The organism is Streptomyces indicus, assembly GCF_900100315.1.
Taxonomy (GTDB): domain Bacteria; phylum Actinomycetota; class Actinomycetes; order Streptomycetales; family Streptomycetaceae; genus Streptomyces; species Streptomyces indicus.
This window is the reverse complement of sequence record NZ_FNFF01000019.1, coordinates 1-55845: the sequence shown is the minus strand read 5'-3', so window position 1 is coordinate 55845 and position 55845 is coordinate 1. Positions and strand designations below refer to the sequence as shown.

52 protein-coding genes and 1 pseudogene (1 of these 53 only partly in view) are annotated in these 55845 nt (G+C 72.2%); 28 read left to right on the top strand and 25 right to left on the bottom strand.

The genetic code is table 11. The annotated features are described in order from the left end of the window. The 3 genes and pseudogenes from afsR to BLT97_RS32060 form a co-directional block, all read left to right on the top strand. A protein-coding gene (gene afsR, locus BLT97_RS32065) for an SARP-family global regulator AfsR (RefSeq protein WP_093616590.1) crosses the window boundary here: on the top strand, window positions 1-2537 show its 3' portion. It extends 397 nt beyond the left edge of the window; 2537 of the gene's 2934 nt are visible here — the last part of the coding sequence; the start codon falls outside the window, past its left edge; its stop codon occupies window positions 2535-2537. A 289-nt stretch (window positions 2538-2826) separates the two neighbouring features. After that, the gene (locus BLT97_RS38110) at window positions 2827-2973 is read left to right on the top strand and encodes a hypothetical protein (protein ID WP_176953963.1); all 147 of its coding nucleotides are present in this window, start codon (window positions 2827-2829) and stop codon (window positions 2971-2973) included. Window positions 2974-3129: 156 nt separating this feature from the next. Then, window positions 3130-3495 (top strand): annotated as a pseudogene (locus BLT97_RS32060) (VOC family protein); the annotation flags it as partial. A gap of 69 nt (window positions 3496-3564) precedes the next feature. Here the strand turns inward: BLT97_RS32060 and BLT97_RS32055 are convergent. Continuing rightward, a complete protein-coding gene (locus BLT97_RS32055; protein WP_093616708.1) occupies window positions 3565-5166 on the bottom strand; it encodes a FadD3 family acyl-CoA ligase in 1602 nt (533 codons plus the stop codon). Window positions 5167-5353: 187 nt separating this feature from the next. Between BLT97_RS32055 and BLT97_RS32050 the strand changes: the two genes are divergently transcribed. The 3 genes from BLT97_RS32050 to BLT97_RS32040 are packed head-to-tail and all read left to right on the top strand — an operon-like array spanning window position 5354 to window position 7735. Then, a complete protein-coding gene (locus tag BLT97_RS32050) occupies window positions 5354-6508 on the top strand; it encodes a lipid-transfer protein (RefSeq protein WP_093616706.1) in 1155 nt (384 codons plus the stop codon). A gap of 2 nt (window positions 6509-6510) precedes the next feature. After that, window positions 6511-6954 carry a Zn-ribbon domain-containing OB-fold protein gene (locus BLT97_RS32045; protein WP_093616586.1) on the top strand — a complete coding sequence of 148 codons (444 nt, stop codon included), beginning with the start codon at window positions 6511-6513 and terminating at the stop codon, window positions 6952-6954. A gap of 7 nt (window positions 6955-6961) precedes the next feature. After that, window positions 6962-7735 carry an enoyl-CoA hydratase/isomerase family protein gene (locus BLT97_RS32040; protein ID WP_093616584.1) on the top strand — a complete coding sequence of 258 codons (774 nt, stop codon included), beginning with the start codon at window positions 6962-6964 and terminating at the stop codon, window positions 7733-7735. A gap of 21 nt (window positions 7736-7756) precedes the next feature. Here BLT97_RS32040 and BLT97_RS32035 read toward each other — a convergent pair whose 3' ends face one another. Further along, on the bottom strand, window positions 7757-8365 hold the full coding sequence (locus BLT97_RS32035) for a hypothetical protein (protein WP_093616582.1): 609 nt from the start codon (window positions 8363-8365) through the stop codon (window positions 7757-7759). A gap of 269 nt (window positions 8366-8634) precedes the next feature. Between BLT97_RS32035 and BLT97_RS32030 the strand changes: the two genes are divergently transcribed. Continuing rightward, window positions 8635-9291, top strand: coding sequence for a hypothetical protein (locus tag BLT97_RS32030; RefSeq protein ID WP_176953962.1), 657 nt, complete (start codon window positions 8635-8637; stop codon window positions 9289-9291). A 128-nt stretch (window positions 9292-9419) separates the two neighbouring features. On the opposite strand, the gene afsK is transcribed toward BLT97_RS32030, so the two are convergent. Both afsK and kbpA read right to left on the bottom strand, forming a co-directional pair. Then, window positions 9420-11804 carry a protein serine/threonine kinase AfsK gene (gene afsK, locus BLT97_RS32025; RefSeq protein WP_093616580.1) on the bottom strand — a complete coding sequence of 795 codons (2385 nt, stop codon included), beginning with the start codon at window positions 11802-11804 and terminating at the stop codon, window positions 9420-9422. Between the two features lie 197 nt (window positions 11805-12001). Next, window positions 12002-12787, bottom strand: a complete 786-nt coding sequence (gene kbpA / locus BLT97_RS32020) for an AfsK-binding protein KbpA (protein ID WP_093616578.1) — start codon at window positions 12785-12787, stop codon at window positions 12002-12004. 242 nt (window positions 12788-13029) lie between these two features. Here kbpA and BLT97_RS32015 point away from each other — a divergent pair, with 242 nt between their 5' ends. Further along, window positions 13030-13677 carry a TetR family transcriptional regulator gene (locus BLT97_RS32015; protein ID WP_093616576.1) on the top strand — a complete coding sequence of 216 codons (648 nt, stop codon included), beginning with the start codon at window positions 13030-13032 and terminating at the stop codon, window positions 13675-13677. A 107-nt stretch (window positions 13678-13784) separates the two neighbouring features. Here BLT97_RS32015 and BLT97_RS32010 read toward each other — a convergent pair whose 3' ends face one another. The 3 genes from BLT97_RS32010 to BLT97_RS32000 form a co-directional block, all read right to left on the bottom strand. After that, the gene (locus BLT97_RS32010) at window positions 13785-14264 is read right to left on the bottom strand and encodes a nitroreductase family deazaflavin-dependent oxidoreductase (protein ID WP_093616574.1); all 480 of its coding nucleotides are present in this window, start codon (window positions 14262-14264) and stop codon (window positions 13785-13787) included. A gap of 31 nt (window positions 14265-14295) precedes the next feature. Next, window positions 14296-15489: an acyl-CoA dehydrogenase family protein gene (locus tag BLT97_RS32005; protein ID WP_093616572.1), complete on the bottom strand. Its 1194-nt coding sequence runs from the start codon at window positions 15487-15489 to the stop codon at window positions 14296-14298. Between the two features lie 126 nt (window positions 15490-15615). Next, on the bottom strand, window positions 15616-15987 hold the full coding sequence (locus BLT97_RS32000) for a DUF1801 domain-containing protein (protein ID WP_093616570.1): 372 nt from the start codon (window positions 15985-15987) through the stop codon (window positions 15616-15618). Between the two features lie 93 nt (window positions 15988-16080). Between BLT97_RS32000 and BLT97_RS31995 the strand changes: the two genes are divergently transcribed. From BLT97_RS31995 to BLT97_RS31980, 3 genes are all read left to right on the top strand, one after another. Beyond that, complete coding sequence (locus BLT97_RS31995) at window positions 16081-17295, top strand: YihY/virulence factor BrkB family protein (protein WP_093616568.1); 1215 nt, start codon at window positions 16081-16083, stop codon at window positions 17293-17295. A 283-nt stretch (window positions 17296-17578) separates the two neighbouring features. Continuing rightward, complete coding sequence (locus BLT97_RS31990) at window positions 17579-17845, top strand: DUF4235 domain-containing protein (protein WP_093616566.1); 267 nt, start codon at window positions 17579-17581, stop codon at window positions 17843-17845. Between the two features lie 161 nt (window positions 17846-18006). Next, window positions 18007-19188, top strand: coding sequence for a thiolase C-terminal domain-containing protein (locus tag BLT97_RS31980; protein ID WP_093616562.1), 1182 nt, complete (start codon window positions 18007-18009; stop codon window positions 19186-19188). A 112-nt stretch (window positions 19189-19300) separates the two neighbouring features. Here the strand turns inward: BLT97_RS31980 and BLT97_RS31975 are convergent, their stop codons facing one another. Then, window positions 19301-19825 carry a hypothetical protein gene (locus BLT97_RS31975; RefSeq protein ID WP_093616560.1) on the bottom strand — a complete coding sequence of 175 codons (525 nt, stop codon included), beginning with the start codon at window positions 19823-19825 and terminating at the stop codon, window positions 19301-19303. A gap of 332 nt (window positions 19826-20157) precedes the next feature. Here BLT97_RS31975 and BLT97_RS31970 point away from each other — a divergent pair, with 332 nt between their 5' ends. Beyond that, a complete protein-coding gene (locus BLT97_RS31970; RefSeq protein WP_093616558.1) occupies window positions 20158-20583 on the top strand; it encodes a pyridoxamine 5'-phosphate oxidase family protein in 426 nt (141 codons plus the stop codon). 41 nt (window positions 20584-20624) lie between these two features. Beyond that, window positions 20625-21326 carry a pyridoxine/pyridoxamine 5'-phosphate oxidase gene (locus BLT97_RS31965; protein ID WP_093616556.1) on the top strand — a complete coding sequence of 234 codons (702 nt, stop codon included), beginning with the start codon at window positions 20625-20627 and terminating at the stop codon, window positions 21324-21326. A 24-nt stretch (window positions 21327-21350) separates the two neighbouring features. Here the strand turns inward: BLT97_RS31965 and BLT97_RS31960 are convergent, their stop codons facing one another. Then, window positions 21351-21782, bottom strand: coding sequence for a Zn-ribbon domain-containing OB-fold protein (locus tag BLT97_RS31960; RefSeq protein ID WP_093616554.1), 432 nt, complete (start codon window positions 21780-21782; stop codon window positions 21351-21353). After that, entirely contained in the window at window positions 21782-22231 is a 450-nt protein-coding gene (locus BLT97_RS31955) for a DoxX family membrane protein (RefSeq protein WP_093616552.1), read from the bottom strand. The genes BLT97_RS31960 and BLT97_RS31955 overlap by 1 nt, the downstream gene beginning before the upstream one ends. Before the next feature lie 218 nt (window positions 22232-22449). Between BLT97_RS31955 and BLT97_RS31950 the strand changes: the two genes are divergently transcribed. Further along, the gene (locus BLT97_RS31950) at window positions 22450-23619 is read left to right on the top strand and encodes a flavin-containing monooxygenase (protein ID WP_093616550.1); all 1170 of its coding nucleotides are present in this window, start codon (window positions 22450-22452) and stop codon (window positions 23617-23619) included. A gap of 83 nt (window positions 23620-23702) precedes the next feature. After that, window positions 23703-25190: a flavin monoamine oxidase family protein gene (locus BLT97_RS31945; protein ID WP_093616548.1), complete on the top strand. Its 1488-nt coding sequence runs from the start codon at window positions 23703-23705 to the stop codon at window positions 25188-25190. Window positions 25191-25273: 83 nt separating this feature from the next. Here BLT97_RS31945 and BLT97_RS31940 read toward each other — a convergent pair whose 3' ends face one another. Together BLT97_RS31940 and BLT97_RS31935 are read right to left on the bottom strand one after the other, a co-directional pair. Then, window positions 25274-26077 carry an alpha/beta fold hydrolase gene (locus BLT97_RS31940; protein WP_093616546.1) on the bottom strand — a complete coding sequence of 268 codons (804 nt, stop codon included), beginning with the start codon at window positions 26075-26077 and terminating at the stop codon, window positions 25274-25276. Between the two features lie 146 nt (window positions 26078-26223). After that, a complete protein-coding gene (locus BLT97_RS31935) occupies window positions 26224-26616 on the bottom strand; it encodes an ATP-binding protein (RefSeq protein WP_245769659.1) in 393 nt (130 codons plus the stop codon). Window positions 26617-26729: 113 nt separating this feature from the next. On the opposite strand from BLT97_RS31935, the gene BLT97_RS31930 reads away from it, so the two are divergent. From BLT97_RS31930 to BLT97_RS31910, 5 genes are all read left to right on the top strand, one after another. Further along, a complete protein-coding gene (locus tag BLT97_RS31930; protein WP_093616542.1) occupies window positions 26730-27554 on the top strand; it encodes a helix-turn-helix domain-containing protein in 825 nt (274 codons plus the stop codon). Beyond that, complete coding sequence (locus BLT97_RS31925) at window positions 27551-27793, top strand: DUF397 domain-containing protein (RefSeq protein ID WP_093616540.1); 243 nt, start codon at window positions 27551-27553, stop codon at window positions 27791-27793. The genes BLT97_RS31930 and BLT97_RS31925 overlap by 4 nt, the downstream gene beginning before the upstream one ends. 172 nt (window positions 27794-27965) lie before the next feature. Then, complete coding sequence (locus BLT97_RS31920) at window positions 27966-30197, top strand: acetate--CoA ligase family protein (protein WP_093616538.1); 2232 nt, start codon at window positions 27966-27968, stop codon at window positions 30195-30197. Window positions 30198-30330: 133 nt separating this feature from the next. Then, a complete protein-coding gene (locus BLT97_RS31915) occupies window positions 30331-31056 on the top strand; it encodes an enoyl-CoA hydratase/isomerase family protein (RefSeq protein ID WP_245769666.1) in 726 nt (241 codons plus the stop codon). A 99-nt stretch (window positions 31057-31155) separates the two neighbouring features. After that, window positions 31156-31749, top strand: coding sequence for a flavin reductase family protein (locus BLT97_RS31910; protein WP_093616534.1), 594 nt, complete (start codon window positions 31156-31158; stop codon window positions 31747-31749). 47 nt (window positions 31750-31796) lie between these two features. On the opposite strand, the gene BLT97_RS31905 is transcribed toward BLT97_RS31910, so the two are convergent. Both BLT97_RS31905 and BLT97_RS31900 read right to left on the bottom strand, forming a co-directional pair. Further along, window positions 31797-33026 carry an FG-GAP-like repeat-containing protein gene (locus tag BLT97_RS31905; protein WP_093616532.1) on the bottom strand — a complete coding sequence of 410 codons (1230 nt, stop codon included), beginning with the start codon at window positions 33024-33026 and terminating at the stop codon, window positions 31797-31799. A 94-nt stretch (window positions 33027-33120) separates the two neighbouring features. Next, on the bottom strand, window positions 33121-34344 hold the full coding sequence (locus BLT97_RS31900; RefSeq protein WP_245769665.1) for an FG-GAP-like repeat-containing protein: 1224 nt from the start codon (window positions 34342-34344) through the stop codon (window positions 33121-33123). A 202-nt stretch (window positions 34345-34546) separates the two neighbouring features. Between BLT97_RS31900 and BLT97_RS31895 the strand changes: the two genes are divergently transcribed. Next, window positions 34547-35842, top strand: a complete 1296-nt coding sequence (locus tag BLT97_RS31895) for an MFS transporter (protein ID WP_093616528.1) — start codon at window positions 34547-34549, stop codon at window positions 35840-35842. Here BLT97_RS31895 and BLT97_RS31890 read toward each other — a convergent pair. Further along, window positions 35759-36793: a GlxA family transcriptional regulator gene (locus BLT97_RS31890; protein WP_093616526.1), complete on the bottom strand. Its 1035-nt coding sequence runs from the start codon at window positions 36791-36793 to the stop codon at window positions 35759-35761. The two genes, BLT97_RS31895 and BLT97_RS31890, sit on opposite strands and share 84 nt — an antisense overlap. Window positions 36794-36863: 70 nt before the next feature. Here BLT97_RS31890 and BLT97_RS31885 point away from each other — a divergent pair, with 70 nt between their 5' ends. Continuing rightward, the gene (locus BLT97_RS31885) at window positions 36864-38237 is read left to right on the top strand and encodes an MFS transporter (protein ID WP_425442790.1); all 1374 of its coding nucleotides are present in this window, start codon (window positions 36864-36866) and stop codon (window positions 38235-38237) included. A 61-nt stretch (window positions 38238-38298) separates the two neighbouring features. On the opposite strand, the gene BLT97_RS31880 is transcribed toward BLT97_RS31885, so the two are convergent. The 3 genes from BLT97_RS31880 to BLT97_RS31870 all read right to left on the bottom strand — a co-directional run bounded on the left by BLT97_RS31880 (window position 38299) and on the right by BLT97_RS31870 (window position 41884). Continuing rightward, entirely contained in the window at window positions 38299-39366 is a 1068-nt protein-coding gene (locus BLT97_RS31880; RefSeq protein ID WP_093616524.1) for a Zn-dependent alcohol dehydrogenase, read from the bottom strand. Beyond that, complete coding sequence (locus BLT97_RS31875; RefSeq protein WP_093616522.1) at window positions 39363-40625, bottom strand: acyl-CoA dehydrogenase family protein; 1263 nt, start codon at window positions 40623-40625, stop codon at window positions 39363-39365. The genes BLT97_RS31880 and BLT97_RS31875 overlap by 4 nt, the downstream gene beginning before the upstream one ends. A gap of 347 nt (window positions 40626-40972) precedes the next feature. Beyond that, window positions 40973-41884 (bottom strand): SDR family oxidoreductase, encoded by a 912-nt coding sequence (locus BLT97_RS31870; protein WP_093616520.1) that lies wholly within the window; start codon window positions 41882-41884, stop codon window positions 40973-40975. Between the two features lie 154 nt (window positions 41885-42038). On the opposite strand from BLT97_RS31870, the gene BLT97_RS31865 reads away from it, so the two are divergent. Continuing rightward, window positions 42039-42965 (top strand): cyclase family protein, encoded by a 927-nt coding sequence (locus tag BLT97_RS31865; RefSeq protein ID WP_093616518.1) that lies wholly within the window; start codon window positions 42039-42041, stop codon window positions 42963-42965. A gap of 304 nt (window positions 42966-43269) precedes the next feature. Here BLT97_RS31865 and BLT97_RS31860 read toward each other — a convergent pair whose 3' ends face one another. The 4 genes from BLT97_RS31860 to BLT97_RS31845 all read right to left on the bottom strand — a co-directional run bounded on the left by BLT97_RS31860 (window position 43270) and on the right by BLT97_RS31845 (window position 47455). Then, entirely contained in the window at window positions 43270-43737 is a 468-nt protein-coding gene (locus BLT97_RS31860) for an ATP-binding protein (protein WP_093616516.1), read from the bottom strand. 421 nt (window positions 43738-44158) lie between these two features. Beyond that, entirely contained in the window at window positions 44159-45061 is a 903-nt protein-coding gene (locus tag BLT97_RS31855) for an acyl-CoA dehydrogenase family protein (RefSeq protein ID WP_093616514.1), read from the bottom strand. Between the two features lie 9 nt (window positions 45062-45070). Beyond that, window positions 45071-46225 carry an acyl-CoA dehydrogenase gene (locus BLT97_RS31850; protein WP_093616512.1) on the bottom strand — a complete coding sequence of 385 codons (1155 nt, stop codon included), beginning with the start codon at window positions 46223-46225 and terminating at the stop codon, window positions 45071-45073. A 3-nt stretch (window positions 46226-46228) separates the two neighbouring features. Then, entirely contained in the window at window positions 46229-47455 is a 1227-nt protein-coding gene (locus tag BLT97_RS31845) for an amidohydrolase family protein (RefSeq protein ID WP_093616510.1), read from the bottom strand. A 187-nt stretch (window positions 47456-47642) separates the two neighbouring features. Here BLT97_RS31845 and BLT97_RS31840 point away from each other — a divergent pair, with 187 nt between their 5' ends. After that, window positions 47643-49184, top strand: coding sequence for a class I adenylate-forming enzyme family protein (locus BLT97_RS31840; protein WP_093616508.1), 1542 nt, complete (start codon window positions 47643-47645; stop codon window positions 49182-49184). A gap of 137 nt (window positions 49185-49321) precedes the next feature. Here BLT97_RS31840 and BLT97_RS31835 read toward each other — a convergent pair whose 3' ends face one another. Continuing rightward, window positions 49322-49843, bottom strand: a complete 522-nt coding sequence (locus BLT97_RS31835; RefSeq protein WP_093616506.1) for an EF-hand domain-containing protein — start codon at window positions 49841-49843, stop codon at window positions 49322-49324. 187 nt (window positions 49844-50030) lie between these two features. On the opposite strand from BLT97_RS31835, the gene BLT97_RS38105 reads away from it, so the two are divergent. Next, window positions 50031-50495 (top strand): hypothetical protein, encoded by a 465-nt coding sequence (locus BLT97_RS38105; RefSeq protein WP_176953961.1) that lies wholly within the window; start codon window positions 50031-50033, stop codon window positions 50493-50495. 15 nt (window positions 50496-50510) lie between these two features. Here the strand turns inward: BLT97_RS38105 and BLT97_RS31825 are convergent, their stop codons facing one another. Next, window positions 50511-50885, bottom strand: coding sequence for an STAS domain-containing protein (locus BLT97_RS31825; RefSeq protein WP_093616502.1), 375 nt, complete (start codon window positions 50883-50885; stop codon window positions 50511-50513). Between the two features lie 397 nt (window positions 50886-51282). On the opposite strand from BLT97_RS31825, the gene BLT97_RS31820 reads away from it, so the two are divergent. Both BLT97_RS31820 and BLT97_RS31815 read left to right on the top strand, forming a co-directional pair. Further along, entirely contained in the window at window positions 51283-51867 is a 585-nt protein-coding gene (locus BLT97_RS31820) for a sigma-70 family RNA polymerase sigma factor (RefSeq protein WP_093616500.1), read from the top strand. Beyond that, complete coding sequence (locus BLT97_RS31815; protein WP_093616498.1) at window positions 51864-53132, top strand: zf-HC2 domain-containing protein; 1269 nt, start codon at window positions 51864-51866, stop codon at window positions 53130-53132. Before BLT97_RS31820 ends, BLT97_RS31815 begins: the two co-directional genes overlap by 4 nt. Before the next feature lie 393 nt (window positions 53133-53525). Here the strand turns inward: BLT97_RS31815 and BLT97_RS31810 are convergent, their stop codons facing one another. Next, window positions 53526-54398, bottom strand: coding sequence for a methyltransferase (locus tag BLT97_RS31810; protein WP_093616496.1), 873 nt, complete (start codon window positions 54396-54398; stop codon window positions 53526-53528). Window positions 54399-54498: 100 nt separating this feature from the next. Between BLT97_RS31810 and BLT97_RS31805 the strand changes: the two genes are divergently transcribed. Further along, window positions 54499-55845, top strand: a 1347-nt coding sequence (locus BLT97_RS31805; protein WP_143041422.1) for a trypsin-like peptidase domain-containing protein, incomplete at its 3' end; no start/stop codon positions are given.

Here is a 55845-nt window from a genome sequence, read left to right as displayed (position 1 = left end):
GCCAGGCGCGTGCGCTGATCAACAAGCTGCTCAGCCTGTGGGACGGGGAGCCGCTGGCCAACGTTCCGGGCCCGTACGCGGACGCCCAGCGCACCCGCCTGGTCGAGTGGGGTCTGCAACTGCTCGAGGCGCGGCTCGACATGGACCTGGAGCAGGGCTGCCACGCCGAGGCCGTCTCCGAGCTCACCGCCCTCACGGCCGCGCACCCCTTGCGCGAGCGGCTGCGCGAACTGCTCATGCTGGCGCTGTACCGCAGCGGCCGGCAGGCGGAAGCCCTCGCCGTGTACGACGACACGCGGCGCCTGCTCACCGAGGAGCTGGGGGTGGACCCCCGGCCGGACCTGACGGAGCTGCACCGGCGGATCCTCCAGGCCGACCCGGCCCTCGCCGAGCCCGAGGCCCCGCTCGCCGAGCCGGCCGCCGCACCCGTGCGGCCCGCCCAGCTCCCCGCCACGGTCGCCGACTTCACCGGCCGCGGTGCCTTCGTGTCCGAGCTCGGTGACGTGCTCGCCTCCGCCGAGGGCCAGGTCATGGCCGTCTCGGCGGTCGCGGGCATCGGCGGGGTCGGCAAGACCACCCTGGCCGTGCATGTCGCGCACGCCGCGCGGGTGCACTTCCCCGACGGGCAGCTCTACTTCGACCTCCAGGGCACCGGGCCCCGGGTCGCCGAGCCGCAGGCGGTGCTCGGCGCCTTCCTGCGCGCGCTCGGCACCGCCGACGCGGACATACCGAAGACGCTCGACGAGCGTGCGGCCCTGTTCCGCTCGGTGCTCGATGGCCGCCGCGTGCTCGTGCTGCTCGACAACGCCAGGGACGCCGCCCAGGTCCGACCGCTCCTGCCGGGCACGGCGGGCTGCGCGGCCCTGGTGACCTCGCGCCACCGCATGGTGGACCTGCCGGGCGCGCACCTGGTCGACCTCGATGTCATGTCTCCCGAGGAGGCGTTGCAGCTCTTCACGCGGATCGTCGGCGAGGAGCGGGTGGCCTCGGAGCGCGAGGCGGCCCTGGACGTGGTCGCGGCCTGCGGGTTCCTGCCGCTCGCGATCCGCGTCGCCGCCTCGCGCCTCGCCTCGCGTCGTACGTGGACGGTCTCGGTGCTCGCCGCCAAGCTCGCGGACGAGCGGCGCCGCCTGGACGAGCTCCAGGCCGGCGACCTCGCGGTGAAGGCCACGTTCGAGCTGGGCTACGGACAGTTGGAGCCCGCCCAGGCCCGCGCCTTCCGGCTGCTCGGCCTCGCGGACGGCCCGGACATCTCCCTCGCGGCCGCCGCGGCCGTGCTCGACCTTCCCGAGGAGGAGGCCGAGGACCTCCTCGAATCCCTCGTCGACGCCTCGCTGCTCGAATCGGCGGCGCCGGGCCGCTACCGCTACCACGACCTCGTACGCCTCTACGCGCGTTCCTGCGCGGAGCGCGACGAGCAGCCGCCGAGCGAGCGGGGGGCGGCGCTGTCCCGGCTGCTCGACTTTTATTTGTCTACGGCTGCGCAGGTGTATGCGATCGAGCGGCCCGGTGACCGGCTGGTCGACCACCTCGCGCCCACCGCGCGCGAGGGCCTGCGGTTCGACGACCGTTCCCAGGCGGTCGACTGGCTCTTCTCCGAAGCGGGCTGTCTGCTGGCCTGCGTGCAGCAGCTGGCCGGCGGCGGGACGCTGCGGCGGGCGGCCGACCTCCTGATGGCCGCGGCCGATCTCGCGGAGTCCCGGGTGGACGCCCGGCGCTACGAGTCCGCCGCACGCCAGGTGGTCGAAGCCGCCCACGCCGCGGGGGACGCGCTCGCCGAGGGCCGGGCCCGCACCTTCCTGGCCCATGTGCTCAGCCTGGCCGGCGAGTTCCACCGCTCCGACGACGAGGCGCGGCTCGCATACCAGCTGGGGCAGGCGGCCTCGGATCCGGTGCCGCTGGGCCGGGTGCCCAACCAGCGCGGGATCATCGCGCTCTACGAGCACCGCTACGAGGAGGCCCAGAGCCATCTGCGCGAGGCCATCGCGTCCTTCCGCGCGGACGGCAATCGGCCCGGCGAGGCGAGCGCGGTCTGCAACCTGTCGCGGGTGCAGCTCGAACTCGACCAGATCGACAGCGCGGTGGAGCGCGCGCTGGAAGGCGTACGGATCTACGCCGAGCTGGACTCGGTGCTGCGGATCGCCAACGCCAAGTACGCCCTCGGGATGGCCCTGACCCGCGCCGGACGCACAGCGGAGGCGCTCGCGGAACTCTCGGACGCCCTCGCGACGTTCACCGAGAGCCGCCAGTCCCTGTGGATCGGGATGGCGCACTACCGCATCGCGGAGGCGCATCTGGCCGCCGGCCGGCACGCCCAGGCCTCCGCCCACGCCGAACAGGCGCTGGCCCAGCAGGACATCGGCGGCGACTGGCGACGGGCCAACGTGCTCACGGTGCTCGGCCGGGCCCTGGCCGGGGTGGGCATGAGCGTTCGCGCGGCGGCGTGCTGGCGCGAAGCGCTGGAGCTCTACGAGGAGTTGGGCTCGCCCGAGGCGGACGAGGTCAGGCGGCTGCTCACCCCGGTCGCGGCGGCCTAGCGGGAGAGACCTGGCACAGAACGGGGCCCGCCGCCGCGGTAGCGGAAGGCGCGGCCCCGTCTCGTACGCCCTCGTGACAGACGTGTGGCAGGCCCCGGACAGGGCGTTCATCGTTCGTTTATCGCCGCGCGCGATCCTCAAGGGGTCGATCCGTCGCGTCGGGGGGCAGACGGATCAACCGCGGAGCCGCGCACTAAGGTGAGCGGCCCACACCGCCCGTCCGGCGATCCTCGGGGGAGTTGCCGGGCGGGCGGTGCCATCGATCCGTCAGCACACAGGGGAGCCACGCATGAGCGACGAGACCAAGAACGAGCCCGGCATAGTCAAGCCGCTGGACGAGCACGCGACGAGCGAGCCGGCCAAGCCGCTGGACGAGCACGCCACGAGCGAGCCCGCCAAGCCCCAGGACGAGCACGCGACGGGCGAGGAAGTCTGAGCCTCACTCCATGACGGGGGATCGGCCGCGGCAGCGCGGAGGGGGAGCCCGCTGCCGCGGCCGACGCATGTCCGGCGCGCGCTGACGGCTCCGGACCGCACCCCACACCCGGTAACTCCGTTGCCCCGCCCCCGCCCACCCCGCGAAGATGCCCCGATGACCTCACACGTGCGCCACATCACCTTCGACAGCCACAACGCTTACGCCCAGGCGCAGTTCTGGGCCGGAGTGACCGGGGGGAAGGTGTCCGACGAGGATGCGCCCGGGGACCCCGAGGCGCTGGTCGAGAACGCGGGGACGCCGATCCTGTTCGTGACCGTGCCCGAGGGCAAGACGCTCAAGAACCGGGTGCATCTCGACGTACAGCCGCAGGACCGCACCCGTGACGAGGAGGTCGAGCGGCTGCTCGCGCTCGGGGCCACGCTCGTGAGCGACATGCGGCGGCCCGACGGGCGCGGCTGGCAGACGCTGGCCGATCCAGAGGGGAACGAGTTCTGCGTGGAGAGCAGTGTGAAGGAGCGGGAGGAGAGGGAGGAGCGGGAGGCGGCCGCCAGGGCGGCCGAGGGCTGAGTCCCGCTCTCCCAGGGCCGGTTACGCCCGTCCCCGCAGCTCCGTCTTCAGGACCTTGCCGCTCGCATTGCGCGGCAGCTCGCTCACGAACTCCACCTGGCGCGGCACCTTGTAGTTGGCCATCTCGCGGCGCGACCAGGCGATCAGATCGTCCGAGGTGAGGGTGGAGCCGCTGCGGCGTACCGCGTAGGCCTTGCCGACCTCGCCGAGGCGCGCGTCCGGTATGCCGATCACCGCCACATCCGCGATGTCCGGGTGCAGGCCGAGGAGCTGCTCGATCTCGGCCGGGTACGCGTTGAAACCGCCGACGATGAACATGTCCTTGATCCGGTCGGTGATCCGGAGGTTGCCCTCCTCGTCGAGCACGCCCACATCGCCCGTGCGCAGCCAGCCGTCCGGCGTGATGGTCTTCTTCGTCTCCTGCGGGTCCTCGAAGTAGCCCTGCATCACGTTGTGCCCGCGGACCAGGACCTCGCCGGACGCGCCGGGCGGCAGGGTCTCCCCCGCCGGGTTGACCACGCGGACCTCCGTGTCCGGGATGGCGCGGCCCGAGGTCTGCGCGATCACCTCGGCCGCGTCCCCGCGCCGGCACATCGTGACGATGCCGCTCGCCTCCGAGAGTCCGTAGGCGGTGAGGACGGTGGCGATGCCGAGCTCCGTGCGCAGGCGCTCCACCAGTTGCAGCGGGACGACCGCCGCGCCCGTGACCACCAGGCGCAGCGCCGAGAGGTCGTGCTTGGCGCGGGCCGGGTGGTCGAGCAGGGACTGGTGCAGGGTGGGCGGGCCGGGGAGCACCGAGATGCGCTCGGCGGCGATGTTCGCGAGCGCGGTGTCCACGTTGAAGACCGGCTGCGGCACCATCGTCGCGCCGCGCATCAGGCAGGCGAGGATGCCCGCCTTGTAGCCGAAGGTGTGGAAGAACGGGTTGACGATGAGGTAGCGGTCGCCTTCGCGCAGGCCCGCGAGCTCGCTCCAGATGTCGTAGCAGCGCAGGGACTGGGCGTGGGTGATCACCGCGCCCTTGGGGCGGCCGGTGGTGCCCGAGGTGAAGATGATGTCCGAGGGCGAGGCCGGGTCGATCGCCGCGGAGCGGGCCGCCACCGCGGCCGCCGGCACCGCGTCCCCGCCGGCCAGGAAGTCCTTCCACGTACGGAAGTTGTCCGGGGCGTCGTCCGAGAGCACCACCACCTGCTCCAGGTGCTCCAGCGCGGGCAGGGGTCCTTCGCCCGTGCCCTCCGCGGTCGCGCGGCGCAGCGAGGCCACGTATGACGTGCCGAGGAAGGTGCCCGTGATGAAGAGGAGTTTCGCGCGGGAGCGCTGGAGGACGTACGCCGCCTCGGTGCCCTTGAAGCGGGTGTTGAGCGGCACGAGCACCGCGCCCGCGCTCACCGCGCCGAGCGCGGAGACGATCCAGTCGAGAGTGTTGGGCGCCCAGACGGCCACGCGGTCCCCGGGCTCCACGCCGCTCGCGATGCATGCGGCGGCCGCGCGCTCCACGCGCTCGCCGAGCTCCGCGTACGTGATCCGGGTGCGGCCCTCGACCACCGCCTCGCGCTCGGCGTACCGCTCGGCCGCCGACCGCATCAGGCCCGGAATGCTGCCCCAGCGAAGATCGCCGCGCATCTCCAGCTCGACTCCCCCGGGCATCCCCTGCTCGTCCCCGCGCATCGCAAGCCCTCCCACCGCAGTAGCTGACTATCCGTCAGATTAGCTGTAGCCTTCCCCGCTGTCAGCAGGGATGCAGGCTGGATGCCGGTCGAACGCAGGCGGAATGCAGTCTGGGACACGGCAGTTGATCTCGGAGGTGGCCATGGCCGCGGCGACACTGAAGGACGCTACAGCGATAGTCGGGATCGGCCAGACCCCCTTCGCGAAACAGCTACCCGAATCCGAGAAGACCTTGGCGTGCCGGGCCATTCTCGCCGCGCTCGACGACGCGGGGATCGACCCCTCCGAGGTGGACGGCTTCGCCTCGTACACGATGGAGGAGACCGACGAGGTCGAGATCGCCAAGGCGATCGGCGCGGGCGACGTGACCTTCTTCTCCAAGGTCGGCTACGGCGGCGGCGGTTCGTGCGCCACCCTCGCCCACCTCGCCTCCGCGGTCGCCACCGGCCAGGCGAGCGTCGGGGTCGCCTGGCGCTCGCGCAAGCGCGGCTCGGGCAAGCGCCCCTGGACGAACACGGCCGTGCAGCTGCCGACCCCCGGGCAGTGGACCCGTCCGTACGGGCTCCTGCGCCCCGCCGACGAGATCGGCATGCTGGCCCGGCGCCACATGCACGAGTACGGCACCACGCGCGACCACCTCTTCAACGTGGCGCTCGCCTGCCGCAACCGCGCCAACCAGAACCCGGCGGCGCAGATGTACGAGCGCCCGCTGACCCGCGAGATGTACATGAACGCCCGCTGGATCAGCGAGCCGCTCTGCCTCTTCGACAACTGCCTGGAGACGGACGGGGCTTTGGCCTGCGTGATCGTCTCCGCGGAGCGGGCCCGCGACTGCCGCCAAAAGCCCGTCTACCTGCATTCAGTCGCCCAGGGCCTGCCCGCCCAGCACCACGGCATGGTCAACTACTGGAACGACGACCCGCTCACCGGCCCCGCCTGGACCGCGGCCCGACAGCTGTGGAAGCAGGCCGACTTCGGCCCCGAGGACGTGGATGTCGCCCAGATCTACGACGCGTTCACCCCGCTCATCCCGCTCTCCCTGGAGGGCTACGGGTTCTGCGCGCGCGGCGAGGGCGGCGCGTTCACCGAGGGCGGCGCCCTGGAGATCGGCGGCCGGCTGCCGATCAACACCAGCGGCGGCGGCCTCTCGGAGGCGTACGTGCACGGCTTCAACCTGATCAACGAGGGCGTCAAGCAGCTGCGCGGCACCTCCACCGCCCAGGTCCCCGACGCGGCCACCTGCCTGGTGACCGCGGGCGAGGGCGTCCCCACGTCGGCCGTACTCCTGAGGAGCTGAAGATGACGACGACCGAACTCCTTGCCCCCGTCACCGACGACGACGGCGCACCCTTCTGGGAGTACACCGCCCGGGGCGAACTGCGTGTCCAGGCCTGCGCGAACACCGAGTGCGGCGAGCTGCGCTTCCCGCCCCGCCCCTGCTGCCCGCACTGCCGGTCCTTCGACAGCGAGTGGCGGCGGATGAGCGGCAAGGGCCGGATCTGGTCGTACGTGTTCCCGCATCCGCCGCTGCTTCCCGCGTACGCGGAGATGGCCCCGTACAACGCGATCGTCGTGGAGCTCGCCGAGGCTCCGCGCATCCGCCTCGTCGGCAACCTCGTCACCGAGGCGGGCGCGCCCTGGAACTCGGTCGACCCGGCCCGGCTGAAGATCGGCGCGAAGGTGCAGGTGGTCTTCGCGCAGCAGGGCGAGTTCACGGTGCCGCAATGGGTGCTGGAGCGCTGAGGCGGCCATGGCTCTGCGCATCGAATGCGACAAGGAGACGGGTGTCGCCGTCCTCACCCTGGACCGGCCCGCGAAGCACAACGCGATCGACCTGGAGACGGCCGCCGAACTGACCGCCGCTTGGCGGCAGTTCCGGTTCGACGCCTCCGTACGCGCGATCGTCCTCACCGGCGCCGGGGACAAGGCCTTCTGCACGGGCATCGACCGGAGCGCCGAAGTCCCCCAGCCGCCCTCCCCCTACACGATCGACGACCCCCTGGTCGCCATCGGGCCGAAGGCCTGCGACCTGTGGAAACCGGTGATCGCGGCGGTGAACGGGATGGCCTGCGGAGGCGCCTTCTACCTCCTGGGCGAGTCCGAGTTCCTCGTCGCCGACGAGGAGCGTGCGGTCTTCTTCGACCCGCACACCACGTACGGGATGGTCAGTGCGTACGAGGCCATGTACATGGCGCAGCGGATGCCGTTCGGCGAGGTGGCGCGGATGTCGCTGATGGGCACGGCGGAACGGGTCTCCGCCCGCCGCGCCTATGAGACCGGCCTCGTCTCCGAACTCGCCCCGCCCGGCGAGGCGTTGACGGCCGCGCTGGCCTCCGCCGAGATCATCGCCTCGTACCCGCCCGCGGCCGTGGAGGGCACGGTGCGGGCGGTGTGGGCGGCGTCGGCGGCCGCGCGGGCCCAGGCGGTGGCGCAGGCACCCGCGCTGATCGGGCTGGGGAACCTGCCGGCCGAGGAGCAGGCGGGGCTGTTCGGGGGGCGGCGGGCGGGATTCAGGCTGCGGTGATCTCGCGCGGCACGCCCCGGCTCACCGGAGCTCGAACTCGACGAGCTCGCAGGCGTCCAGCTTGTCCGGGTCGAACTTGCGGGGCGGCGTCACGGTGACCGTGCGCGTCGCCCCCGGCTTCAGCGTGACCTCCTCGTACACGGTCCCGTCCGTGTTGTTGCTGTACGTGAACCCGACGCCGACGGTGTAGGTGCCGCCCTTGGACGAGCGGACCTCGACCTTGGTGACCTCGGCCCGGGTGCGCTTGGCGGGCTTGGCGGACTTGCCGCCCTTGCGCCGCTTCTTGGCGTCCTCCGCCGCGCAGTGCGCGATCCGGGCGGTCGCCTGGTCCTCGGCGCTGAGCTCCTGCGGGCCGTCGGAGGTGCCGAGCCCCCAGTCGTAGCCACTGTCGCCGTACGGATCGTCCTCGCTGCCCGCGGAGCCGCCCGAGCCGGCGTCGTCACGGTCCGTGTCCCCGCCGCTGGACGAGCTGCGCGACTTGCCGCTGGAGCAGCCGCCCCCGCCGCCGCTGCTCTTGCTCTTGCCGCTGCCGCCCTTGCCGCCCGACGTGGAGCCGGCCTGGAAGCCGGTCAGCGCGAGCACCACCGCGACAAGGACGACTGCGAACCGGACACGACGAAGCCGCACCATGGGCCCTCCCCCGATAGGTCTGCCATACGTCTGCATGGAACGCGCGGAACCTTAGCAGGCGCGAAGGCGGCGTGAACGGCCCTGTGGACAAACGGAGTTCGGCGCACGGGCGGCCCGAGCCGCGCGGGGCGGGTCGCGCGCCCGGCACCGGAGGGAAACTCCCTGGTGGCGAGGGTCCGTGGCCCGGCGTAGCGTCGGGGACGAGAGCCCCGTATCCGGGCCTATGTGCCGTTTGCCGCTCTGTCAGGCGGTACGCCGGGAGGTCACCGATGAAGCGCGTCCGCAACGTCCTCGGTTCGCTCCTCGCTCTCGCCGGTGCGGCGGCCGTCGTCTGGAGCCCCTTCCGTGCCTGGTACGACGGCCGTCTCGGCAGGGACTACCGCATCGGCGAGCTGTTCTCGGGCGACGGGGTCACCGACGCCAAGGCCCAGCTGTTCGGCTCGCTGTTCCTGCCGTTCCTGTTCGTCGCGGTGGTGACCCTCATCGGGGTCGTGCTGCGCTCGCGGCTGCTGATCGCGTTCGCGGGCATCGTGGCGATGGGGTTCGCCGTGCTGTGGATGGTCCGGGTGGGCCAGGCGGAGGGATCGCTCACCGTCGACGGGGACGGGAACGGGCTGGGGGTGGGGGCGGCGAATGCGTTCGTGGGTGGGGCGGTGCTGGTGTTGGCCTCGCTGGTGATGGCGGGGCGGGGGCGGAAGGTGGAGGCGGTGCCTCCGGAGTCTTCCGGGGTGCCGACGCTGGATCGGCCGGGGTCGGGCTGGGGTGCGCCCCCGGGCAGGTCGTCGGACGCGGGCCCGTACGCCGCCCCCGACGCGCCCCCTTACGATGCCCCGGACGCGCCGCCTTACGGCGCCCCCGACGCGTCGGAGGAGCCGCCTCCCGCGTGGCATCGGCCGCCTCCGCCGTCTTCGGGCTCGGGTGCCTGACTTCTTTCTCCCCGCCCCGCCCTTTCACCGTTCCCCGGGGCTCCGCCCCGGACCCCGCATCCGAGCTCCGCTCGGATCGCCTCAAACGCCGGCGGGGCTGGATGTGCGGCCACGGGGCCAGACCCGCCCTACCGCGCCGTCCCCGTCCCCTTCACCGCGTCCAGTGCATACACGCACCGGTCCTTGCTGCACGCGTAGACCACGCCCGCCTGGGCGACCGGGGCGCCCGTGATCTCGCCGCCCGTGGCGAGCTTCCAGCGGAGCTGGCCGCCCACCGCGTCCAGGGTGTACAGGCAGTGGTCGGCCGAGCCGAAGTGCAGGCGGCCCTCGGCCGCGACCGGGGAGCCGATCACCTCACCGCCCGCCTGGAAGCGCCACTTCGGGGTGCCGGTGACGGCGTCCAACGTGTAGAGGCCGTTGCCCGCGCCCACGTGGACGTGCCCGGAGGCGACGAGCACCGGGTCGATGGACGAGCGGGACTCGGTCGCGATGCGCCAGCGGTCGCGGCCGTCCTTGGCGTCCAGGGCGTAGACCGTGCCGAGATAGTCCGCGAGGTAGACCCCGCCGCCGGTGACCGCGGCCCCGGGGGCGTACGCGGGCGGCGAGAGGAAGACCGCGGGGGCCTCGAAGTGCCAGCGGACCTGGCCCGACGCGATGTCGATGGCGAGGACGCGGGTGCCGGCCGCCACGTACACCGCACCGTCGGAGGCCGGGGTCAGGCGGACGGGGACGCCGCCGCAGGAGGCCGCGTCGCCGATGGGGTACGACCAGCGCTCGACGCCCGTGCGGGACTCCAGGGCCCGCAGCCGTGCGTCCTTCCAGACGAAGACGGTGCCTTCGTGGATGACCGGCCCGGCCTCCGGGGTCTCGAAGTCGGTCTGCGCGCCGGTGATCTCCCAGAGCTTCTCGCCGTTCGCGGCCTCGTAGCCGTGCACGGCGCCGCCGCGCAGGCCCGCGACGACCGTGCCGCGGTCCGCCTTGAGCGCGTACACCCAGGCGTCCGTGGGGAAGCGCCACAGGTCGGAGCCGTCGGCCGCGTCGAGCGCGAAGAGCGTGGGGCCGTCGGAGGCGTGGATCCGGCCGTCGGTGATCGCCATCGACCAGGCCACGTCGCGCGTCTTGAACTGCCGCCGCCCGGTGGCCACGTCCAGCGCGTGCACCTCGAAGGAGGTGACGTACACGCGGTCGCCGACGACGTGCGGGGTGCCCCAGACGTCGTTGGACATCCGGAAGCGCCAGGGCCGCCAGGCCGCGGGTTCGGCGGGAGCGGGGGCAGGGGACGGCACGGGTTCCGCGCCGTTCACCCCGGCAGAACCGGCCGCCGCGGACGAGCGCGACCAGGACGCCGCGAGGGCCGCCTCCGGAGCGCCCACCCTCTTGTCGGCCTCGCGCCGCGCGTCGGCCACCCGCGGCCCGGGCCCGATCGGCACAGGTGCACCCGGCAGCCGTACGGGCGCGGGGTCGGGCCCCTGCCGCCAGGCCTCGTCCCAGTCCTCCCCCGCACGGGCCGCACCGGGGCCGCCCACCGGGCGGGCGGGCCGGGGCGGCTGCGAGGGCTGGGGCGGCACGTGGCCGCGTCCGCCGCTGCGGCCCGAGCCCGTGGAGCGCACGGGCGGCCGCCCGCCGCGGCGCGCCTCGATCAGCGCGGTGGCCCGCTCGGGCAGCCAGGCCGAGGCCGTACCGGAGTCGTCGGAGCCGGACGCGAACAGATGCGGGGCGAGCTGCGCCTGGAGGTCGGCGGGGCTGGGCCGCATCGCCGCTTCCATGTGCATGCAGTCGAGGATCAGCGGACGCAGCTCGTCCGGGAGACCTTCGAGGTCCGGCCCTTCCCTGAGCAGCATGAAGACGGTCTCGACCGGGTTCGCACCGTGGAAGGGCGCGTGTCCGGTCGCGGCGAAGACGAGGGTGGAGCCGAGCGAGAACACGTCGCTCGCGCCCGTGACGGAGCGCGAGTCCTTGGCCTGCTCGGGCGACATGTACGCCGGGGTGCCCACGGCCACGTTCGTCATGGTCAGACGCGTGTTGGAGACGCCGGACGCGATACCGAAGTCGATGACGCGGGGGCCGTCCTCGACGACGAGCACATTGGACGGCTTGAGGTCGCGGTGCACCAGGCCCGCGCCGTGGATGGACTGGAGGGCCTCGGCGATACCGGCGGCCAGCCACCGTACGGCCTGGGCCGGCAGCGGCCCGCACTCGTTCACTATCTCTTCGAGCGAGGGCGCGGGCACATAGGCGGTGGCGAGCCAGGGCACGGCGGCGCGCGGGTCGGCGTCCACGACGGCGGCGGTGTAGAAGCCGGAGACGGCACGGGCCGCCTCCACTTCGCGGGTGAAGCGGACGCGGAAGAGCTGGTCCTCGGCGAGCTCGGTCCGGACCGTCTTGATCGCCACCCGGCGGCCCGAGGCCGAGCGCGCGAGATAGACCAGACCCATGCCGCCGGCACCGAGCCGGCCGAGCACCTCGAACGGCCCGATCCTGCGCGGATCGTGCTGCGTCAGCTGCTCCACCACTTGCCTGCCACCTCCCCGTACGAGACCGCGGGACACCCGCAGAGCACGCGCCGGTGCTCCTCGTCAGCGTCTCACCACCGCGCCGCCCAGGCGGCACGCACCCTGATTCTTCCTGGCGCGGGCGGCGGTTGCGAACCCGGGGCCCTATCGGGAGGTCTCACCCCATTCCGGGGCGATTCACGGCAAAACGATCCGCCTCATTCCGCGGGATCCTGAAGGACCGCGAAGACCGCGCCCTGATTGTCCACGAGCGTCGCAATGCGCCCGTACGGAATGTCGACGGGTGGGCTCTGCACCCGGCCGCCGAGCCGCTCGGCGGTACGGGCGGCCTCGTCGCAGTCGGCGACGGCGAAGTAGACGAGGAAGTGCGCGGGCAGTACGGCGGGGACGTCCGCGCCCATGATCTGGCGGCCGCCCACGGAGGTGTCGGGGCCCGCCTCGGTGCCGGCCGGCGACCACGTGCGGAAGCCGTCGATCACGCCGTCGAGGTCGAAGCCCTTGAAGCCGAAGACCTTCTCGTAGAAGGCGTCGGCGCGGGCCGCGTCCCGCACATTGACCTCCGTCCAGCAGAACGCGCCCGGCTCCCCCGCCTTCTCGAATCCCTCGTGCGTGCCGCCCTGCCACAAGCCGAAGACCGCACCCTCGGGGTCGGCCGCGAGCGCCATCGTGCCGAAAGGCCCGACCGGCATCGGCTCCATGACCAGCTGGCCGCCCGCGCTCTTGATGCGGCGGGCGGTCGCGGGGGCGTCGGGGGTCGCGAAGTACACGTTCCACACCGTGGGCATGCGGCCGTCCTGCTTGGGGGCGAGGGCGGCGACGGCGCGGGAGTCCTTGTACGCCTGCGCATAGTGCCCGTACTCGGGCCCGGCACCCTCGTCGAAGGTCCAGCCGAACAGCTCCCCGTAGAACCGCTTGCCCGCCTCGACGTCGGGCAGCAGGGCGTCCGCCCAGCACGGCACACCCTCGGCATACGCGGCGACCATGTCTCGCACCTCCCGGACCAGGGAGCTCCTGTGGCACCCGTCACAGCCAAGTTAGTGCCGTACCCGGCGTACCGCAGGAAAACGAATCGAACACTTGGTCAATTCCGGGTCCGCTGTCGCCACCCGGGGCGAGCCGCACCTCTCCCATATCCCCCGAGTCCCCCTAACTCCCCCGTATCTCCCCCGTCCCCATTTGCAGTCGGCCGAATCGCGCCCCGATCACCCCTCGGTAAGCTGACGGCATGACAGGACAAGTGCGTACCGTCGACGGCCGCGTGGCCGGACGGCGTGGGCAGGCGACGCGTCAGAAGCTGCTCGACTGCCTCAGCGAGATGCTCAGTTCCTCGCCCTACCGTGACGTCAAGGTCATCGATGTGGCACGGAAAGCGGGCACTTCACCGGCGACCTTCTACCAGTACTTCCCCGACGTCGAGGGCGCTGTCCTGGAGATCGCGGAGCAAATGGCCACGGAGGGCGCCGGGTTGACCGAGGTGCTCGCCGAGCGGTCGTGGATCGGCAAGGCCGGCTGGGCGACCGCACAGGAACTGGTCGACAGCTTCCTGGAGTTCTGGCGCAAGAATGACGCGATCCTGCGCGTGGTCGACCTCGGCTCGGCCGAAGGCGACAAGCGCTTCTACAAGATCCGCATGAAGATCCTGAACTCCGTGACCAACTCCCTCACGGACACCGTCAAGGACCTCCAGGACAAGGGCAAGGTCGACAAGGACGTCAATGCGGCCGCGATGGCGGGCTCCCTCGTCGCGATGCTCGCCTCGGTCGCCTCGCACCAGAAGGGCTTCTCCACCTGGGGCGTCAAGCAGGCCGAACTGAAGCCGAACCTGGCCCTGTTGGTCCACCTGGGCATCACCGGCAAGAAGCCGACGAAGTAGCACCGGGCGCCAGCCTCCTGTCATACGGGCGGCGGTCATCCTCCTCGTGAGGACGACCGCCGCCCGTTTCGTTGTGCCGGCCGTTTCGTCCTGCCGGCCCGGGGCGCCTACGGGGTGCGCCGCTCCAGGCGGAACAGGCGGATCTCCCGGTCGATGCGCGCCTGGTAAGTGGCGTACGGCGGCCAGAACTTGAGGCACCTCTCCCAGGTCTCGGCCCGCTCCTCGCCTTCGAGCAGCCGGGCCGTGACCGCGATGTCGGTGCCCTTCCAGCTGATCTCCGCGTCGGGGTTCTTGAGGAGGTTGACCGTCCATACGGGGTGGCCGGGGCGCCCGAAGTTGGAGCCGATGAGCACCCAGGTGCCGCGCTCCTCCTCGGGCATGCACGCGAGCGGCGTACGCCGCGGGATGCCGCTCTTGGCGCCCTTCACGGTGAGGATGACGCCGGGCAGCATCTGCGCGCTGAGCATCACCTTGCCGCGCGTCAGCTTGTGCACGGCGCGGTCCATCGCGGGCACGAAGTGCGGGCCCACCTTCATGAAGAGCCGGCTCGACGACACCTTCTGCATGAGCTTGATTCCGGGCGGCATCAGACCGCGACCTCCTCGGTTCCGTACGGCATCAGACCGCGACCTCCTCGGCGACGAACAGTCCTGCGTGGTCGGCGGCGTGGGCGCGCAGCCGGTGCACGGGGCCGAAGAGCAGCTCGTCGCTCGCGGCCCGCTTGAAGTAGAGGTGCGCCTCGTGCTCCCAGGTGAAGCCGATCCCGCCGTGCAGCTGGATCGCCTCGCCGGCCGCGGTGCGCAGGGCGTCGAGGGCCTGGGCGAGAGCGAGTCCGCCCACGCGCTCACCGTCGTCGCGGCCCGCCGCCCACGCCGCGTAGTACGCGGCCGAGCGCGCGGCCTGCACCGCCACGTACACATCCGCGAGCCGGTGCTTCACCGCCTGGAAGGAGCCGATCGCGCGCCCGAACTGCTCGCGCTGCTTGGCGTATTCGACGGTCCGCTCCAGGGCGCGGTCCGCGGCGCCGACCGCTTCGGCGGCGAGCACGGCGGCGGCCGCGTTGCCGGTGGCCGCGAGGGCCTCGGCCACCACGGCGGCGTCGTCGGGGCCGAGCAACTCGGCGGTGGCGTCCCGCAGTTCGATCCGCGCCTGCGGGCGGGTCTCGTCCAGGGTCGTCTGGCGTACGCGGGCGACTCCGGCGCTGTCCGCCGGTACGAGGAAGAGCAGCGTGCGCGAGCGGGCGAAGCCGCCGGTGTGCGCGGCGACCAGGAGCACGTCGGCGCTGTGCCCGTCGAGCACCTGCTCGGCCTGCCCGTACAGGCGCCAGCCCTCCTCGTCACAGCGGGCCTGCACCCCGCCCGCACGGCCGCCGCCCGCCCAGTCGCCCCGGCTGTCGCCGGACAGGCCGAGCGCGGTGGCGAGCGCGACGCCGGGCACCGCGAGCGCGGCGGTGAGCTCGCCCTCGGCGATCTTCGGGAGCAGGGCGCGCCGTTGCTCCTCGGTGCCGAGGCGGCGGATCAGCGGGACCGCGAGTGCGGCCGTGGCGAGCAGCGGCGAGGGCAGCAGGACCCGGCCGGTCTCCTCGCAGGCCAGGGCGAGTTCGGTGGCGGTGCAGCCGACACCCCCGTGCTCCTCGTCCAACGCGAGCCCTGGCAGGCCGAGTTGGGCGGCGAGGGTGCGCCACAGGTCGGCGTCGTGGCCGGCGGGGGTGCGCACCGCCGCCTTGACCTCGTCGGGTCCGGTGCGCTTGGCCATGAGCTCGCGCAGCGTGCGGCGGATCTCGTCCTGCTCGGCGGTGAACGCGGCGTCCATGGGCGGGCTCCTCCCCCGGGTCCCCTTCGGCGGCCCCGGATCTGACGGCGCGTCATGTTAGGTCTTGCGCGGCGAGATGCACAGGGGTGGCGGGTGCTTTGTCGGTTCCGGCCCGTGGAGCGTCCGTCAGCAGACGGGTCCCGGCTCCTTCGCCACGGCCCGCAGCAGGTCCCCCACCAGGCCGTAGTCCACCTTGGCGGCGCTGCCGAAGCGCAGGCAGCCCTTGCCCATGTTCTGTCCCGCGAGCCGCTCTTCGAAGGCTTCGCGCACGTCGTCGCGCATCAGGTAGAAGGAGACGTACTGCTTCTGATTCGCCAGCGCGATCTCCTGGCCGCCGCCCGGACGCACATAGCCCGGCATGCCGTACGCCATCACCTCGTCGAAGCCGGTGAGCTCGGCGCGGCACAGCTCCACGAGCCGGGTCACGGCCTCGCGTCGGGCCTCGTCCTCGATCCCGGCGAGGTAGGTGTCCACGTCCGGGGCGTCGCTCTGCACCATGCTCCGAGTATCGCGGCAGCGCGCTGCGCCCGCATCGGCCGGGCAGCGAGACGTACGGCGGTTGGGCCGGGCTCGAGCGGATACTCGCGCTGCATGGCCAGGATGTGGAAGCGGCACGAAGCGACACCGGACGCGGGACCGGGCGCGGGACCGGGCACCGAGCGGACCACCGCACCGGACGCCGGGCGGACCACCGCGCCCGACTCGGATCGGACCACCGCACCGGACGCCGCGAGCGGACCCGGACCCGACGCGCAGACCGAGCGGCAGGCGCCGGACTCCCCCGCGCAGCTGCCCAAGGGCGCCTGGTGGCGGGTGCTCAAGGGCACCTTCAAGGAGTTCCAGAAGGACGAGCTGACCGACCGGGCCGCGGCCCTGACGTACTACGGGATCCTGTCGCTGTTCCCGGCCCTGCTCGCGCTGATCTCCCTGCTCGGCGTGGTCGGCAAGTCCGCGTCGGATCAGGTGCTCGACAGCGTCCAGAAGCTGGCGCCCGGCGCGGTGCGCGACGTGCTCAGCAATGCGGTGGAGCAGCTTCAGGGCAAGGCCGGCATCGGCTCGGTGATGGCGCTCGTCGGCCTCGGGCTCGCGGTGTGGTCCGCGTCCGGATACGTGGCCGCGTTCATCCGGAGCGCCAACGCCGTCTACGACATCCCCGAGGGCCGCCCGCTGTGGAAGGTGCTGCCCATCCGGGTCGGCGTGACCGTGGTCCTGATGGTGCTCGCGGTGGCCAGCGCGGTGATCGTCGTGTTCACCGGCGGCCTCGCCCAGGAGATCGGCTCCGTCATCGGCCTCGGCGACACGGCCCTGACGGTGTGGTCCATCGCCAAGTGGCCGGTCCTGGTGCTCCTGGTCGTCGTGATGCTCGCCCTCCTGTACTGGGCCACGCCCAACGCGAAGGTCCGCGGCTTCCGCTGGATCACCCCGGGCAGCTGCCTCGCGCTCGCGATCTGGCTGCTCGCCTCGGCCGGCTTCGCGCTCTACGTCGCCAACTTCGGCTCGTACAACCGTACTTACGGGACCTTCGCGGGCGTGATCATCTTCCTCATCTGGCTGTGGATCTCGAATCTGGCGGTCCTGCTCGGCCTGGAGTGCGACGCCGAACTGGCCCGCCAGCGCGCCGTCGCGGGCGGCCACCCGGCCGACGAGGAGCCGTACGTGGAGCCGCGCGACACCCGGGCCTGGGACGAGGAGGACCTGCGCCGCATGGACCACCACGAGTCCGCGGAGCCGGAACCCTCGGCCGGTCCGGAACCCTCGCGTGATCCGGAGCCCTCGCGCGGCCGGTCGCCCTCCGAGCGGACCTGAGACCCTCCGAGCGGACCTGAGACCCTCCGGCGGACCTGAGACCTCCCGGCGGATAGGTCCCTCCCGGCGGATAGGTCCCTCCCGGCGGATAGGTCCCTCCCGGCGGACCCGTGCCCCTCCCGGCCCCGGAGGCGCCTCCGCACCGGACGCACCTCCGCACCGGGCCGAAGCACGCCCCCCGGCGCGCCTTCCGCGCGCCCGACGGAACTGACCCGGCCCGCCTGGGGTACCCGGGAACCGTCACCGCCCCCTCCGAGACCCGACCACGCCCCTGGAGGCGCCGATGAAAGCCTCGAAGATCGCGTACAAGCCCGTCGGCATGGCTCTGGGTGCCGTCAGCGGCATGCTCGCCGGAGCCGTCTTCAAAGAGATCTGGAAGCGGATCGGAAACGACGAGGACGCCCCTGACGCCACCGACGAGGACCGCACCTGGCGCGAGGTCATGACGGCGGCCGTCCTCCAGGGAGCGATCTTCGCCGGGGTGAAGGCCGCCGTCGACCGCGGCGGCGCCACCGCCACCCGCCGCCTGACGGGCGTCTGGCCGGGCTGACCCCGGACCGCCGCAGCACACGGCCCCGGACCGCCACAGCAGACAGCCCCCGGCCCCCGCAGGCCGGGGGCCGTCCCTTCGCCCACCGCGAGGATCAACCCCTCCCCACCGCGAGGATCAACCCCTGCCCCGCACACCGAATCTGATGTACCGTCAGATTCATGTCCACCGTCATAGCCGGCGCCCCCCGGCGCAAAGTAGCCGTGGCCGGAATCGCCCTGTCCGACTGCGGCAAGGTCGACGACGCCACCCCCTACGCCCTGCACGCGCAGGCCGCCCGCAGGGCGCTCGCCGACTCCGGGCTCGACCGGAGCGTGGTCGACGGGTTCGCCTCCGCCGGGCTCGGGATCCTCGCCCCGGTCGAGGTCGCCGAGTACCTGGGCCTCAAGCCCACCTGGGTCGACTCCACCTCGGTGGGCGGCTCGACGTGGGAGGTGATGGCCGCGCATGCCGCCGACGCCATCGCCGCGGGGCACGCCAACGCCGTCCTGCTCGTCTACGGGTCCACCGCGCGCGCCGACATCAAGGCCAGGCGGCGCACGTCGAACCTGTCGTTCGGCGCGCGCGGCCCGCTCCAGTTCGAGGTCCCGTACGGGCACACGCTCATCTCGAAGTACGCGATGGCCGCGCGCCGCCACATGCACGAGTACGGCACGACCCTGGAGCAGCTCGCCGAAGTGGCCGTGCAGGCGCGGGCGAACGCCGCGCACAACCCCGACGCCATGTTCCGCGACCCGATCACGGTGGACGAGGTCCTGTCCGGGCCGATGATCGCGGACCCGTTCACGAAGCTGCACTGCTGCATCCGCTCGGACGGCGGCGCGGCGGTGCTCCTGGTCGCCGAGGAGTACGTGGCCGACTGCGCGAAGGACCCGGTGTGGGTGCTCGGCGCGGGCGAGCACATCTCGCACACGACGATGAGCGAGTGGGAGGACTTCACCGTCTCGCCCGCGGCCGTCAGCGGAAAGCTGGCCTTCGAGCGGGCCGGGGTGACCCCCGCGGACATCGACATCGCGGAGATCTACGACGCCTTCACGTACATGACCCTCGTGACCCTCGAGGACCTCGGCTTCTGCGCGAAGGGCGAGGGCGGCTCCTTCGTCGAGAAGGGGCGGCTCACCCTCACCGGGGACCTGCCGGTGAACACCGACGGCGGCGGGCTCTCCGCCCAGCATCCGGGCATGCGCGGCCTGTTCCTCCTGGTCGAGGCCGTACGGCAGCTGCGCGGCGAGGCGGGCGAGGGCCAGGTGCGCAAGGCCGGCGGACGGCTGCCCGAGCTGGCGGTGGCCTCGGGGACGGGCGGCTGGTTCTGCTCGTCGGGAACGGTGGTCCTGGGGCGCTGAGCGCACCCCGCGACGGGAGACGCGGGCGGGACCGCCAGGACGCAGAACGCAGGCGCGGGCGGGGGCCGGCGGCACGCAGCCGCCGGCCCCCGCCCGTTGCGCGGTGCCGGGATCAGCCGAAGAACGGCAGCTTGATCTCGGGCAGCTTCGTGCCCGGCGCCGGCAGCTTGATCGTCGACGGGTCGAGCGGCTTGGAGACCAGCTTGATGGCCGCGTCCAGGCTGAGCGCGCTCGCGATGTTGGCCACCGCGGTGTTCACCAGCGAGATCGAGGCGAGGATCGAGTCGGTGTCCTTCTTCTCGATGGCGTCGACCAGGGCCTTCGCCTGGACGGCGAGGCCCGCCATCGCCGCGTCCAGCTGCGGGACGTCCGCCGGGGCCGGGGCCGAGGCGATCGCACGGTCGAAGGCCGCACGGTAGGCGGCGGTGTCGACCGGGCCCTTCTCGGCGGCCGCGACCAGGTTGTCGGCGGTGGTGAGCACCGCGCGCAGCATGTCCTCGTACTCGGCCTGGTGGTCGGCCGGGACGGCGGCACGGGCCGGGGCGACGGCGGCGAAGGAGGTGCCCGCGGTGCCGAGCACGACGGCTCCGGCGAGCACCGCGCCGACGAGGGCGCGGGCGGTGGTGTGCTTTCGCATGTGAGGGGGTCCCTTCCGGGGTCTTTGGTTGAGGGGAACGGGCCGGCCCTGACCACAGCCTGTGATCACCTATGACGCTCCGCAACCGCACTGGGCCGAACAGGAGCGCCCCAGGCATCTCCCGGGCCGCAGCGGGTAGACGGAAATCCGGGCCGCTGCGGGCCGACGGAGACCCCCGCCCCGAACGGCGGAACGGACGGAATAGGTCCGCCCGCCGCCGCCTTGTGCCGTACGCCGGACCGAACCACCCGACGACGTGCCCCAGGGATCCCGAGCCATCTCAGCCATCTCAGCGATCCCCGTGGCACCCACATCCGAAGGAGAAGTCCCTCATGGCACTCACTCGCGAAGAGCGCGAGCAGTTCCTCGCCGAGCCGCATGTCGCCGCCCTGTCGGTGGACGCGGGCGACGGGCGCGCGCCCCTGACGGTGCCGGTCTGGTACCAGTACGCGCCCGGCGGCGACATCTGGATCCACACGGGCAAGGGCTCGCGCAAGCACCAACTCATCGAGAAGGCAGGCCGGTTGACGCTGATGATCGACCGCGTCCAGCCGAGCGTGCGCTACGTCTCGGTCGAAGGCCCGGTGGTCTCCACCGGGCCGGCGGGCCGCGAGCACGTGCTGGAGCTGGCCACGCGCTACATGCCGCCCGAGAAGGTCGAGGGCTATGTCGCGTACGCCGAGGCGAACCACGGCGAGTCGGTGATCATCACGGTCCGCCCCGAGCGCTGGGTCTCCTCGGACCTCGGCAGCTTCTGACCGGTCGGTCGGGTGCGGGTCTCTCGTACGAGAATCACCGCATGACGTCGTACGAGGGACACGCACCGCACCCGACCGCCGCACCCACCGCCGCGGAGTTCCTGGAGCTCCTCAAGGCCCAGCGCGTCTGGGACATCGAGCTGCCCGGGTTCGACCCCGCCACGGCGCCGGACGAGCCGCTGCCCCTGTTCCGTAGGTGGTTCGCGGAGGCCGTGGCGGCGGGCCAGGCCGAGCCGCACACGATGCAGCTCGCCACGGCCGACGCGTCCGGCGCCCCCGATGTGCGCACCCTGATGCTGCACGGCGCCGACGAGGACGGCTGGCACTTCGCCTCGCACGCCACCAGCGCCAAGGGCCGCCAGCTGACCGGGCGCCCCGAGGCGGCCCTGCACTTCTACTGGCCCGCGCAGGCCCGCCAGATCCGGCTGCGCGGCACCGTCACCGCGGCGCCGTCCGCCGAGAGCCAGGCCGATCTGCACGCCCGCTCGACGGGTGCGCTCGCGGCCGCGCTGGTCGGGCGGCAGAGCGAACTCCTCGGCTCCCGGGAGGAGTTGGCGCGTGCGTCCGAGGCGGCCTGGGAGCGGGCACAGGCAGAGCCCGGGGCGCCCGTCGGGACCTGGACGCTGTACGTGCTCGACCCGGTGGAGGCTGAGTTCTTCCAGGGTGACGCCCGTCGGCAGCACGTACGGCTGAAGTACCGGCGGGCGGGGGCGGGTTGGGAGCGCACGCTGCTCTGGCCGTGAGCGGCCGGGGGCCGCGGGACCCGGTCAGGGGGCCGGACGGAACACCGCCACCCGGAACCCCTCCGCCTCCCGGAAGGTGACCTGGAGCTCCATGCCGACCGCGAGGTCCGCTTCCGCGCACTCGACCACCTCGGTCATCATCCGCGGCCCTTCGGCCAGGTCGACCACGGCGGCGGTGTACGGGGTGCGGGTGCCGAAGGGCGGCAGGTCGTTGCGGTGCACCACGGACCAGGTGTAGAGCGTGGCGCGCCCGCTCGCCTCGGTCCACGCCACGTTCTCGCTCCAGCAGTGCGGGCAGAACTCGCGCGGGTAGTGGTGCGTGCGGCCGCAGTCCCCGCACGTCCGCAGGAGCAGCCGGCCCTCGGCCGCGGCGGCCCAGTAGGGCTCGGTGAAGGCGTCGGGCTCGGGCAGGTCGAACCGTACGGACGAGGAGGAAGCACCGGCGGTGGCGGCCATCAGAAGAGTCCGATCGCGTGGTCGAGGGACCAGGTCTGCCAGGACATCCCGAAGAGGGCGACGAAGGAGATCAGCGCCATCATCGTGTTCTGTCCCTGCTCGGCCCAGTCGTGGATCATCAGGACGAGGTAGAGGAGGTTGAGCAGCAGGCCGCCGACCAGGGCGATCGGCGTCAGGAAGCCGAAGATCAGGCCGAGGCCGAGGGCGAGTTCGGCGTAGACGACGATGTACGCCATCACCTTGGGCCGGGGCTCGACGACCTTGGTGAACCCGGTCTTGACGAAGCCCCACTTGTGCTTGCCGGCCACGTCGGCGGCCCACGCGATGCCCGTGCCGCGCTCGAACCAGCCCTTCTTGTCCTTGTGCCGCCAGCTCTCCAGCCACCACAGGCCGAGCCCGATCCGCAGCACGGCCACCCATTCGGCACCGCTGAGCCAGACCGTATCCATGGGCATCCCCTCACCGCTGCCGTTTCTGACGGTACGTCAGTTCAGCGGATGGAGGCGGTCGGGCGCAAGAGGCAGAGGCGATCCGGGCGGCCGGGGGCGCGTCCCACCCGGCCGGGCGACCGCGAGAGCCCGGCGCGCCGGAGACCCGTGATCAATTCGCAACCGGTTTGCCGTTTGACCGCGCCCCATCAAGCACACACGCAATTACGCTGCCGCCCATGGCCGACTCGTCGCACACCCCGTCCCTTGGCATGGACCGCACCGAGGACCGTCCCGTCTACGTCGTGGGCGGCGGTCCCGGCGGTCTCGCGACGGCCGCCGCGCTGCGCGCCAAGGGCGTGCGGGCGGTGGTCCTGGAGAAGTCGGGCGCGGTCGGCGCGTCCTGGCGCGGCCACTACGACCGCCTCCACCTGCACACCACGCGCAAGCTCTCCGGCCTGCCCGGCCTGCCCATGCCGCGCCGCTTCGGCCGCTGGGTGTCGCGGGACAACGTGGTCAAGTACCTGGAGAAGTACGCCGAGTTCCACGAGCTCGAAGTGATCACCGGCGTGGAGATATCCCGCATCGACCCCGCCCCCGACGGCCGCGGCTGGCTGCTTCACGGCAGCGGCGGGCGCGAGCTGACCGGCTCGGCGGTCGTGGTCGCGACGGGCTACAACCACACGCCCCGCCTCCCGGACTGGCCCGGACTCTCCTCGTACGGGGGCGAGTTGCTGCACGCGAGCGACTACCGCAACCCCGGGCCGTACGCCGGCAAGGACGTCCTCGTCGTCGGCGTCGGCAACACGGGCGCGGAGATCGCCGTGGACCTGGTCGAGGGCGGCGCCTCCCGCGTCCGCCTCGCGGTGCGCACCGCCCCGCACATCGTCCGCCGCTCGACGGCGGGCTGGCCCGCCCAGCGCACCGGCATCCTGGTCCGCCGGCTGCCGGTCGGCCTGGTCGACCGCATGGCGGGCCCGATGGCGAAGCTCTCCACGCCCGACCTCGGCTCGTACGGGCTGCCGCGCCCCGACACCGGCCTGTACTCCCGGGTGCGCGAGGGCGCGATCCCCGTGCAGGACGTGGGTCTGATCGACGCCGTGCGCAAGGGGAAGGTGGAGCCCGTCGCGGCGGTCGCCTCCTTCGACGACGGCAAGGTGGTCCTCGCGGACGGCTCGTCGATCGCCCCTGAGGTGGTCATCGCGGCCACCGGTTACTCGCGCGCGCTCGAACCGCTCGTCGGCCACCTCGGGGTGCTCGACGAGCGGGGGCGGCCGGTGGTGCACGGCGGAAAGACCTCGCCGTCGGCGCCCGGCCTGTACTTCAACGGCTTCGTCAACCCGATCTCCGGGATGTTCCGCGAAATGGCCCTGGACGCCGAACGGATCGCGAAGGCGCTGGCGCGCTGAGGCCCTTTCGGCAACAGTTCGCGCACCTGCACCACAACTCGGCACCACTGCACGTGAGTTCACCCACCTTTCGGAGGACGCACATGGCACGTGAAAGATCCAGCCTCAGCAGGCGCGCGATACTCGGCGCGGGCGCGGCGGCGGGTGTGGGCACCCTCGCCGGCCTCACCGCCACCCCTGCGGCCGCCGCCGACCGCGAAGCCGACGTCATCGTCATCGGCGCCGGCCTCGCGGGCCTCACCGCGGCCCGCGACCTGAAGAAGGCCGGTAAGAGCGTGCTCGTCCTGGAGGCCAGGGACCGCGTCGGCGGGCGGGTGCTCAACCTCCAGGTGCCGGGCGGGGGCGTCACCGAAGGCGGCGGCGAGTTCATCGGGCCCACGCAGGACCGGATGAAGGCACTCGCCGACGAGCTCGGCGTCGGCACCTTCCCCACGTACAACACGGGCAAGAACCTGCTGCGCAAGGGCGGCAAGAACACCCCGTACGCCACCGACGGCCTGCTCGGCGCGGTGCCGCCCATCGATGTGGCCGGGCTCGCGAACGCCGCGGCGGTGCAGGCGCTGCTCAACGACCTGGCCAAGAAGGTCCCCGTCCACGCGCCCTGGACCGCCGAGAAGGCGCAGGAGTGGGACCAGCAGACCTTCGAGACCTGGCTGAAGCACAACGCGGTCGTGCCCTCCGCGAAGTTCCTCTTCGACGTGGCCTGCACCTCGGTCTTCAGCGCCGAGCCGCGTGAACTCTCCCTGCTCTTCGTGCTGTTCTACATCGCCGCGGCCGGCAACGAGTCCACCCCCGGCACCTTCGAGCGGCTCACCGAGACGGCGAACGGCGCGCAGGCGATCCGCTTCAAGGGCGGCTCGCAGCTGGTGCCGATCAAGCTCGCCGAGACGCTGGGCGACAGCGTCGTCCTGAACGCTCCCGTGCGCCGCGTCGCGCTCGACGGCGGCACCTACACGGTCACCGCGGACGGCGTGACGGCCCGCGCCCGCAAGGTGGTCGTGGCCCTCGCGCCCCCGCTCGCCGCGCGGATCGACTTCGACCCGATCCTGCCGGCCGTGCGCGACCAGCTGGCGCAGCGCCTCCCGATGGGCTCGGTGGGCAAGGCGATCGCCGTCTACGACAAGCCGTTCTGGCGCGAGGCCGGACTCAACGGCCAGGCGCTCAGCGACCAGGGCGTGGTCCGCTCGACCTTCGACAACTCGCCCGAGGACGGCTCGTACGGCGCCCTCATGGGCTTCATCGAGTCCGACCAGATGCGCGCCCTGAACGGCGCGAGCGAGGCGCAGGTGAAGGCCGCGGTCCTGGCCGACTACGCCACGTACTTCGGCGAGAAGGCGAAGACCCCGACGGCCTTCCTGCTCCAGCGCTGGGACAACGAGCGCTTCACCCGCGGCGGCCCGGTCGCCTACGCACCGCCCGGCGTCCTCACGGCGTACGGCCCCGAACTGCGCCGCCCCGTCGGCGGCATCCACTGGGCCGGCACGGAGACCTCCACGTACTGGATGGGCTACATGGACGGCGCGGTCCGCTCGGGCGAGCGGGTGGCGAAGGAGATCCTCGCGGCGCTGTGACCGTGCGCGGTGCGTGGTCCGCGGCTCGTCGCCACGGCCCACGCACCGCCCGCCTCCTCACGTGCGTCAAGCCCCCACCGCCCTCACTCCAGCCCGTCCTCCACGAACTCCCGGAGGACCCGGCACAGCACCTCCGGCCGGTCCAGATGCACGTCGTGCCCGGCGCCCAGCACGCTGACCGCCCGGGTTCCGGGCCGCCGCGCGAGCATGTCCTCGGCGTCCTCCGGTGCCACGAAGCCGGACTGCCCGAAGACGGCCAGAACGGGGCACCGCACCTTCAGCCACTCCCCGCGGAACGACCGCGCGCCGATCTCCGCCAGCGACCCGACCATCGCGTCCCGCTCGAACCGCGGATACAGACCGCCCGCGCCCTCCTCCAGACCCGCCGCCCAGGCCGCACCCGCGGGTCCGCCGCCGAAGAACGCGGCCGCGGCCTCGCGCGACGGGAAGGGCACCGGCCAGGAGTCCAGCCAGGCCGCGATCTCCTTCGGCGTCCCGGGGCTCGCGTCGCCCGGCACCGCCTCGACGAGGACCAGGGCGCGGACCAGCTCGGGGCGCTCGGCAGCCGTCAGCAGAGCGGTGTGCCCGCCGAGGGACTGCCCGACCAGCAGCACCGGCCCCAGGCCCAGCTCCTCGACGACGGCCACGGCATCGGCGGTGTACGCGGCCCGCGAGACGTCCCCGGGACGCCGCTCACTGGCCCCGTGCCCGCGCTGGTCGAAGGCGACGACGCGGAAGTCCGCGGCCAGCAGCCGGGCCACGGCATCCCATTCGCCCGCGTACCCCGCGAGCCCGTGCAGCAGGAGGACGGGAGCCCCCGGTCCGCCCGAGTCACGGCAGACGAGCCGGACCCCGTCCCGTACCACCGCACGTTCCACCCATGCCATCGCGCACCCTCCCTGGCCGGCCTGCACCGATGCCCGGGATCATGCCGCACGGGCGGAGCAAGGAGCCGGGCATCGGTGCAGGCCGGCTGCCTCTTCCGGCTGGAGACCACGAGGGCGCGGGCACCCGGTCAGGACTGCCGGCCGCATCACGGAACGGGCTGCGGCGTGACGGGACGGCCGAACTCGCACCACACCGTCTTGCCGGGATCGCGCGCGGCCACGCCCCACTTGTCGGCCAGCGCCTCCACGATGCGCAGCCCGCGCCCGCCTTCGTCAGCGGCGTCGGGGATCCTCGGTTCCCCGGCGCCGCTGTCGTGCACCTCGACCCGGAGCACATCGCCGTCCTCGTAGAGCCTGAGCAGCAGGCCCCGTCCGGGCGGGACGCCGTGCAGCAGCGCGTTGGTGGCGAGCTCGCTCACGCACAGGAGCAGGTCGTCGGGGTCGGGCCACTCCCAGTCGGCGAGCGCCTCGCGGGTGAACTGCCTGGCCGCGGGGACGGAGCGGCGGTCCCTGGGGAGGAATCTTTCGCGTAGGTTCACGGGACGAGGGTTACGGAGCGTGCTTATCGTGGAACAGTGCGTCCACTCGTACACCTCCGCTGTACGAGTCGCCACTCGGTCAAGTACGCCTGGGGGTGGGGACATTGCTCAACATGAGCGCGAGGAAGCGTCCGCAGAAGAACGCCTCGGTGATGAAGATGGTCGGCGCCCAGGTCGCGTGCTTGCGCCAGGCCGCGGGGCTGACACAGCGAGATCTGGCCGAACGGGTCCTGGTCGCGGAGACGACGGTCGCGTCGATCGAGCAGGGCCGCCGGGCCCTGATGCCGGACCTCGCACGCTCGGTCGACCAACTCCTGGGTACGGGCGGTGTGTTGGCGGCCGCGGTGGCGAACATGCCGGAGGTGGATCTGTTTCCGTTGTGGGCGGAGCAGTATATCCAGCATGAGCGCGAGGCCATCTCGCTCTCCTGGTACGACTGCGTGGTCATGCCGGGCCTGCTGCAGACCGAGGACTGCGTCCGTGCGGTACTGCGCAACCGCGTCCCCGCGTATGACGAGGACGAGATTGCGGCCAAGACGGCGGCACGCATGGACCGTCAGGAGATCCTGCACCGCAAGGTCCCGCCCACACTGAGCTTCGTTGTCTGGGAGCCGGTGCTTCGCCTCGGCTTCTGCGACGAGCCGACGCGAGAAGGGCAGCTGCGGCACATGCTCGAGTGCGCCCAACTCCCCGGGCTGAGTTTGCAGATCTTGCCCTTGGATGCGCCCGCCCACGCGGGGCTGAACGGCGCGTTCACGTTGCTGGAGACCCCCCACCACCAGCATCTCGCCTACACCGAGTCGCAGCGCGGCAGCCATTGGGTTTCCGACGCCGACGGGGTGTCCATCCTGGCCCGCAAATATGCGATGCTGCGATCACAAGCCGTCTCCCCCGAGGCTTCGAGAGGCCTGCTGAGCCGTTTGCTAGGAGAGCGATGAGCACCGCACTGGACTGGTTCAAATCGAGCTACAGCGGCGATGAAGGCGGCCAGTGCCTCGAAGTCGCCTACGACTGGCGAAAGTCGACGTACAGCAGCGACGAGGGCGGCGACTGCGTAGAGGTCGCCACCCACCCCACCGCCATCCACATCCGCGACTCCAAGCTCACCGACGGCGACATCCTCACCGTCGCCCCCGACGCCTGGGCCGCCTTCGTCGCGGACGCCGCTCGGCGGTGACCGTGCGGGCCGCCATCGCCCCGTAGCCGTACAAGAAGGGGGATCCCCGACACCCGCCGCGCGCCCCTCCGGCGCAGATTCCGGTGCAGAGCTGTTCCTGACGGGCCGTCAGTTCAGTAATCTGACTACGCGTCAGTTCTGTTGGCCGTAACTCAGGAGGCGGGCGTCAGCGATGCTTGGATCGACTCACGGCACCCTCACCACCGACTCCCGCCCGGCCCGCGTGGTGGCCTGCGGCGAGCGCCCCACGCCGGCGGTGCACAGTGTCGCGGGCCCGCGCGGGGCATCCGATCTGGATGTCAGCGGCCGCCCGCTGCACGCGGACGTGCCCGACCTGGACAAGTTCTTCCGGCCCGAGTCCGTGGCCGTCATCGGCGCCTCCGACGCCGAGGGCCGCCCCAACACCGGGATCACCAAGCAGCTCATCGCCTGGGCCGAGCGCGTCGGCGCGCGCCTGCACCCGGTGCACCCGACGCGCGAGTCCGTGTTCGGCATACCCTGCTCGGCCTCGGTGGCCGACCTGCCCGAACAGGTCGACCTCGCCGTCCTCCTGGTGGGCAATCCGCTGCCCGTGATCGAGGAACTCGCCGAGTCCAAGGTGAAGTTCGCGGTCGCGTTCGCCTCCGGGTTCGCCGAGACGGGCGAGGAGGGCGCCCTCGCGCAGGCCCGGCTCACGGCCGCGGTCGAGCGGTCCGGCATGCGGCTCCTGGGGCCGAACACGAACCTCAACGCGTTCGAGAAGTTCCGTGACGATCTCGAAGGCCCCGCCATCGCCCTGATCACCCAGTCGGGACACCAGGGCCGCCCGGTCTTCTCCATGCAGGAGATCGGCGTACGGCTCTCGCACTGGGCGCCGACCGGCAACGAGGCGGACCTGGAGACCTCCGACTTCCTCTCGTACTTCGCCGAGCAGCCCGAAGTCGGCGCCATCGCCTGCTACATCGAGGGCCTCAAGGACGGACGCTCCTTCCTGCTCGCCGCCGACCACGCGGCCCAGCGCGGCGTACCGGTCGTCGCCGTCAAGGTGGGCCGCACGGAGGCCGGCGCGAAGATGGCCGCCTCGCACACCGGCAAGCTGACCGGCGCGGACGACGTGGTGGACGCGGCGATGCGGCAGTTCGGTGTCATACGGGTGGACGGGCTCGACGAACTCCAGGACACCAGCGCCCTGTTGGCCCGGGCCCGCAAGCCCCAGGCCGACGGTGTGGTGGTGTACTCGATCTCCGGCGGTACGGGGGCGCACTTCTCCGACCTCGCCACCGAGGCGGGCCTGAAGCTCCCCACCCTGTCGCAGGCCAAGCAGGACGAGCTGCACGAGTGGATCCCCTCGTATCTGAACGTGGCGAACCCGGTGGACAACGGCGGCCACCCCGTGGGCGACTGGCGCGGCCGGAAGATCATCGACGCGATCCTCGCCGACCCCTCCGTGGGCGTCCTGATCTGCCCGATCACCGGCCCGTTCCCGCCCATGAGCGACAAGCTGGCACAGGACCTGGTGGACGCGGCCGAGCAGACGGACAAGCTGATCTGCGTGGTGTGGGGTTCGCCGGTCGGCACGGAGGACGCGTACCGCAAGACGCTCCTCGGCTCCTCGCGCGTGGCCACCTTCCGCACCTTCTCGAACTGCATCACGGCGGTCCGCGCCTACCTGGACCACCACGCGTTCACCGACGGCTACCGCTCCCCCTTCGACGAGGCGCCGCGCACCCCGTCCCCGTCCTTCCGCAAGGCGCAGGCGCTGATGCGTCCGGGCCAGCAGCTCAGCGAGCACTCCGCGAAGCAGCTGCTTCGCGCGTACGGGATCAGGGTGCCGCGCGAGCAGCTGGTGACCTCGGCCGCGGCGGCCGTGCGGGCGGCAGGCCTGGTCGGCTATCCGGTGGTCATGAAGGCCTCGGGCGCGCAGCTCGCGCACAAGACCGAACTCGGCCTGGTGAAGGTCGGGTTGACCTCCGCCTCGCAGGTGCGCGACGCGTATCGCGAGCTGACGGACATCGCGCGCTACGAGGGCATCAAGCTCGACGGGATCCTGGTCTGCCAGATGGTGGAGAAGGGCGTCGAGATGGTCGTGGGCGTCACCCACGACTCCCTCTTCGGGCCGACGGTGACGGTCGGGCTCGGCGGCGTGCTCGTGGAGGTGCTCCAGGACGCGGCGGTGGCCGTACCGCCGTTCACGGAGGACCACGCCCGCGCGATGCTCTCGCGGCTGCGGGGCGCGGCCCTGCTCGACGGGGTGCGGGGCGGGCCGCCGGTGGACGTGGACGCCTTGGTCGAAGTCGTCCTGCGCGTGCAGCGCATGGCTCTGGAACTCGGCGACGACCTGGCCGAGTTGGACATCAACCCGCTGATGGTGCTGCCGCGCGGGCAGGGCGCGGTGGCGCTGGACGCGCTGGCCGTCTGCCGCTGAGGCCCCCGCAGACCCGCACGTATCTCGCACGTACACGAGAAGGAGCCCCGTGCCCGACAACCAGCAGGAGCAGGACGTCCTCCACACCGTGGAGAACGGCGTCTCCTGGATCACGCTGAACCGCCCCGAGGCCATGAACGCCGTGACCTGGGACCAGCGCGAGCGCATCATGGCGCTGCTGTCCGCGGCGAGTGCCGATCCGTCCGTACGGGCGGTGGTGATCACGGCGACCGGCAAGGGCTTCTGCGCAGGCGCGGACCTGCGCGGCTCACCGGACTCCGGGAGCGCCGAGCGGGTCGTGGGCGATGTGGCCCGCATGATCCGGCAGGGCGCCCAGCGCTTCATCGCCTCGGTCATGGACTGCGAGAAGCCGGTGATCGCGGCGGTGAACGGCACGGCGGCGGGCATCGGCGCACACCTCGCCCTCGCCTGCGACCTGGTCGTCGCCGCCGACTCGGCCAAGTTCATCGAGGTCTTCGTGCGGCGCGGGCTCGTCCCGGACGGCGGCGGCGCGTACCTCCTGCCCCGCCTGATCGGTCCGCAGCGCGCCAAGGAGCTGATGTTCTTCGGCGACGCGGTGCCGGCGGAGGAGGCGCACCGCCTCGGACTCGTCAACCGGGTCGTACCGTCCGCCGACTTGGAGAAGACGGCCCGCGAGTGGGCCGAGCGCCTGGCCCAGGGCCCGACCCGCGCGATCGCCCTGACGAAGCAGCTGGTCAACGCCTCCCTGGACACCGACCGCAGCACGGCCTTCGCGGCGGAGGCGACGGCCCAGGAGCTCAACATGACGACACGGGACGCGAACGAAGGGGTGGCGAGCTTCGTGGAGCGCAGGTCGCCCTCGTACGAAGGGCGCTGAGCCCCGAAGTCCCCTGCGCGGACCCTGGATTACGGAGCCACACCTCTTCCAATCTGACGATGCGTCAGCTTCAATAATTCCGTGATGGGACACGCAGGGATGGCGGCCACCACCATCCGATACCTCAGGTCCACCGGCGCCCTTCCGGCCGCCGAACCCGTCGAAGCTCTGCCCCGCCCGGGCCTCCGGGCGGTGCGCGAGGACGAGCGGCTGCCGCTCGATCCGGCCGAATTCCGGCGCGTACTCGGCCACTTCGCCTCCGGTGTCACCGTGATCACGGCCACCACCCCGGACGGCAGCCCGGCCGGCTTCGCCTGCCAGTCCTTCGCCTCGCTCTCGCTCGACCCACCGCTGGTCGCGTTCATGGTCGCGCGGACGTCGACGACCTGGCCGAAGATCGCCGAAGCGGGCTCGTTCTGCGTGAACATCCTGGGCGCGCACCAGGGCGAGCTGTGCCGCGGCTTCGCGGTCAGCGGCGCGGACAAGTTCGCCGGCGTCGCCTACGACGCCGCACCCGTCTCCGGCGCCCCGCGCCTGGACGGCGCCCCCGCCTGGCTGGACTGCACGATCCACGCCGTGCACACCGGCGGCGACCACCTGATCGTCGTGGGCCGCGTGAACGCGCTCGACGCCGACCGGGACGGCAATCCGCTCCTGTTCCACCAGGGGAAGTTCGGCCAGTTCGTGCGGTAGGAGGGGAGCGCTCCGCTCCCCTCCCTGTCACACCCCTTCCACCCGCGTCAGAAGACGCGGACCTTGGGTGCGTTGTCCCAGGACATGTCCGCCCACGGGCCGCCGATGCCACCCGTGCCGTTGCCGTGATAGATGAACAGCTGGTAGTTGATCGGGCGCATCAGGTCCGACTTCCCGTCGCCGCCCACGTCGCCGACGGAGATCACCGGGGAGTCCAGCGGCCAGGCGTACGGCAGTTGCTTGCGGCTGCCGAACTTGCCGGTGTCCAGGCCGGGGTAGAGCCACAGCACGCGGTTCCCGTCCCGGGCGATCAGGTCGGCCTTGCCGTCACCGTTCATGTCGCCGGGGGCGACGAGCCGGTTCATGGCGTTCCAGCCGCCCGTGCCGCTGACCTTGCGGCTGCCGAAGATGCCCTTGCCGTTGCCGGGGTAGAGCCACAGCACGCCCTCGGTGTCACGGGCGAGGAGGTCGCGGCGGCCGTCGCCGGTCAGGTCGCCGGCCGCGCTGATCTCCCGCATGGTGTTCCAGCCGCCGCCCACGCGGACGCGGGTGCCGAAGGTGCCGTCACCGCGGCCGGGGTAGAACCAGAGCACACCGGTGGTGTCACGGGCGTAGAGGTCCTCCTTGGCATCCCCGTTGTAGTCCCCGTGCCGGACCAGCTGGGTCATCGCGTTCCAGCCGCCGCCCACGAGCTTGCCCGTGGTGGAGCCGTCGGCCTTGCGGATGCCGTTCAGGAACCACAGACGCCCGTCGGCCGCGCGCTCCAGGAGGTCGGAGAGGCCGTCGTTGTTCAGGTCGCCGAACTGGTTCGCGGCGGGCAGGCCGGCCGGCCTCTTGCCCCAGTAGTCGCTGCCCCACTCCATGTAGGGCTTGCCGGAGGTGACTTCGTACTCACTGGCACCCACACGGATCGAGCTGATCGTGTTGTTCCACTTGCTGCCGAGCGACGAGATGGCTCCGTTGTAGTCAGTGATGATCATGATGTCGGAGTCGGTCGTCGTGTAGTTCTCGCCCAGGTAGGCGGTGGCCCACTTGCCGCTGTTGTTCACGAAGGACGAGATGCGGTTGTTCCACGTCCCGAGCTTGGTCTGGCTGGACGTGATGATCTTCATCTCGCCCTTCCATCCCTCGTACTGGAAGACGCAGAAGCTGTTCGCGGGGCAGCGGTCGGACTCGTCCGCCGCGGCCTGGGGGCCGGCCGCGACGACCAGGCCCAGCGAGGCGGCGAAGGCCGCCATGCCGCTGGTGACGCGCCGGGCCAGGGAACTCTTGAACATGGATGGCTCTCCGGTGGAATCAAAGGGACGGAACGGTCTGCGACCGCTCGGACGTCGGAGTCGGATGCCGGCTTCGGCAGACGGGGCGGCGGCGTCAGAGGACGAAGACGGTGGCGGGGAGTTGGGCGAGGGTGACGGGGGACTTCAGCCCGCCGTCGGCGGCACCCGTTCCGGGGTACACGCGCAGGGTCTTGCTGCCCGGCGCGTGCGCGACGAGGTCCGGCCGGCCGTCACCGGTGACGTCACCCGCACCGGCGAGCTCCGTGAGGCCGTTCCAGCCGCCGGTGCCGATGAGCTTGCGGGAGCCGAAGACGCCCTTGCCGTTGCCCGGGTACATCCACAGCCGGCCCGCAGAGTCCCGGGCCACGAGGTCGGACCGGCCGTCGGCGTTCATGTCCCCGGCGCCGACGAGCTCGTTCATCACGCTCCAGCCGCCACCGACACGGACCCGGCTGCCGAAGATGCCCTTGCCGTCGCCCGGGTAGGTCCACAGGACCCCCGCGGTGTCGGCGGCCAGCAGGTCGCGCCGGCCGTCGCCGGTCAGATCGCCCGCGGCCGCGAGGTCGCGCATGGTGTTCCAGCCGCCGCCCACGCGGACACGGGTACCGAAGCCGCCGTCACCGCGCCCGGGGTAGAACCACAGCACGCCGTCCTTGTCGCGCGCGTAGAGGTCCTCCTTGGCGTCGCCGTTGTAGTCCCCGTGCCGGGTCAGCTTGGTCATGGCGTTCCAGCCGCCGCCCACGAGGCGGGCGTTGTCGCCCGCCGCGGGCGGGTTGGTGGCCCACAGCTGGCCGAACTTGTTGCCTGAGACCAGGTCGGCGTATCCGTCGCCGTTCAGGTCGCCGAAGGCGCCGCTCGACGGCAGTCCGGCCGGACGGGGCTTGACCGGGCCCTCCCACTCATACGTGGGGCGCCGGCTCTCCCCGCCGCAGAAGAAGTCCGCCTCCGGGCCGAGGTCCAGGGAGCTGACAGCCTTGTCGAGCCACGGCTGGGAGGACTCGTCGAAGGACTCCTGCCCTGAGTAGAAATGCGTGGACTCCAGGCCGTTCTCCAGTCGCGGCGCCAGGAAGAAGCACACCGGGTGGTCCGTGTAGTTGGCGAAGGACCGGGTCCTGTTGTCCCACGACCCGAGGGTCAGCTTGCCTCCGCCGACAATCAACATCTCGCCCTGGCCGCGCGGTTGGCTGAAGAGGCAGAGCTTGTCCCAGGGACAGCGGTCGTACCCGCTCGCCGCCTCGGCCGGGCCTGCCAGCACTCCTGCGAGCAGGCCGGCGGTGGTGGCGGCCGTCAGTGCACCACGTATCAGACGGGAAAACACAGAACGCAACGGATTGTCTCCAGAAGGACCGTCAAAGGCGGATTCGCCAAGGAAAAGTGATCAGATGATCGGGCGCATCCTAGCGGGCGTCCACGGGGTTCAGGCAGCTCGATTACCTGGGATCTCGATCTCCGGTCCGATCGGCTTCGGCCCCGGGAAACTCATATGACCCGGCCTGCCCGTACGGCCTACGTTGTGCGTCATGCCCGACTCCGCCAAGCCGGCCGCCGCCGAACCCGACTCTGCCGGTTCGTACCGCACCCTCCTCAGCCGTCCCGTCCTGGCCTGGAGCGCGGTGGCCGTGGCCACGCGGATGCCCGTGGCCATGGCGCCGCTCGCGCTCGTGTTCCTCGTACGGGAGCGGCCGGGCGGCTATGCGTTCGGGGCGCTGCTCGGCGCCGTCTACGTCATCGGGGAGATCGCGGGCGCCGCCGTGCTCGGCACCCGGCTGCGGCCCGAGCGGGCCCGCCGCCAGCTGGCCCTCGGGCTCCTGGGCGGCGGTGCCGGGTTCCTGCTGCTCGCCCTCGCGCCCGATGCGCCGGGGCTCGTGCTCGGCGCCGGAGCGTTTCTCGCGGGGGCCGCGCCCGCCGGGGCCGCCGGCGGCCTGCGGGCGCTGCTCCAGTCCATGGTCCCCTCGGGCGCCGTCGCCCAGGCGCTCAGCTTCGAGGCGATCCTCAACTCCCTGATCTGGGCCGTCGCCCCGGTCGCCGCCACCTCGCTCGCGCTGTCGGCGGCCCCCTACGCCCCGATGATCCTCGCGACCGCGCTCGTGCTCGCCGCGACGGCCGGTCTGTGGCTGCTGCCCGCCGGCTGGAAGCCGGCCGAGGAGCACACGGAGGGCGGCTCCAGGGCGCGGGTGCTGCTGCGCGCCTGGCCCGCGTACGTGATGGGCGCCGCCACGATGTGCCTGCTCGCGCTCGCCGAACTCGCCCTGCCCGCCCTGCTCGCACAGCGCGGCTTCGGCGTGGGGCTGGCGGGCCCGCTGCTCGCGGGGTTCGCGGTCGCGTCCGCGGTCGGCGCCTTCGTGTACGGGACGCGGGCCTCGTGGCCCGGACGGCTCGCCACGCAGAGCGCCGTGCTGCTCATCGGCGTCTCGGCCTGCGCGGTCTGCATCGCCGTGGTGCCGTCGGTCACCGGGATCGCCGTGGGCCTGGGCCTCGCCGGTGTGCTCCAGGCCGGGGCGATCCTGACCCGCAACCTCGCGCTGCGCGAGACCCTGCCCGAGAGCGCGCTCGCCGCCGGATACTCGGTGATGTACGCGGCCGTGGGCGCCGGATACGCCCTGTCGGGCAGCCTCGCGGGCGGCCTGATGAACGTGACCACCCCGTCGAACGCCGTCCTCGTCGGCGTCGGCCTCACCCTCGTCCTGACCGCGGCGGGCGTCTGCGGCGACCGGCGGCTGCGCCGGGACGGGTCAACCCGCAAGGCGCGGACGCGGGTTGTCCGCGCGGAAGGTGCGCCGGTAGGCGGTCGGGGTGACACCGAGCGCGCCCATTAGGTGCTGGCGCAGCGACTGCGCCGTACCGAAACCGGCGTCCCGCGCCACCTGGTCGACGGAGAGCGCGCTGGATTCGAGCAGGTGACAGGCGCGCTCGATGCGCTGCCGGGTCAGCCACTGCCCGGGGCTCACCCCCACCTCGTCACGGAAGCGGCGCGTGAACGTCCGTACGGACATGGCCTGTTGGGCCGCCATGTCCCGCAGCTGGATCGGCTCGTGCAGCCGCGCGAGCGCCCAGGCGCGGGCGGCCGAGGTGGTGGCCCGCTCGGGCTCGGGCACGGGCCGCTGGATGAACTGGGCCTGCCCGCCGTCGCGGTGGGGCGGTACGACGGTGCGGCGGGCGATCTCGTTGGCGACGGCGGTGCCGTGGTCGCGGCGCACGATGTGCAGGCAGAGGTCGATCCCGGCGGCGACCCCGGCGGAGGTCAGCACGTCGCCGTCGTCCACGAACAGGACGTCCGCGTCCACGGCGACCTCGGGGAAGAGCTCCTGGAAGTGCTCGGAGTGCCACCAGTGCGTGGTGGCGGGCCGGCCGTCCAGATACCCGGCGGCGGCCAGCACATAGCCGCCCGTGCAGATCGCGACGAGCCGCGTGCCGGGGCGGATGTGGGCGAGCGCGGCGGCCAGTTCGGGGGTGAGGCGCCCCTCCTCGTACACCGGCCCGAGTTCGTACGAGGCCGGGACGACCACGGTGTCGGCGGTGGCCAGGAGCTCGGGCCCGTGCTCGACGTGGATCGCGAAGTCGGCGTCGGTCTGTACGGGGCCGGGCGGGCGGATCGAGCAGGTGCGCACGTCGTAGAGCGGCTGCCCGTCGGGGCCGACGGGGCGGCCGAAGATGCGGTGCGGGATGCCGAGCTCGAAGGGGAGCGCACCGTCGAGCGCGAGGACGGCAACTCGGTGCCGGTGCGGCGCGGGCACCGCTTCGAGCCGGGGGCGCTTGGAGGATCCCATGGCCCGATCCTAACGAATGCTGTCCTTCGGGCCACTCGTTCCGTCATCGCGGGACGGCCAGGATGATCCCGTGACGCAGACATCCGACGCCGTGCCGCAGCCGGCAGACGCCGAACCGGTACCGCAGCCTGTGGCGGCCCCGGTCGTCCCGGAGAGCCCCGACCGGCCGCAGCCCGCGGCCTCCCGGACGCCCCGCACCCCGCGCATCCACCGCGCCTGGTGGGTGGCCGCGGTCGCGTTCGTGACGATCCTGGGCGCCGCCGCCTTCCGCTCACTGCCCGGCCTGCTCTTCGAGCCGCTCGAGGAGGACTTCGGCTGGTCGCGCGGCACCATCGGCCTCGCGGTCTCGGTGAACCTCGCGCTGTACGGCCTCACCGCCCCGTTCGCGGCCGCGCTGATGGACCGCTTCGGCATCCGCAAGGTCGTGGCCGTCGCGCTCACGATGATCGCGGTCGGCTCGGGCCTCACCGTATGGATGTCGAGCTCGCTCCAACTGATCCTCTACTGGGGCTTCCTGGTCGGCCTCGGCTCGGGCTCCATGGCCCTCGCCTTCGCGGCCACCGTCACCAACCGCTGGTTCACCGAACGCCGCGGCCTGGTCACCGGCCTCCTCACCGCCGCGAGCGCCTCCGGCCAGCTGATCTTCCTGCCGCTGCTCGCGTGGATGGTCGAGGACGGGGAGTGGAAGCCGGCCTCGGTCACGGTCGCGCTGACCGCCCTCGCCGTCGTCCCCTTCGTCTGGCTGCTCCTGCGCGACCACCCCGCGGACGTGGGCCTCGCACCGTACGGGGCAAAGGAGTTCGTGCCCAAGCCCGCCCCCGTGCAGGGCGCGGCCCGGCGCACCCTCAAGGTCCTCTTCTCGGCGGCCCGCACCGGCCCGTTCTGGCTGCTCGCCGGCACCTTCGCCATCTGCGGCGCCTCCACCAACGGCCTGATCCAGACCCACTTCGTGCCCGCCGCCCACGACCACGGCATGCCGGTCCCGGCCGCCGCCTCCCTCCTCGCGGTGATCGGCGTCTTCGACATCATCGGCACAGTCTTCTCGGGCTGGCTCACCGACCGCTTCGACTCCCGCCGCCTGCTCGGCGTCTACTACGCCCTGCGCGGCATCTCGCTCCTCTTCCTGCCGATGCTGCTCGCGGACTCGGTCCACCCCCCGATGATCTTCTTCATCGTCTTCTACGGCCTCGACTGGGTCGCCACCGTCCCGCCCACGATCGCCCTGTGCCGCGAGCACTACGGCGAGGACTCGGCGATCGTCTTCGGCTGGGTGCTCGCCTCGCACCAGGTGGGCGCGGCGATCGTCGCCTTCCTCGGCGGAGTGGCCCGCGACGCGTTCGGCTCGTACGACGTGGTCTGGTACGCGTCGGGGGCGCTGTGCGCGGCGGCGGCGCTGATGGCGGTGGTGATACGCAAGGGACAGGCGGTGGCGGCGCAGCGGTAGAGCGAGCGGGGCGGGGACCGTCAAGTCCCCACCCCACGCGCGCAGTCGATAGGGCCGCCCCTCAGAAGGTCAGCACCCCGCGCGCCACCCGCCCCCCGTGCAGGTCGTCGACGGCCTTCGCGAAGTCCTCGACCGGATACGTGGCCGTCACCAGCTCGTCGAGCAGGAGCCGTCCCTGCTGGTACAGGGACGCGTACAGCGGGATGTCGCGCTGCGGGCGCGAGGAGCCGTAGCGGCAGCCGAGGATGGACTTGTCCAGGAACATCGCGGCGGGCAGGAAGGAGGCCTCCGTCTTCGCGCCCGTCATGCCGAGCAGCACGGCCTGGCCGTGCCGGTCGAGGAGTTCCACGGCCTGGCGGATCAGCTTCGGGTTGCCCACGCACTCGAAGACGTGGTCGGCGCCCGTCGGCAGGATCTCGCGTACCGCCTCGCTCGTGTCCTCCACGGCCGAGGCGTCGATGAAGTGCGTGGCCCCGAACTGCCGTGCCGCGTCCGCCTTCGCGGGATTGGCGTCCACGGCGACGATCGTGGTGGCTCCCGCGATCCGGGCGCCCTGGAGGACGTTGAGCCCGATGCCGCCGGCACCGATCACGACCACCGTGTCCCCGCGGTCCACGCGGGCCCGGTTGAGCACGGCCCCGACCCCCGTGAGCACCCCGCACCCGATGAGCGCCGCCGAGGTCAGCGGGATCTCCTTCGGGATCTTCACGGCCTGCACGGCCTTCACGACGGTCCGCTCGGCGAAGGAGGAGTTGGAGGCGAACTGGAACAGCGGGTTGCCGGCGCGCGAGAACGGCTGCTGCGGCATGCCGATCGCCTTGCGGCACATGGTCGGCCGCCCGCGGTCGCAGTCCGCGCAGGCCCCGCAGCTGGCGAGCGTGGACAGCGAGACGTGGTCGCCGGCGGCCACATGGGTGACCCCGGCGCCCACCGCCTCGACCACGCCCGCGCCTTCGTGCCCGAGCACCACCGGCACGGGGAACGGGATGGTCCCGTCCACCACCGAGAGGTCGGAGTGGCAGAGTCCGGCCGCGGCGATCGCGACAAGCACCTCGCCCGGCCCCGGATCCCGAATCTCCAGGTCGTCGATCACCTGGGTCTGCTTGCCGTCGAATATGACGCCCCTCATCGGCCCCCTCCTTGGGATCCTTTGGGTTCTCTGGGCAGCCCGAGCACGCGCTCGGCGATGATGCCCCGCTGTATCTCGTCCGAGCCGCCGTAGATGGTGTCGGCGCGCGTGAAGAGGAACAGCCTTTGCAGTGCGTCCAGTTCGTACGGGGCCTGCTCGCTCCAGTCCTGCGGCCCGACGGTCGCGAGCGTGCCGCGCACCTGCATCGCCAGCTCGCCGAGCCGCTGGTGCCAGCCGCCCCAGAGCAGCTTGGCCACGCTCGGCGCGCCCGGGTCGCCGCCAGAGCCCAGCGTCCTGAGCGCGTTCCAGCGCATGGTGCGCAGCTCGGCCCACTGCCGCACGAGCCGGTCCTTGACCACGGGGTCGCGGACGGCCCCGCTCGCGGCGGCCTCCCTCAGCACCCGCCCCAACTCCTCGGCGAACCCGATCTGTTGGACGAGCGTGGACACCCCGCGCTCGAAGGCGAGCAGCCCCATGGCGACCTGCCAGCCGTTGCCCTCGCCGCCGACCACGTGCTCGGCGCGGGCCACGGCCCCGTCGAAGAACACCTCGTTGAACTCGATCGTGCCGGTGAGCTGCCGGATCGGCCGGACCTCGATCCGGCCCGGCTGGTCCATCGGCACCAGCAGGAAGCTGATCCCCTGGTGGCGCACGGACCCCGCCTCGGTCCTGGCCAGCACGAAGCACCAGTCGGCGTCGTGGGCGAGAGAGGTCCAGATCTTCTGCCCGCTGATCCGGTACGTGTCACCGTCCCGCACGGCGGCCGTCCTGAGCCCCGCGAGATCGGATCCCGCCCCGGGCTCGCTGTAGCCCTGACACCACATGTGCTCCCCGCGCGCGACGGCGGGCAGGAACTCCTTCTTCTGCTCCTCGCTGCCGTACGCGAGCAGGGTGGGCGCGAGCAGGTTCTCGCCGATGTGCCCGTAGCGGGCCGGGGCCTGGGCGCGGGCGTACTCCTCGGCCCAGACGACCTGCTGGGTGAGGGTGGCGGTGCGATTCCCGTACGGGGTCTTCGTCTTGTACGCGGTCCGGTCCTTGCCCGAAGGCGCGAGCAAGCCCGCGCCCTCCCACCCGATCCCGACCCACCCACCGGCCCCGAGCTCCCGCTCCCAGGCACGCCGAACCTCCCCGCCCTCGTGCTCGCTCCCGGGCCCGCCGCGTCCCCTGGCCTGGGCGAACTCCCCGGTGAGGTGCTCTTCGAGCCAGCCCCGGGCCTCGCTGCGAAACGCCTCGTCCTCGACCCCGAACTCGAAGTCCATACGCCCACCTCCTCCTCGCCGTTGCGCCTGCGGCGGGCGGATTTCCCCCACCCCGCCCCTTCCCGAAACTGGGGGCTGCGCCCCCAGACCCCCCTTTCGCGCTGAACGCGCTCGTCCTCAAACGCCGGACGGGCTGAAATCCAGCCCCTGCGGCGATTGAGCAGATCCGACCGAAGGTCGGATGCGGGGTCCGGGGCGGAGCCCCGGTTTCGGGAAGGGGCGGGTAGGGGAAATCCGCCCGCCGCAGGCGCCCACCGCAACCACAACGCACCCGCACCCGACAGCGCACCGAGGCGGGGTCTCCGCCCCCTGCACCCCCGCACCCCACCCCAACCCCCAGAGCGGCCCTACGCGTTGGGCCGCTCCTTCGCAGCCGCAGCCCGAGCCATCGCCTCCAACTGCGCCAGCATCGGCATCGGATCCACCCCCACCGTCCCCGGCAGGAAGTCCGCGATCTTCTCGGGGGTCCACGCACCCTCCGCGTACCCCGTCCGCAGCTCCCGCGGCTGAGCCCACACCGCGATCTTCGGCCCGGCGATCGTGTACACCTGCCCGGTGATCTTCTCCTCGCGGGCCCGGTCCGAGAGCAGATAGACGACCAGCGCCGCCACGTCCTCCGGCGACCCGATCTCCTTCAGCTCCATCGGCACGTTCGCCGACATCCGCGTACGGGCGACGGGCGCGACCGCATTCGCCGTCACCCCGTACTTGTTCAGACCAAGCGCCGCCGAGCGGACCAGCGAGATGATCCCGCCCTTCGCGGCCGAGTAGTTGGCCTGGGCGACCGAACCCTGGTGGTTCCCCGACGTGAAGCCGATCAGCGTCCCCGACCCCTGCTTGCGCATCACCGCAGACGCCGCCTTGAAGACGGTGAACGTGCCCTTGAGGTGCGTGGCGACCACCGGGTCCCACTCCTCCTCGGACATGTTGAACAGCATCCGCTCGCGCAGGATCCCAGCCACGCACACGACCCCGTCGATCCGCCCGTACGTCGCCAGCGCGACATCCACGATGCGCTGACCGCCGGCCATGGTCGAGATGTCGTCGGCGACGGCCACCGCCGACCCGCCCGCCGCCTCGATCTCCTTGACGACCTGCTCGGCGACCTCCGAGGAGGGCTCGCCGCCCTCGATCGAGACCCCGTAGTCGTTGACGACGACCTTGGCTCCCTCGGCGGCGGCCGCGAGCGCGACCGCACGGCCGATGCCCCGGCCTGCGCCGGTCACCGCCACGACCTTGCCTGCCAAGAAGTTCCCCACGTCGTGCCCCTTCCCGCGGTTTCTGACGGACCGTTAGATTCTAGGGGGCACGGGATACGCGAGCACAAGCCCCAGCAGGCAACGGACTCCGCCGACTTGACGCACTCGACCGCACCGGACCGCACCGCACTCGACCGCACCTGAGGAGAACGACATGGGTCTGCCCCCCGAGTTCCACGACATCGCCAAGCGCGTCAACAACTGGGGACGCTGGGGCGCCGAGGACGAGATCGGCACCCTGAACCTCATCACCGACGAGGTGGTGAAGGGCGCGGCGGCCGAGGTCCGCTCGGGCCGGCGGATACCGCTCGCCCTGGACCTCCAGGACAACGGCGTGCAGACGGGCATGATCCCGGGCCGCGTGAACCCGATGCACACGATGGTGATGCTCAACTTCGAGATGTTCGGGCCCGGTACGGTCGCCACCAGCGACGACGCCGTGACGATGGGGCTCCAGTGCGCCACGCACTGGGACGCCCTCACTCATGTCTCGCACTCGGGGAAGATCTACAACGGCCGCCCGGCCGACTCGATCACGGCCCACGGCGGCTCGGCGTACAGCGGGATCGAGAAGGCTCGGCATGTGGTGTCGCGCGGTGTGCTGCTCGACGTGGCGGCCGCGAAGGGCCTCGACCGGCTGCCCGGGGACCACGCGGTCACGCCCGAAGACCTCGCGGAGGCCGAGGAGTTCGGCAAGGTGAAGGTGCGCGCCGGCGACGTGGTCCTGGTCCGCACCGGCCAGATGCAGCTCTATCTCCAGAGCGACAAGCACGGGTACGCGACGCCGTCACCGGGCCTGTCGATCCGCACCCCTGAGTGGTTCCACGCCCGGGACGTGGCGGCGGTCGCGAACGACACGATGGTCTTCGAGATCTTCCCGCCCGAGATCGAGAACCTCTGGCTCGGCGTGCACGGGCTCCACCTCGTGGAGATGGGCATGATGCAGGGCCAGAACTGGAATCTGGAAGAACTGTCCACAGCCTGTGCACAAGAACAGCGCTACGCGTTCCTGCTCTCCGCGATGCCGGAGCCGTTCGTCGGCGGCACGGGCACCCCGGTCGCCCCGGTCGCGATCCTCTGACCCGACGTGACGCCCGCCGTCCGGTGGGGCGCTTCCCTCGGGGAGCGCCCCACCGGCCGTCTCCGGCGTTCAGAAACCGCCCTGTTGGCCCTGAGGGCTGACGCCGGCACGACTCGCACTCGCCGAGGCCGAGAGCCCGTCATCGTCTTACGCCCTCGACGTCCCCTCGCGGCGAATCGCCACCCACAAGCGTGATCAAACGGACACGTCACGTCAACACCCACCTGCGGCCTATCTCCCGTATCGCACGGAAAGTCCGGGAAATGAGGGGAAGTTCAGCGAGGGCAAGCGGGCATGCACGCACTCAGAGGGCGTGCACCACGATCCCGGAGGGCGACGCGACCGCCTCGGCGGCGCAGGCGCCGGCCGAGCCGCGGTCCACCTCGCACCAGATCCGCTTGCCGCCGGTGGACTCCTCCTGCCAGCCCCAGCGGTCGGCGAGCCCGTCGACCAGGGCGAGTCCGCGTCCGTGGGTGTCGTCCTCGTCGGCGGCCCGCGGCCGGGGCGCACGCGAGGAGGAGTCGTCCACCTCCACGCGGACGGTCCCCGCGGGGGCGGGCACGTCGGGCAGGAGCATGCGCAGCACGGCCGGACAGCCGGTGTGCACCACGGCGTTGGTGACCAGTTCGGAGATGAGCAGCACGAGGGTCTCGGCCACCGGCTCATCCGCTTCTATGCCGCAGACGGCAAGGCGCGACCTCGCCCACCTGCGGGCACGCCCGACCTCGGCCGGGTCGGCCCCGACCTCCATCTGAACTTGAAGCACCTGCACCGCTCACACCATCCGAACCGGCGGGACCGCTAGGGAGACAGCCTCGTGCCACGCAGGGGTCACGGACCGTGATCCCCGTACGGGACAGCATGGTTGACGTACAGTCACCCCAACAAGCGCTTCGGGCATATTCCAGCGCGAAGGAGTACGCGTACGGCATACTGTGCGACGCGCGCTCGGGGGGCTCGAACAAGCAGGCGCGGGACGGCGCCGGACCGTGCGAGCACGGCACGTCACGGCCTCCGGTGCCACCTCGCGGGCGACTCCGGGACGGCTCGGACGCTGAACCACTCGCACCTCACGGAGCGTACCGGAGCAAGGGCCCGACTCCGGGACGTGGCGAGTCGCCCGCGCGACTCAACCCGATCGTGGCCCCGCTCCGGTTACTCAGCGCTGTCGTTCAGGGGAGAGCTGCCGGACGTCATCCCACTTCGACGAGCAGCTCCGCAAGAAGTTCCGTCAACGCACCCTCCGACACCCACCGCTCCTTGCGCACCCAGGCGCGCTTGAGATGCAGATGGACATCGGCCTCCCATGTGAAGCCCATCCCGCCGTGCACCTGGAGGCAGTCCCGCGCGCAGCGCACCGCGGCCTCGTCGGCGAGGAGTTTGGCGCCCGCGATGTCCGCGGCCTCGCAGGTGACGGCCGCCGCGTAGACGGCGGAGCGGGCCAGTTCGGTGCGGGCCAGCATCTGGGCGCACAGGTGCTTGACGGCCTGGAAGGAGCCGATCGCGGCCCCGAACTGCTCGCGTTCGCGGGCGTATTGGACCGCCATCTCCGTCGTACGGGCCGCGCTGCCGAGCTGCTCGGCGGCGGTGAGGAGGCCGACGAGCGGGTCGGCGGCGGGCGCGGGTTCGGGCAGGCGGTGCAGCGGGGTGAGCGGGTCCACGGAGCGGACGGGGGTGAGGGCGCCGTCCGCGAAGCCGCCCTCGGCCGTGTCCGCGGGCGGGAGCAGCGCGTCGGCCGCCTCGTACCACTCGACGAGCGCCCCGTCCGGCTGCGTGACGATCACGCTGCCGTCCGCGGCGCCCTTCACGACACCGGCCGCGAGGTGGGTGGCGATCAGCGGTCCGGGCAGCAGGGCGCGGCCCGCCTCCTCGAACAGCAGGACCGCTTCGGGCAGTCCGAGCCCGACGCCGCCCTCGTCCTCGGGCAGCCGGAGCGCGAAGAACCCGGCCTCGCCGAGCTTGCGCCACAGGCCGCGGTCCAGGGTGCCGGGGGCGTCGACGGCGGCGCGCAGGGTGTCGCGGCCGAAGCGCCCGGCGAGCAGCTCGCGCATCCCGGCCTGCAAGGCCCGCTGGTCCTCGGTGAGTTGGAAGTGCATGGGCGTGGCTCACCGGCCCTTCGGGAGGCCGAGGATGCGCTCGGCGATGATGTTCTGCTGGATCTGCGAGGTGCCGGCCGCGATGGTGTACGAGAGCGAGGACAGGCGGTCGAGCACCCACTCGTGGTCCACGTCGAGCGAGCCCGCGCCGAGCACCTCGGCGGCCGTGTCGTACAGCTCCTGGCGTGCGTGCGAGTAGCGGAGCTTGAACACCGAGCCGCCGGTGCCGGGCACTCCCCCGGTGGCTTCGGACTCGCTGACGTTCCACTGCGTGAGCCGCCACAGGGCGGCGAACTCGGCGCTCAGGAGCCCGAGTTTACGCCGCAGCACGGGGTCGTCCCAGCGGCCGTTCTTGCGGGCCGCGTCCGCGAGGGCGGTGAGCGTGCGGCGGCAGGCGACCACCTCGCCGACGAAGGCCGTGCCGCGCTCGAAGGACAGCGTGACCATGGTGACGCGCCAGCCGTCGTTCTCCGCGCCGACCCGGTTCGCGACCGGCACCCGCACCTCGTCGAGGAACATCTCGGCGAACTCGGTGGAGCCCGCGAGGGTGCGCAGCGGCCGGATGGTGACCCCGGGGGCGTCCATGGGCATCGCGAGCCAGGAGATGCCGCGGTGCTTGGGCGCATCGGGGTCAGTGCGCACCAACAGCTCGCACCAGTCGGCCACTTCGGCGTGCGAGGTCCATATCTTGGAGCCGGTGATCACGTACTCGTCGCCGTCGCGCGCCGCCTTCGTGCGCAGGGCCGCTAGGTCGCTGCCCGCGTCCGGTTCGCTGAAGCCCTGGCACCACACCTCGTCGCCGCGCAGGATCGGCGGCAGCCAGCGGGCGCGCTGCCCGGGCGTCCCCTCGGCGGCGATCGTGGGGCCCGCGTGCAGCAGCCCCACGAAGTTGGCGCCCACGTACGGCGCGCCCGCCTTCTCCGTCTCCTCCAGGAAGATCAGGTGCTGGGTCGGGGTGGCGCCCTGCCCGCCCGCGTCCACGGGCCAGTGCAGCCCCGCGTATCCGGCGTCGTACAGCCTGCGCTGCCAGCCCATGTCGTACGCGCGCCGGCCCGGCCAGTCGTTCGGGTCGGGTTTGGGCGGGAGCGTGGGCAGCACCTGCCCGAGCCACTCCCGCAGCCGCGCCCTGAACTCCTCTTCCTCTTCCGTGTAGGTGAGGTCCATGGGCTATCCGGCGTTCTTCGCCGACCAGGGGAAGGTGAGGCCCCGGTCGAAGTCGAGGTCGAGCATGCGGATCGCGTTGCCGCGCATCAGCTTGTAGACCGTCTCGTCATCGAGGCCCTTCACGTGGTCGAGGGCGACCTCCTTGGTGTGCGGGAAGGTCGAGTCCACGTGCGGGTAGTCGGTCTCGAAGGTGGCGTTGTCGCGGCCGACCACGTCGAGCGAGGCGACGCCGTGCTTGTCGCGGAAGAAGCAGCAGAAGATCTGCCGGTAGTAGTACGTGGACGGCGGCTCGGGGATCAGGTCGCGCACCCCGCCCCAGGCGCGGTGCTCCTCCCACACGTCGTCGGCGCGCTCCAGGGCGTACGGGATCCAGCCCATCTGGCCCTCGGAGTAGGCGAGTTTGAGGGTCGGGAACTTCACGAGGACGCCGCTGAACAGGAAGTCCATCATCGAGGCCATCGCGTTGTTGAAGCTGAGCGAGGCCTGGACGGCGGGCGGGGCGTCGGGCGACGCGGCCGGCATCTGCGAACTGCTGCCGATATGCATGTTCACGACGGTGCCGGTCTCCTGGCAGGCTGCGAAGAACGGGTCCCAGTAGCCGGAGTGGATCGACGGCAGCCCCAGGTGCGTGGGGATCTCCGAGAAGGTGACGGCCCGCACGCCGCGCGCGGCGTTGCGGTGGATCTCGGCGACCGCGAGGTCGATGTCCCACAGCGGGATGATGCACAGCGGGATCAGCCGGCCGCCGCTGTCACCGCACCACTCCTCCACCATCCAGTCGTTGTACGCGCGCACGCAGGCGAGCGCGACCTCCTTGTCGTGGGCCTCTGCGAAGGTCTGGCCGCAGAAGCGCGGGAAGGTCGGGAAGCAGAGGGAGGCCTCGACGTGGTTGAGGTCCATGTCCTCCAGGCGCGCCTTGGGATCCCAGCAGCCGCGGCGCATCTCCGCGCGCGTGATCCCTTCCAGGGTCATGTCGTCGCGGTCGAAGCCGACGGCGGCGATGTTGCGCTTGTACGGGAACTTCAGGTCCTCGTAGATCCACCAGTCGGTGGGCGGACCGTCGGGGTCCATCGTGATCTGGTACTTGCCGGCGATGTAGGCGAGTTCGCCGATGCCCGCGGTGAGCGGCTTGGGTCCGCGGTCCTGGTACTTCTTCGGCAGCCAGGTCTCGAAGAGATGCGCGGGCTCGATCACATGGTCGTCGACGCTGATGATCCGAGGCAGTTCCATTGGGGGTCCCCTCACCCGACGCGCACGGGGCGTCGACTGGTCCTGGTGCGTTCCGCGTTTCTGATGGATCGTCAGATAGAGGCTAGCCCCCGCACCTCTGGACCGACAAGGCGCGGAAGCCTACGCTCTTCCCCGATCTGACTGCCCGTCAGGAATGAGCATCTTCGGGTTTACGGAGGCCACCGCGATGAGCGATGCGACACTCGACTCGGCGCCCACGTTCTGGGAACTGATCTGCCGCCGCGCGGCCCGCACCCCGCATCGCCGCGTCCTGATCCAGGCGGAGGCGGCGCCCGAGGACGACCGCACCCTCACCTTCGCCGAGCTGCGCGACCGCGGCGAGCGCGTGGCGGCCGGGCTGTGGGAGATGGGGGTCCGCCCGGGCACGGTGGTGGCCTGGCAGCTGCCCACCCGGATCGAGACGGTCCTGCTGTCCGCCGCGCTCGCCCGCATCGGCGCGGTCCAGACGCCGATCATCCCCTTCTACCGGGACAAGGAAGTGGGCTTCGCGCTCCGCGAGTCCAAGGCGGAGTTCTTCGCCTCGCCGGGTGTGTGGCGGGACTTCGACCACACGGAGATGGCGCGCCGCCTCGGCGCACGCGGCATCTTCGAGGCGTACGACTCCCTGCCGGACGGCGACCCGCGGATCCTGCCCCCGCCGCCGGCCGAGGGCACCTCGGTGCGCTGGATCTACTGGACCTCGGGCACCACCTCGGACCCCAAGGGCGTCCTGCACACGGACCGTTCGCTGATCGCGGGCGGGTCGTGCCTGGCGCATGCGCTGCATCTGTCGCCCGAGGACGTGGGGTCCATCGCCTTCCCGTACGCGCACATCGGCGGTCCTGACTACCTGGTCATGCTCTTCCTCTACGGGTTCCCTGCCGTGCTCTTCGAGAAGTTCGCGCTGCCGGGCGCGCTGGAGGGCTACCGCAGGCACGGGGTGACGACGGCGGGCGGGTCGACGGCCTTCTACTCGATGTTCCTGGCCGAACAGCGCAAGAACCCGGGCGAGAAGCTCATCCCGACCCTGCGCCTGCTCGCCGGCGGCGGCGCTCCGAAGCCCCCCGAGGTCTACCACGCCGTCGTGCGCGAGATGGGCTGCCAGCTCACCCACGGCTACGGCATGACGGAGGTGCCCATGATCACGATGGGCGCGCCCGACGACACGGTGGAGAACCTCGCGACCACCGAGGGCAAACCGCCCACGGCGATGTCCATCCGCATCACGGACGCGGACGGCAAGGAGCTGCCGCCACTCGCGGACGGCGAGGTGCGGCTCAAGGGCGAGGCGGTCTGCCAGGGCTACCTCGACCCGGCCCAGACGGCCGAAGTCTTCGACGCGGACGGCTACTTGATCACGGGCGACCTGGGCCACCTGACGGAATCAGGCCATCTCGTCCTCACCGGCCGCGCGAAGGACGTGATCATCCGCAAGGGCGAGAACATCTCGGCCAAGGAGATAGAGGACCTGCTGCACCGGCACCCGGGCGTGGGCGACGCGGCGGTGATCGGACTGCCGGACGAGGTACGCGGCGAGCGGGTGTGCGCGGTGATCGAACAGCGCGCGGATTCGCCGGAGTTGAGCCTCGACGAGGTGACGGCCTATCTGCGCGGCGAGGGCCTGTCGGTGCACAAGCTGCCGGAGCAGCTGGAGGTGGTGGACGCGCTGCCGCGCAACGAGACTCTGCGGAAGGTGCTCAAGTACAAGCTGCGGGAGCAGTTCTCGTAGACGAGACGGCTCTCGCAGGAGAGAGGTCTCGTACGAGAGAACACGCTCTCGTACGAGAGAAGGCCCTCTCGTACAAGAGATACGGAAGGGCGGTCCCTGGCGACGGGACCCGCCCTTCCGACGTGCGGCAGCGCGCCCTACGCCTCCGGATCCGGAGTGGTGAAGTACGCGGCGAATGCGGCGAGGAGCTGTTCCTCGGACGGGATGCGGCCCGTGTTCTCCGGGTCCAGGGCCGTGGTGGCCGCGGGGATCGCGTCCGGGGTGACGCCGAGTACGCGCAGGACCCGGCCCGCGTCCTCGGCCGTCACGCCCTGGCCGTCCCGGTCCGCGACCGCGAGCACGGCGCGCAGGAACGGCCGGGCGATCTCGGCGAAGCGCTGCGGGCTGTCCCGCAGCCGCTTGACCGCGCCGGTCACGAACTCCTCGCGCGTCACGCGCTGGTCGCCGTCCACATCCGCGATCCCGGCCATGCCCTGCCAGAACGCCTCGGCGCCGATGTACAGCGCCTGGCCCTTGTCGCAGCGGGCGGTCACGTCGAACTCGGCGAGCAGGGCCTTGGCCGCGGAGGAGAAGTCCTCGCGGTCGATATAGCCGTTGCCGTCCTGGTCGAAGCTGGCGAAGCGGGCGGCAATCCTGCGCTCGTACTCTGCGCTGTCCATCTCGGCTGCCTCACTCATCGGGTGCGGTTGGGTCACGTCAGGGGCGAGCGTACGTCGGGCTGCGCGCCGTGCGCCCGGAAAGTTCGCCCTCGTATCGAGACTGGTGAGAATCTGCGACAAGCGCCTGCGCCCTGTGCGTCCGTGATCGACTGTGCGGGTGGAAGCTGTTGCGAGTGTCATAGCCGTGGTGGGAACTCTGCTGGGTGTGGGCGTGAGCCATGTGTTCCAGCAGCGGGCGCTGGTGCGCGGCGAGCGGTTCACGCGGGCCGAGCAACTGCGCCAGGAGCGGCTTCAGGTCTACAGCTCGTTCGCGGGCGCGCTGATGATGTACCGGCGGGCGCAGATGGAGCGCTGGCTGATCTGCAACGGCGGGGAGTTCGAGGAGTCGCACGCGGCGCTGCGGGCGCGCGCCTTCGATCTGCGCGTCGAGGTGTACGAAGGGCTGTTCCGCGTGCGGCTGGTGACGGGCGGGGCGCAGGCGGGGCCGGAGGGCGCGGCGGAGGCGGAGGCGGCGCTCGAGCGGGCGCAGGAGGCCCTCGACTGCATCACGCGGATCCCGAAGGCGGAGGGGCGGGAGGAGTTCCTGGCGTTCTGCACGGAGGCGAAGGAGGCCGTCAACGACTTCGTGGCGCTCGCCAAGAACCATCTGTGAGCGGCCTCGCCTGGGTCAGGCGGACAGCGGCTGGGCCGCGTCGTCCGAGGCCGAGACCGCGTCCGGGTACACGTCGAACAGGCGCCGCACGCCGAGGGCCGCGAGGACGCGGTTGACGTGGGAGCCGTCCTCCGCGCCGCGGGCCGGCAGGATCAGGCGCAGCCGGCCCTGGCAGGAGCGCAGCAGCCGGCGGGCGGCGATCAGGACGCCGACGCCGGAGGAGTCGCAGAACAGGACTTCGGACAGGTCGAGGACGACGCTGTGCCGGCCGTCCGCGACGGCGTCGTGCACGCGCTGACGCAGGACGGGTGATGTCACCAGGTCCATCTCACCGCTGACCTGGATGACGGCCCAGCCGCCCCGATCCGCCTCGGTCACCTTGAGCGTCACGTCATGCCTCTCGCTCGCCGGACTCGTCCCGGGCCTCGGCCCCGAAGATCCGGAAGCAGTTCTTTCGCTTCCTGGGTTCGCGGCTGCCCATCAGCTCCGCGCTGAAACACGCGGCGGCCGGGCTCGGCGGCACGCCCCGGGACAGGTCCTGCATCACACCTGCCTCACGCTTACCTCCGAACCCCTATCACGTTTCGTCGGATTCGATCCATCTAGATCGACTTCGGTCACGTTCATTCAGTTGCTCTGCGCAACGGAAGGTGACGCATTCGTTACCATCCCGGGCCCGGGCGCGGGCGCACATTGCCGTAAAGGGGCGTACGCGGAGGGCGCCTCGCACTACATTCGAGGTGCAGGGGAAAGCGCACGCTGGCACGTGACGGTCGGAGGGGGCCCGATGGCGAAGGACGCACCACCCCGCTGGGACCGCAGGATGCAGCAGCGGCTCGCGCGCGGGGAGGCCGCGGCGCTGGGTGAGCTCTACGACCGCTTCGCCTCGCTCGTGCACAGCCTCGCCCACCGGGTGCTCGACGACGAGGACGCCGCCGACCGGGTCACGCGCGAGGTGTTCGCGCTGGTCTGGGAGAACCCGGAGGCCTACGAGCCCAAGCAGGGCACCATGCGCTCCTGGATCGCCTCGCTCGCCCACCGCCAGGCCGTGCAGCGGCTGCGCAAGGAGGGTGCGGCGGCGCTCGCGGAAGGCGGCGAGGGCAGCGCCGAGGACCTGGAGCGCAAGGTGCGCGAGGCCTCCGCGGCGGCGCGCGCCGACTACATCGTCACGTCCATGCCCGCGCCGCTGCGGGCCGCGCTGGAGCTCGCGTACTTCCAGCGCCGCGACTACCGGCAGACCGCCGCCGACCTCGGCGTCACCGAGGACGAGGCGCGCCGCCGGCTGCGGCTCGGCCTCCAGCTGCTCTCCTCGGCCAACGACCGGAAGAACAGGGGCAATCCCTGGAAGCACGGATACGGGAGAGCGACATGAGCCCCGATCCGTTCGATCCGCTCGGCCCGGGCGACGGCGGCCCGGGGGACGAGGAGCGTCCCGGGGCGTCCACCCCGCCGCGGATACCACCGCCGCGCGAGTCCGTCGAGGACTCGGGCCTGCCGCTGCCCGAGCCCGCCGCGCCCGCGCCGCCGGTCCTGGAGCACGACGTCCTCAAGTCGCTGCTCGGCGCGTGGGCGCTGGCCGCCTGCTCGCCGGAGGAGGCGGCCGCGGTCGAGCTGCACCTGGGCACCTGCGGCCCGTGCGCGGACGAGGCGCTCAGGCTCCGCGACGCCGTCGGCCTCCTCCAGCCGGAGGAGAGCCTCGACCTCGACCCGGGCCTGCGCTCGCGGGTCCTCGCGGGCTGCCTTGACCGGCGTCCGCCGCGCATCCCCGTACCGGACTGGGCGGCTCCGTACGACGCGGAGACGGCGCGGCTCGACGCGCTGCTCCAGGACATCGGCGACGGCGAGTGGCACGCGCCCGTACGGCTCAAGTGGTACGACGGGCAGGCCGACCGTCCCGTGAACCGCCGCACCACCGTCGCCGGGGTGATCGCCCACCTCCTGACGGTCGACGGGCTCGTCGCGGTCGCGCTCGGCATGGAGGACCCGCTCGGGGAGCTGGCGCCCGCGTCCGGGGAGCCGCGCGAGCGCACCGAGACGTACTGGAAGGCCTCGCACTTCCCGCCCACCCGCACCGTGCGGGTGCCGTGGCGCGAGCAGACGCACGCACTCGTGCGCACGGTGTCGTTCGCGGGCGGCGGATCCGGCCAACTCTCCGTGCCGTACGGCGACTTCAGCCTCCCCCTGCGGGACTCGCTAGTGGACCGGGCCTTCGAGTGCTGGGTGCACGCGGGGGACATCGCGGACGCCGTGGACTACCCGTACGAGCCGCCGTCCCCGCGCCACCTCAACCGGATGATCGACCTCGCGGCCCGGATGCTCCCTTCGGCCCTGGCCCAGCGCCGCCGCGAGGGCCTCGCGGCCCCCGCGAAGGGCCTGGTCCGCGCCGGCTCCCCGGGCCGCAGCCTCCGCCTCGAGGTCGAGGGCCTGGGCGGCGGCGAGTGGCTGATCGCCCTGGACTCCCCCGGCGCGCTCGGCTCAGCCGACCACGAGGTGGCCCATGTCGCCCTGGACGGCGTGGAGTTCTGCCGCCTGGCAGCGGGACACGTGGTACCGGAGGAGGCGGCCGCCGGGCAGGACGGCGACCGGGAGGCGATCCGGGATGTGCTGTCGGCGGCGGCTTCTTTGAGTCGGATGTAGGGGTTGGTGGGGGCGGCTGTCGGGGGGCCGGGCGTTCGCGGGTACGCGTGCGGGGGCGTCCGCGGGTGCGCGTGCGTTCGTGGGTGCGCGTGCGTTCGCGGGCGCCGCGCGGGGGTGCAGGGGGCGGAGCCCCCGCCTTGGGCGCGGTGATCGGTGCGGTGCACCTGCTCGGTGCGGGTCGGATCGGGCCCAGGTGGGCGCCTGCGGCGGGTGGAGTTCCCCTACCCGCCCCTTCCCGAAACCGGGGGCTCCGCCCCCGGCCCCCCGGGTGGGCACCCGAACTGAGGCTCCGCCCCAGCCCCTTGGGAGGGCACCCACGCGAGGGCTTCGCACCCTGCACCCCCTTTGGGGCTTCGCCCCTTGCCCCCGATCGCGCCTGGACGGCGCTCGTCCTCAAACGGCGGAGGGGCCGAAAGTGCCCACCACCACCTGGGCCTCCCAGTCCTCGTCCGTGACGACCTTGGCCGAGAGGCCCGCCCCCTCGAACAGCCGTAGTGCCGAGGGGACTTGGGACTCGGTCGCCTCGATGAGGACGTGACCGCCCGGGGCCAGCCACGCCGCCGCCTCCGCCGCCACGCGGCGGGCCACCGTGAGGCCGTCCTCGCCCCCGTCGAGGGCCGTGAGGGGCTCGTGTTCGCGGGCCTCCGAGGGCAGGAACGGGATGTCCGACGTACGGACGTACGGGACGTTCGCCGCCAGGAGGGAGATCCGGCCGCGCAGGTGGCGGGGCAGGGCGGCGAACAGGTCGCCCTCGTGCACCCGCGACGGCGGCAGGTTGCGGCGGGCGCAGGACACCGCCGCCGGGTCGAGGTCGGCGGCGTGCAGGTCCGCGTCGGGCAAGGCGGCGGCGAGCGCCGCGCCCACCGCGCCCGAGCCGCAGCACAGGTCCACGATCACCTGGGCCGTCGGGCTCGGGGAGTCCGGGGGCGGGGAGTTCGGGGCCCCGGTGCTCGGGGGGCCGCCGGGCAGGGCGTCGGCGGTGAGCAGGTCGAGGGCGACCGTGACCAGGAACTCCGTGCGGCGGCGCGGGACGAAGACGCCGGGGTCGAGGAGGATGCGCAGGCCCGCGAACTCGGCCCAGCCGACGACCTGTTCCAGGGGTTCGCCCGCGATGCGGCGGAGCGTCATGTCCTCCAGGGCGGCGGGCGACGGCGCCGCGTCGCGGAGCAGTCGCGCCTCCTCCTCGGCGAAGACGCAGCCCGCCGTGCGCAGGCGCACGACGAGAGGGTCGTACGCGTCAGGGAGCGCAGCGCCGGGGAGTGTCATCCGCCTACCGCCTCGGACGCCGTGTACCGGCCAGCTTTCACCACCTCTGCACCCTACGTGACCATGCCCGGAGCAGCGGCACGCCGATATCGTGAACCCCATGCGGACGTCCCGTAGCACCGTCAACTCCGCGCCAGGACAGGAGAGTTGGCGCGTCAGACTGTTCCGCGCCGAGGAACGGACCGAGCCGCGCGGAGCCGGGGTCCTGCTGCACCGGCGGTACGTGGTGAGCTGCGCCCATGTCGTGCTGCCGCCGAGGGAGCAGGTGGAGTGGGGTGCCGGGAGCGTTCGCGCGGTGCGGTCCGTGCGGCCGTATGACGACCTGTATGTGGACTTTCCCGGGGCCGGCGGGGCCGCCGGCCCGATCCGGGTGCGCGTGGTGGATGGGCGGCTGCTGCCGCCGCGGGCCGGGCGGGGCGGCGATCTCGTGCTCCTGGAGCTGGAGCGCGAGCCGGGCGAGGAGGTGCAGCCGGTCCGGTTGCACCGGCAGATCCCCGCGCGGGGCGCGCCCGTCCAGGTCACCGGGTACCCGCCCGACCTGCTCGGCGGCGAGCGCGCCGGGACGGTGCTGCTCGGGCTCGGCGATCCGGAGAGCCTGGCCGGGGTGAGCGGGGGCGCGGACGAGGGGCGGCGGCCCGCCTCCGGATGGGTCACGCTCGACCTGGAAGGGATGCGGGCGCCCATCCGCCAGGGCTACAGCGGAGCCGGTGTCGTCCACGCCGGGACGGGACGGGTGATCGGGCTGCTCACCCACCGGCCCGGGCGCCGCGGCAGCGCACTGCCCGCCGACCGCCTCGAACACGCCTCCTTGATCCCGACCGAGACCGTCCAGCGCGAACTGCGCCTGGACGAGCTGGGGATCACGGTCACGGGGGTACGGGCCGTGGCGGGGGACATCGCCCGTCCCGCGCGGGCGTCCGCGCGTCGGGAGTCCGCGGCCGGATCGGGCGACCCCGGGCTCCGGCGGCGCCTTGTGCGGTGGCTGGACGGGGAGTTCGACGCGCTGCCGGTGGAGGTCGTGTACGTACGCGAGGGCCACGGGGATCTGGACACGCTGCGGCAGACCCTGCTCGCCGCCGACCGCGAGCTCCAGTCCCGCGAGGGCGGTGCGGGGGCGCCCGCGGCGCCGCGGACCGCAGGGCCGTTCGCGGGACCGCTCACCGGGACGATCGACTTCGCCGTGGACGCGACCGGTCGGACCGCGTCCGGCCTGATCCGCCGGTTCGCGGAACGGGCCGGCCTCACCGCGGAGGTTCCGGCGCCACGGTACCCCGAGCCCACCTCCCCGCACCCCGAGACCACGCCACCGCACCCCGGGCCCGCATCACCGCACCCCGACCCCACGTCACCGCACCCCGGGCCCACCTCCCCGCACCCCGGCCCCACTTCGCCCCGCCCCGCCGCCACTCCGCAGCACCCCGACACCGCACACCCGCACCCCGACCCC

Coding starts and splice junctions, on each gene's coding strand:
- BLT97_RS32005 (WP_093616572.1), bottom strand. CDS start 15,489: ATGGACGCCGCGTTCACCGCCGAGCAGGACGAGATCCGCCGCACGCTG.
- BLT97_RS31875 (WP_093616522.1), bottom strand. CDS start 40,625: ATGGACTTCGAGTTCGGGGTCGAGGACGAGGCGTTTCGCAGCGAGGCC.
- BLT97_RS31895 (WP_093616528.1), top strand. CDS start 34,547: ATGCCCGACTCCGCCAAGCCGGCCGCCGCCGAACCCGACTCTGCCGGT.
- BLT97_RS31925 (WP_093616540.1), top strand. CDS start 27,551: ATGAGCACCGCACTGGACTGGTTCAAATCGAGCTACAGCGGCGATGAA.
- BLT97_RS31845 (WP_093616510.1), bottom strand. CDS start 47,455: ATGGAACTGCCTCGGATCATCAGCGTCGACGACCATGTGATCGAGCCC.
- BLT97_RS31995 (WP_093616568.1), top strand. CDS start 16,081: ATGGCCAGGATGTGGAAGCGGCACGAAGCGACACCGGACGCGGGACCG.
- BLT97_RS31880 (WP_093616524.1), bottom strand. CDS start 39,366: ATGAGGGGCGTCATATTCGACGGCAAGCAGACCCAGGTGATCGACGAC.
- BLT97_RS31835 (WP_093616506.1), bottom strand. CDS start 49,843: ATGGACAGCGCAGAGTACGAGCGCAGGATTGCCGCCCGCTTCGCCAGC.
- BLT97_RS32050 (WP_093616706.1), top strand. CDS start 5,354: ATGGCCGCGGCGACACTGAAGGACGCTACAGCGATAGTCGGGATCGGC.
- BLT97_RS31980 (WP_093616562.1), top strand. CDS start 18,007: ATGTCCACCGTCATAGCCGGCGCCCCCCGGCGCAAAGTAGCCGTGGCC.
- BLT97_RS31905 (WP_093616532.1), bottom strand. CDS start 33,026: ATGTTCAAGAGTTCCCTGGCCCGGCGCGTCACCAGCGGCATGGCGGCC.
- BLT97_RS38110 (WP_176953963.1), top strand. CDS start 2,827: ATGAGCGACGAGACCAAGAACGAGCCCGGCATAGTCAAGCCGCTGGAC.
- BLT97_RS31965 (WP_093616556.1), top strand. CDS start 20,625: ATGACGTCGTACGAGGGACACGCACCGCACCCGACCGCCGCACCCACC.
- BLT97_RS31975 (WP_093616560.1), bottom strand. CDS start 19,825: ATGCGAAAGCACACCACCGCCCGCGCCCTCGTCGGCGCGGTGCTCGCC.
- BLT97_RS31960 (WP_093616554.1), bottom strand. CDS start 21,782: ATGGCCGCCACCGCCGGTGCTTCCTCCTCGTCCGTACGGTTCGACCTG.
- BLT97_RS31970 (WP_093616558.1), top strand. CDS start 20,158: ATGGCACTCACTCGCGAAGAGCGCGAGCAGTTCCTCGCCGAGCCGCAT.
- BLT97_RS31955 (WP_093616552.1), bottom strand. CDS start 22,231: ATGGATACGGTCTGGCTCAGCGGTGCCGAATGGGTGGCCGTGCTGCGG.
- BLT97_RS32045 (WP_093616586.1), top strand. CDS start 6,511: ATGACGACGACCGAACTCCTTGCCCCCGTCACCGACGACGACGGCGCA.
- BLT97_RS31940 (WP_093616546.1), bottom strand. CDS start 26,077: ATGGCATGGGTGGAACGTGCGGTGGTACGGGACGGGGTCCGGCTCGTC.
- BLT97_RS31950 (WP_093616550.1), top strand. CDS start 22,450: ATGGCCGACTCGTCGCACACCCCGTCCCTTGGCATGGACCGCACCGAG.
- BLT97_RS31810 (WP_093616496.1), bottom strand. CDS start 54,398: ATGACACTCCCCGGCGCTGCGCTCCCTGACGCGTACGACCCTCTCGTC.
- BLT97_RS32010 (WP_093616574.1), bottom strand. CDS start 14,264: ATGCCGCCCGGAATCAAGCTCATGCAGAAGGTGTCGTCGAGCCGGCTC.
- BLT97_RS31915 (WP_245769666.1), top strand. CDS start 30,331: ATGAACGCCGTGACCTGGGACCAGCGCGAGCGCATCATGGCGCTGCTG.
- BLT97_RS31840 (WP_093616508.1), top strand. CDS start 47,643: ATGAGCGATGCGACACTCGACTCGGCGCCCACGTTCTGGGAACTGATC.
- BLT97_RS31890 (WP_093616526.1), bottom strand. CDS start 36,793: ATGGGATCCTCCAAGCGCCCCCGGCTCGAAGCGGTGCCCGCGCCGCAC.
- BLT97_RS32000 (WP_093616570.1), bottom strand. CDS start 15,987: ATGGTGCAGAGCGACGCCCCGGACGTGGACACCTACCTCGCCGGGATC.
- BLT97_RS32015 (WP_093616576.1), top strand. CDS start 13,030: ATGACAGGACAAGTGCGTACCGTCGACGGCCGCGTGGCCGGACGGCGT.
- BLT97_RS32040 (WP_093616584.1), top strand. CDS start 6,962: ATGGCTCTGCGCATCGAATGCGACAAGGAGACGGGTGTCGCCGTCCTC.
- BLT97_RS31920 (WP_093616538.1), top strand. CDS start 27,966: ATGCTTGGATCGACTCACGGCACCCTCACCACCGACTCCCGCCCGGCC.
- BLT97_RS31850 (WP_093616512.1), bottom strand. CDS start 46,225: ATGGACCTCACCTACACGGAAGAGGAAGAGGAGTTCAGGGCGCGGCTG.
- BLT97_RS32035 (WP_093616582.1), bottom strand. CDS start 8,365: ATGGTGCGGCTTCGTCGTGTCCGGTTCGCAGTCGTCCTTGTCGCGGTG.
- BLT97_RS31815 (WP_093616498.1), top strand. CDS start 51,864: ATGAGCCCCGATCCGTTCGATCCGCTCGGCCCGGGCGACGGCGGCCCG.
- BLT97_RS31930 (WP_093616542.1), top strand. CDS start 26,730: ATGAGCGCGAGGAAGCGTCCGCAGAAGAACGCCTCGGTGATGAAGATG.
- BLT97_RS32055 (WP_093616708.1), bottom strand. CDS start 5,166: ATGCGCGGCGATCTTCGCTGGGGCAGCATTCCGGGCCTGATGCGGTCG.
- BLT97_RS31865 (WP_093616518.1), top strand. CDS start 42,039: ATGGGTCTGCCCCCCGAGTTCCACGACATCGCCAAGCGCGTCAACAAC.
- kbpA (WP_093616578.1), bottom strand. CDS start 12,787: ATGGTCGCCGCGTATGCCGAGGGTGTGCCGTGCTGGGCGGACGCCCTG.
- BLT97_RS31990 (WP_093616566.1), top strand. CDS start 17,579: ATGAAAGCCTCGAAGATCGCGTACAAGCCCGTCGGCATGGCTCTGGGT.
- BLT97_RS32030 (WP_176953962.1), top strand. CDS start 8,635: ATGAAGCGCGTCCGCAACGTCCTCGGTTCGCTCCTCGCTCTCGCCGGT.
- BLT97_RS31910 (WP_093616534.1), top strand. CDS start 31,156: ATGGCGGCCACCACCATCCGATACCTCAGGTCCACCGGCGCCCTTCCG.
- BLT97_RS31945 (WP_093616548.1), top strand. CDS start 23,703: ATGGCACGTGAAAGATCCAGCCTCAGCAGGCGCGCGATACTCGGCGCG.
- BLT97_RS31855 (WP_093616514.1), bottom strand. CDS start 45,061: ATGCACTTCCAACTCACCGAGGACCAGCGGGCCTTGCAGGCCGGGATG.
- BLT97_RS31820 (WP_093616500.1), top strand. CDS start 51,283: ATGGCGAAGGACGCACCACCCCGCTGGGACCGCAGGATGCAGCAGCGG.